This is a genomic window from Rossellomorea sp. LJF3 (genome assembly GCF_037046045.1).
Classification (GTDB): domain Bacteria; phylum Bacillota; class Bacilli; order Bacillales; family Bacillaceae_B; genus Rossellomorea.
In genome coordinates this window covers 230,687-286,202 of the sequence record NZ_JBANLY010000002.1, presented here as the reverse complement: position 1 = coordinate 286,202, position 55,516 = coordinate 230,687, and the positions used below count along the sequence as shown (strand labels likewise).

The following is a 55,516-nucleotide window of genomic DNA, read 5'->3' as shown; positions in this document are numbered from 1 at the left end:
AGCATGGCGACATGTGGAGTTGACTGATACTAATCGATCGAGGACTTAACCACAAAGAGTCATATTTATATGAACAACAATTGGTCGATATTCGGCTTTCTTGACATCAATCCTTTATCTAGTTTTGAAGGAATAAAATTTATATGAAAATATAAAATAATCCTTGAAAAAAATGATCTACACGATATAATAGTACTTGTCCTTAAAAAAGAGACAATACATAGTCTGGTGACTATGGCGAAGAGGTCACACCCGTTCCCATGCCGAACACGGAAGTTAAGCTCTTCAGCGCCGATGGTAGTTGGGGGATCTCCCCCTGTGAGAGTAGGACGTCGCCAGGCATATCGTTCCGCAGTAGCTCAGTGGTAGAGCTATCGGCTGTTAACCGATCGGTCGCAAGTTCGAATCTTGCCTGCGGAGCCAATATATGGAGAGCTGTCCGAGTGGCCGAAGGAGCACGATTGGAAATCGTGTAGACGGTTAACGCTGTCTCAAGGGTTCAAATCCCTTGCTCTCCGCCATCATATTTTCAATAAGGCCCATTGGTCAAGCGGTTAAGACACCGCCCTTTCACGGCGGTAACACGGGTTCGAATCCCGTATGGGTCACCATTTTCTTTCAAGAAGAATTCATTTACATAGTGGAGGATTAGCTCAGCTGGGAGAGCATCTGCCTTACAAGCAGAGGGTCGGCGGTTCGATCCCGTCATCCTCCACCATGATTTTTTACGAAGCGTAAGCGGAGTAAAATAATCTTCCTTAATTATTATGTGTAACTTATATCGTCGCGGGGTGGAGCAGTTCGGTAGCTCGTCGGGCTCATAACCCGAAGGTCGCAGGTTCAAATCCTGTCCCCGCAATACCATTTTTGCATGTTATTAGTAAAAGATTAACTTTGATCTTTTATGAGTGACGCAAGGATAGTTATTTTCGCTAGCGCGAAAAAACTTTGGTCCGGTAGTTCAGTTGGTTAGAATGCCTGCCTGTCACGCAGGAGGTCGCGGGTTCGAGTCCCGTCCGGACCGCCATTTTTTCTTGGAGTATTGTTTCTTGAAAAGGAAAAGGGTTTCGATAAGCGAGAAGGTCGAGGAAGCGATCGAAGGAACACCGGAGCGTATTTTACATACGTGAGGATGTGACTGAGTGAGCTGACGAAGAGATTCGAAGCTTAGCGGAAGCCGAAAACTATTTAGCTCAGTAGCTCAGTTGGTAGAGCACGGTGAATAAGCTTCACCCGAGTAAACATCAGCGTACAGCTCGAGCAACTACTTGATTCAGCTTCCTGAGAGCTGGACGATGGACTACAACATTCATATTGTAGGATGCATACTAAATACGGCTCAGTAGCTCAGTTGGTAGAGCAATGGACTGAAAATCCATGTGTCGGCGGTTCGATTCCGTCCTGAGCCACCATTTATTTACTTGATGCCGGTGTAGCTCAACTGGTAGAGCAACTGACTTGTAATCAGTAGGTTGGGGGTTCAAGTCCTCTTGCCGGCACCAGTCAAGTGATTTAGCTGGAGGGGTAGCGAAGTGGCTAAACGCGGCGGACTGTAAATCCGCTCCTTCGGGTTCGGCAGTTCGAATCTGCCCCCCTCCACCAAGATTTTTTACGAAGCGTCAGCGGAGTAAAATAATCCTCCTTAAACTATACGCGAGAGAAGTACTATGCTTCAAAGCGAATAGCATCAAGGTTTTGTAAAAACTAATATATTTCATAGGGGTATAGTTTAAAGGTAGAACGAAGGTCTCCAAAACCTTTGGTGTGGGTTCGATTCCTACTACCCCTGCCAATTTTAACATGGCGATTGTGGCGAAGTGGTTAACGCACCTGATTGTGGTTCAGGCATTCGTGGGTTCGATTCCCATCAGTCGCCCCATAAAAGTCACATTTTTATTTCCGTGACATATACTATCAGTGGGCTATAGCCAAGCGGTAAGGCATCGCACTTTGACTGCGACATGCGTTGGTTCGAATCCAGCTAGCCCAGTAGTGCGGAAGTAGTTCAGTGGTAGAACACCACCTTGCCAAGGTGGGGGTCGCGGGTTCGAATCCCGTCTTCCGCTCCAATATTAAGGCGGCATAGCCAAGTGGTAAGGCATGGGTCTGCAAAACCCTGATCACCGGTTCAAATCCGGTTGCCGCCTCCAAATGTAATGCCGGTGTGGCGGAATTGGCAGACGCGCACGACTCAAAATCGTGTTCCTCTGGAGTGCCGGTTCGATCCCGGCCACCGGTACCACATCGCGGGTGTAGTTTAGTGGTAAAACCTCAGCCTTCCAAGCTGATGATGAGGGTTCGATTCCCTTCACCCGCTCCAACTTACATACGACAGACTTTCTCTTTATGAGGAGGTCTTTTTTAATGTTGAAATTCCAGCATTTTATTTTCATGTACCACTTAATCATATGCAAGACTAACCTCTACTCATAATTCACAACCTTTTTATTTACCCACCACCCACCAAAACAAAACCCATCTAGTCAAAATTTTTCACCTTCTTAGTCAATTGAGTCCCCCTATTAAAGAAAGCGCTACCATTATAATGTAAGAAAGCGATTACACAGTTAGGGTGGTGATACGGGTGGAACCAAAGATTCAGACTGGACCAGTGAGCCCAGAAGTACAAATGAAGGCAGTGACGAAGAAGAAGTTCAAGTATAAGAGCTTGCTGACGTACGCTGCCTTTGTTGGACCGGCGCTTTTATTTTTCTTAGTGATTCAGATTCTTCCGTTCTTGATGGGTGTGTATTATTCCTTCACCTCATGGAATGGAGTAAGTTCGGTTGTTGAGTGGGTTGGGTTCGATAACTACAAGAAGATCTTCACGGATGATAAGACGTTTTTCAATTCATTCATGTTCACGACGAAGTTTATGTTTGCGGCAGTGATCATCAGTAACTTGATAGGATTCGGATTTGCCCTGTTGTTGAATGCCGCATTGAAGACGCGCAATATCCTGAGGACTGTATTCTTTATCCCCAACGTCATCGGGGGGTTGTTACTCGGGTTCATCTGGCAGTTCATCTTTGTTAAGGGATTCGCGTCACTTGGTAATATGACGGATATCGGATTCTTTAAGATGCCATGGCTTGGTGATGAGAAGACGGCTTTCTGGGGTATTGTCATCGTATTTGCATGGCAGATTTCGGGGTATATGATGGTCATTTATGTAGCGGCATTGCAAGGGGTGGACAATTCACTTCTTGAAGCAGCGAAGATAGATGGTGCATCGAGTTGGACCCTCCTCACAAAAATCATCATTCCGTTAATACTACCTGCATTCACGATTTGTTTCTTCCTGACGATTTCAATGGCCTTTAAGATATTCGATCTGAATATCTCCTTAACAGGCGGTGGGCCGTTCAATTCTACACAATCCGTGGCGATCAATATTTATCAGGAAGCTTTCCAGAATAACCGTTATGGACTTGGGACGGCGAAGTCGATTCTGTTCTTTGTGGTAGTGGCTGTATTTACGACGGTTCAGGTGATGGTGACGAAGAAGAAGGAGGTTGAGGCATAATGGGCAATCGTTATACGAAGAGAACATTTGTATTAGAAATCATCGGGATTGTAATCGGACTCATCTTCCTTATCCCTTTCTACTTCGTACTGGTCAACTCGGTGAAACCATTTGCTGCGATTTTGATTGATGCGGCAGCATGGCCGGAGGAATTTATGTTTTCCAACTATGCAAAAGTGTGGGAAGTCATCAATTTTCCACGGGCTTTCTGGAATTCGCTCGTCATAACGGTGTTCAGTAACATCGGTTTGGTGATCATCAGTTCTATGGCAGCATGGAAAATGGTTCGTACACCAGGGAAGTTCAGTAAGATCCTATTTGTCATCTTTGTATCCGCCATGGTGATCCCGTTCCAGACGGTGATGATCCCCTTGATGAAGGTTGGGGGCACGTTGGGACTGACAAATAGCATTCCTGGTCTCATTCTCATGTACTTTGGGTTCGGAGTGCCACTGTCCCTCTTCTTATATCACGGATTTGTGAAAACCGTCCCGATTGAAATCGAGGAATCAGCGATGATAGACGGCTGCAGTCAGTTTGGCGTGTTTTGGAGAATCGTATTCCCATTACTGAAGCCGATTACGGTGACTGTAATCATTTTGAACACATTGTGGATCTGGAATGATTACCTGCTTCCACTCCTTGTGTTACAGGATGCGGAACTGCGTACAATCCCCCTTGCAGCCAGCTCGTTCTTTGCACAATATACGAAGCAGTGGGATATGGGACTTGCAGCGTTGGTTCTCGGGATTACACCGATCATCATCTTCTTCCTGTTTTTACAGAAGCATATCATCAAAGGAATTGCTTCAGGCTCGATCAAGTAGATATAAAGTTTCTGTCGAGATGGTCTATCATTGATACAGAAATTTATATAAAATATTTTATATCAGGGAGGTCAATCCATTTATGAAACGTATTTTATTACTTTGTATGTCTTTGGTTTTAGTATTTGGAATTATTGCAGGTTGTTCTTCTAAAGACAAAACAAGCAGCTCAGGCGGGGATTCCGGTTCAGGTGATGATGTCGTGACACTGAATTTCTTCCAGTTCAAGGTTGAAATTGCCGATCAGCTGCAGGAAATGATCAAAGAATTCGAAGCGGAGCATCCGAACATTAAGATCAAGCTTGAAACCGTTGGTGGAGGTGCCGATTACGGTGCTGCACTTAAAGCGAAATTTGCTTCAGGGGAAGAGCCGGATATTTTCAACAATGGTGGATTCAAAGAATTAGAGCTTTGGAAAGAGAAGCTTGCGGATCTTTCTGGCGAGCCTTGGGTTGAGCATGTCCTTCCGATCGGGAAAGTTCCGATGACGGATGAGGACGGCAAGCTTTATGGTATGCCTGTTAACTTGGAAGGGTATGGATTTGTTTACAACAAAGATTTATTCGAAAAAGCAGGCATCACGGAGCCTCCTAAAACGATTGATGAGTTAAAGGACGCTGCGAAGAAGCTCGAGGCGAAGAAAATCACTCCATTCTCAGCTGGTTACGGCGAGTGGTGGGTAATCGGTCAGCATTTACTGAACATTCCTTTTGCACAACAGGAAGATCCAGATAAGTTCATCGCGGGACTTTATGACGGATCTGAGAAGATTGTAGGAAACGAAAAGTTCAAACAGTTCAAAGAGGTACTGGACACTGAACTTAAATATGCCAACGATAATCCTTTAACGACGGATTATAATACGCAGGTAACGTTGTTTGCTTCTGGTGAAACGGCGATGCTTCAACAAGGGAACTGGACTGAGAACATGATCACGGAAATCAACCCTGATATCAACATGGGCTTCCTTCCGATTCCAATCAGCAATGACGAGAATGCAGATCGCCTTCCTGTCGGAGTGCCGAATAACTGGGTATTGAATAAGAACTCCAAGCACCTTGAAGAAGCGAAAACATTCTTGGAGTGGATGGTTTCTTCTGAAACAGGTAAGCGTTATATCACAGAAGAATTTGCGTTCATCCCTGCATTTGATAATATCGAGCCGAATGGTCTTGGTGACCTGGGTCAATCCATCCTTGACTACTCTAAGGATGAGAAGACGATTCCTTGGACTTGGTTCAAATGGCCGGATGGAGCGAACAAAGAATTCGCTGCGACCATCCAGGAATATGCAGCCGGAAAAATTGATTATGATACTGTACTTGAGCGATTCCAACAAACGTGGGATAACTTGAAGTAAACGGAATAATGGAAAGCATGTCTACTTAAGGCATGCTTTCTATTTTATAAGTTTAATAGGAATATTTCGAAAAAATACTTCCAAGAGCGGGGAATAACACTTTATACTAGTGTATAAGTGAGACCTGGGAGGTCCGTCCCTCATGTTAAAGACAAGCATTCGAAATAAGTTGATTGCGCTCTTGATGATCACGACGATTGTGCCGTTTGGCAGTTCGATCATCATTACATATTTGTATACGAAGGATTCGATTGAGGAGCAGGTGGTGAAGGAGAGCAGTAATCTCCTTTATCAGGGGAAGGTGAACTTGGAGAGCTACATCAATGAGCTCAACGGGTTATCTCTTTCCCTCTATAATAATCCCGATTTCATTAATTTCATGAGGTCACCGGGTAAGGAGAATAATTACCTGACGATCGGCATCGTGAAAAACATTGTGCAAACGATTCTCTACACTGGGGACACGATCAACGGGGTACGCATTTCCTTTGCCGACGGTGACCGGGTCATTTCCGCAACAAAGCGATCCACCGTTGTTTTCTCCAATAGAATAAAAGATTCACAGTGGGAATACTTCAGAAAAGCAGAACGAAGCCCGTACAATATGTACATTGAACCTACCAATAGTCAGGAAGAGGAGAATATTAACCGGTCGAAGGAAATCATTACGATTCACAGGGCGTTCCGGAATGTTCCCGGTGACGAGGTGCTGGCGTATATTTCCCTGGACATCTCTCCGGATAAAATCATTGATTTAAGCAGAAACCTCTATAACCCTGATTCTGAAGAATTCTACCTTCTGTCTTCAGAAGGAGAAATGATTTACAGCTCTGATAGCGACGTATCGGATGATGGTTACAATCAGAAATGGATCAGAAAGATCATGGAATCCAAGGATGTTTCAGGGACCCTTGAGTGGAAGGAAGATAGGTTCAACGGGGTGATGATGTACGATCAGCTCCCAGCTTCTTCGGGAGGATGGTTCCTCGTGAAAAGGGTATCTTATGGCAATCTGTATGAAAGTGCGTTTAGTGTGGCGAAGATCAATATTTTGTTCGGGGTTCTTGGCTTGACCCTCGTTGTGCTGGCGACTCTGTTTGTTTCCTTCAAAATTACATCTCCAATCCGGATACTGCTTTCAAATATCCAGGAGGTGGAAAAAGGGAATATGAAGGTACAGGCGGAATCATTCGGCTTTGATGAAATCGGTATCCTTGGGAATCGGTTTCAGCAGATGATCGAGCGGATCAATCATTTGATCAACAGGGAGTATAAGCTGGAACTTGAAAACAAAACGAATCAATTAAAGGTTCTGCAGTCGCAGATCAATCCACATTTTCTCTACAATGCCCTGCAGTCCATCGGTACGATTGCGCTTAAGAACAAGGTACCGCAAATATACTCCTTAATCACTCATTTATCTAAAATTATGAGGTATGGGATGAATATGGAGGAGGATGTGGTCCCTTTAAGCAAAGAAATCAATTATACGAAGGCGTATCTTCTTTTGCAAAAGGAGCGGTTTGGAGAAAATCTGGAGTACAGTGTCGATATGGACGCAGTGGTGAAGGAGGTCCGGGTTCCCAAAATGATACTGCAGCCCCTCATAGAAAACTACTTCAAGCACGGATTCGATATCCGTGATGGAGTGGGGAGGATTGATCTGACCTGCTTTCAGGATGGAGCAACGCTTGTGATGATCGTCCGGGACAATGGAGCAGGGGTGACAAAAGACAGGCTAAGGGAAATAGAAGAGCACTTCAAGGCAGAAGCATGGAATAAAACCGGTGAAGAAACCAATATCGGACTGAAGAATGTGTATGTAAGGCTAAAACTTTACTATGACCATAAGGCGACTCTGCTACTTGAGAATCATGAAGATGGGGGCTTTATGGTCACCATGAGGCTGCCGCTCAGAATGGAGGGGGAGGCAAATGAAAGCAATCATCATTGACGACGAAAAGCATGTGCGTGAAGGGTTACTTTTGTTGGCAGAATGGGAAAAGCACGGCATCCACACCATCCTCGAGGCAGAAGATGGAGACGAAGCCATCGAATTGATCACAGAGCACAGGCCCGAGATCATCTTCACGGATATGAGGATGCCGAAGAGGGACGGCATCACCCTGTTAAAATGGCTTCATGCCTCTGACCTCACAAGCAAGACCATCGTTGTGAGCGGATATGATGACTTTGAATATATGAGAAATGCAATCCATTATAAGAGCTTCGATTACATTCTGAAGCCGATTGAACCGGATGTGCTGAATGACACGCTGGATAAGGCTGTGTTGGAATGGAAGGAGCAAGCCCGGTCAAGGAAATTCCAAGTCGAGGAAAACAGGGTCCTTAATGAGGCAAAGCCTCTATACTGGGATCGATTATTCTCCAGTCTCTGTACGAAGGAGAGCATTACGGCTGAAATGGTGGATAAGGTTGAGAGGGAGTTCGGTGTTTCACTGCCGAAGCTTAAGAAAACGGTTGCGCTCCTGCCGATCAAACCGATTGTGATGAAATCCTTTCAGGGTGACAGGGACCTTGCCTTTTTTACCCTCATTAATATTTGCAATGAGCTCTTACGAAAACAAAATGATGGGGTATGCTTCCGGAACAGCAACAAAGAAGAGGAGCTTGTCATTCTCTTCTGGAAGCATAAGCATGTGACCTATCTGCTGGAGGAAATCTACTCATTAATCTATCAATATAGCAAGGTGTTTACGGTCCTTGCTCTCGGGAAGAAGTCAAAAAAGGTGAATGAAGCCTATGAATCCGCCCTTGAAGTATTTTCAAGGCATGCCCTCCTGGATCAGAAGAAAATGGTCACACACAGGGATGTGAAGAGCGGGCACCTCCTTCATTTATTGGATTACTCCAATGAATTGAAATGGGCAATCCGTTCTGGAAGCAGGGAGCAGGTGCAGCACCAGCTGGAAGCGATCTTCGCTCAGTTAGAAAACAGGCATACCATCTCCATCGAGCAGCTTAAGGGTTGGGAAGATCAGTTTGAACTGTTGCGGACCAATTGGTTGAAGGAATACGAGATCAAGCGTCAGGAACCTTTCTACCGGGGAACGGATTATTGGAATGAAGACGGATCGTTTTCGTTCCGGAAGTTTAAAGAAGAAAAGACAAAAGAATTTATCGAACTTATTCAGACACTGACAAACGTTAAATATCAGAAGGAAAAAAACAATATGCAGCATATTGAAGAATATCTGCAGCAGCATTATCAGGAGGATATCAACCTTCAGGACATCGCCGACAGGTTCTTCTTAAGCAGGGAATACATTTCCCGTAAGTTCAAGCAGGATTATGGAGCGACCATCACGGACTATATCACCGGTATCAGGATGGAAAAGGCGAAAAAGCTTCTGGAAAACCCGTATTTGAAAATTTACGAAGTGGCCTACGGAGTAGGATACGGGAATGAGAAGTACTTCAGTAAGGTGTTCAAGAAGCACACGGGTGTTACACCAAATGAATACCGTCATGCACAAATATAAACTTGGAGGTTTTACAATGTTAAACGTAACCGTATGGAATGAAAATCGTCATGAACAAAAGAATCCGAAAGTGAGAGAAGTGTATCCTGAAGGAATTCATGGTGCCATCGCTTCTTTCCTCGGAGAAGCGTCCTGCAATGTGAAAACCGCTACATTGGATGAAGGTGATCACGGATTGACGGAAGAAGTGCTGGAAGGGACGGATGTATTGGTCTGGTGGGGCCATATCGCACATGAAGAAGTGAAGGACGAGGTGGTCGAACGGGTGAAACAGCGGGTCCTCGACGGAATGGGCTTGATCGTCCTTCATTCAGGTCACTTCTCTAAGATTTTCAAAACCTTGATGGGGACATCCTGTGATTTGAAGTGGCGGGAAGCGGATGAAAAGGAACGCATCTGGATCGTGGACCCGAGCCATCCGATCACAGCCGGTTTAGGGGAATATTTCGAGCTTGAAAAAGAAGAAATGTATGGAGAGCATTTTGACATCCCGGCACCGGATCAGCTTGTGATGGTAAGCTGGTTCGAAGGTGGGGAAGTGTTCAGAAGCGGGTGTACGTATCAGCGCGGGAACGGAAAGGTATTTTACTTCCGTCCGGGACATGAAACCTATCCAACTTATTACAATGAAAATGTCCAAAAGGTCATCGTCAATGCCGTGAAATGGGCAGCACCGGTGGATCATGCAAGACCTGTATATGGGAATGCAAAGCCGCTCGAAGAGATCAAAGGATCAAACTGAAAATAGAGGAGGAAAAATCATGAAAACATTAAAAATCGGGGTCATCGGCTGTGGAAGCATCGCTCAGCACCGCCACCTTCCGGAATACGCAAATAATAAAAACGTTGAAGTAGTCGCAGTGTGTGACATCGTCGAGGAACGGGCATGGAAACTTGCCGATGCAGTAGGAGCTAAAGCCTATACCAATTATAAAGAACTGCTGGCAAATGCTGATGTGGAAGCAGTGAGCGTATGTACACCAAACTACCTGCATGCACCAATTTCCATTGATGCCTTGAACGCAGGAAAGCATGTACTATGTGAAAAGCCGATGGCGACTTCAAGTGAAGAAGCAGAAAGTATGATCGAGGCATCCGTTAAAAGCGGTAAAAAGCTGATGATCGCTCACAACCAGCGTTTTGTCCCTTCTCATCAAAAAGCGAAGCAGCTGATTGAAAACGGGGAAGTGGGCAAAATCTACAGCTTCCGTTCAGCATTCGGTCACGGTGGTCCTGAAGGCTGGAGTGCTGATGGCAAGGATAGCTGGTTCTTCAAAAAGGACGAAGCGTTCATCGGTGCCATGGGTGACCTTGGTGTTCATAAAACAGATCTTCTTCGTTACATCTTAGGGGAAGAATTTGCTGAAGTCGGCGCCTTTGTGGAAACAAGCGCAAAGGAAAATGCCGATGTGGATGATACGGCAGTTTGCGTATTGAAAACGGAAAGCGGTACAATCGGTACCCTTGCAGCAAGCTGGTCTTATGTGTCTAAAGAAGACAACTCCACCATCATATATGGAGAGAAAGCGATTCTCCGTTTAGAAGATGATCCGGTAAACTCCCTTGTCGTGCAATATGCAACGGGGGAAGTAGTAAAGTATGAACTTGGAGGCATTCAAACGAATGACGAGGGAGGACAATCGAATTCCCGCGTGATCGATCAATTTGTACACAGCATCCTTCATGATGCAGAGCCTCCCGTACCGGGTGAAGAAGGAAAGAAATCACTTGAGGTTGTTTTGGCAGCTCTTGAATCAAGTGAAACAAAACGAATTGTAAAGCTATAAAGGGGAATGCGAGCGATGACCAAACTTCGGATGGGAGTGATCGGCGTCGGGGAGATCGCCCAGACGCGTCACATCCCTACTTTTATTAAACTATCAGATTCAGTATCGATTGAAGCGATCAGTGATATCAATCCCGTCACGGCTCAAACTGTGGCAGAAACCTTTAACATCCCGCACGTGTTCAGTGATTATCGGGACATGTTCGGGCATGTGGATGCCGTAACGGTCTGTACTCCGAATAAATTTCATGCAGAAATCACGATTGCCGCCCTCGAAGCCGGTCTTCACGTGTTTTGTGAGAAACCGATGGCCATGACTCCTGAGGAATGTGAAAGAATGATCGATGCTGCTGAAGAATCAGGGAAGGTTCTGGCAATCGCCTATCATTATCGTTTCATGAAGGACTCACGTGCGGCGAAGCGGGTGATCATGGAAGATGAAATCGGAGAACCGATGGTCGCCAGGGCAAGAGCGATCCGCCGCCGCAAAGTACCGGGCTGGGGAGTGTTTACCAATAAGGAGCTTCAAGGCGGTGGCAGCCTGATCGATTACGGATGTCACTTCCTCGATTTATCCCTATGGCTTCTTGGAAATCCGGCACCTGTTGAAGTGACGGGGACGACCTATAACAAACTTAGTAGAATGCCTGATCAAGTGAATCAATGGGGAGATTTCGATAAAGAGAGCTTTGAAGTCGATGACCACGTGACGGCTTATATCAGATTCGATAACGGAGCATCCATGCTTTTTGAAACGTCCTGGTCCGCAAACGTGAAGAGTGATGAAGAAAGCATGAGCATCTCAGGGGAAACGGGGGGAATCGATTTATTCCCGTTCCAGATGAATCAGATGAAGCACGGCATGCTTCTGAATAGCGATGCGGATTGGGTTCCCGGTGAAGACGATCCGAGTCTTCCACAAGCCCGGAACTTTATCAACAGCTGTCTTGGTTTAGAGGAGTTGGTTGTGAAACCACAGGAAGCCATGCAGGTGTCCCAAATCATAGATGCCATTTATAAGAGCAGTGAAACCGGACAAAGCATCACATTGAAATAGGAGGAAGTATAAATGAAACTAGGCGTATTCACAGTATTATTTTCACAAAAAAACCTTGATGAAATGCTGGATTATGTAAAAGAAGCGGGACTTCACGCAGTGGAAATCGGTACGGGAGGATATCCCGGAAATGCCCACTGTGACCTGGACGCCCTTTTAGAAAGCGAAGAAAAGAGAAACGAGTACTTAGAGAAGGTAACGTCACGTGGACTTCAGATCAGTGCGTTCAGCTGTCACGGAAATCCGATTTCACCTGATGCCGTCTTTGCTGAAGAATCCCATGTTGCCCTGCAGAAAACGATCAAGCTTGCCGGATTGATGAATGTACCGGTCGTCAACTGCTTCTCCGGAACAGCAGGGGACCATGAAGGAGCCAAGCATCCGAACTGGCCGGTGTCACCTTGGCCGAATGAATATGGGGATATCCTGAAATGGCAGTGGGAAGAAAAGTTGATTCCATATTGGAAAGAGATAGGGAAGCTTGCAGAGGATCATAATGTGAAAATCGGTCTCGAGCTCCACGGAGGGTTCCTTGTACATACTCCGTACACGTTATTGAAGCTTCGTGAAGAAACATGCGATGCGATCGGAGCCAATCTGGACCCAAGTCATCTTTGGTGGCAGGGGATCGATCCGGTTGCAGCCATCAAGATCCTTGGAAAAGAAAATGCGATCCACCATTTCCATGCAAAGGACACATACATCGACCAGGACAACGTCAACATGTACGGCCTGACAGATATGCAGCCATACGGCAGCATCCAGACGCGGGCGTGGTCATTCCGGTCGGTGGGATGCGGGCATTCCTTGCAGGAGTGGTCGGATATGATGAGTGCCCTGCGCACATTCGGGTATGATTATGTCGTAAGCATCGAGCATGAAGATCCGATCATGTCGATCGAAGAAGGATTCGGCCGAGCCGTGAAGAATCTGAAATCGATCTTGATTGAAGAGCAGCCATCGGATATGTGGTGGGTGTAGTGTTTTGAAGGGAGAGGGTCCATTGGGCTCTCTTTTTTTTTGAGAAGTAAGTGTGGAGGTGCCTCGGGTTAACATTTATTGTAAATCGGCTGGATTATTTGCTGAAACGGCTGGATTTTCACAAAAAATGGCCGGATTCATCGCGATTTCGGCTGGTTTTACAGCAAAAACGGCCGGATTATTGTGAATCTCGGCCGGATTGACCCCGGCCACTGTCCACATTAGGTTGGAGTGATTCCCAGGAATCCAGGAGAATCCACTATCCACCAACCACTTCAAACAATCCTTCCCCACCGTGAATCCCGATGAACATATCCATCAATGATTTCGTCAGTTTCCCGCTTTCTTCTTTAGAAAGGGATGGCTTCAAAAATATGATCTGTACGGCATTTTTCGTGTCTTCCCCGACGGGTGCACGATCAGAGTCGACGAATGGACTTCCGAAAGGTCCGTCCCCGTCACAGGCGACGATGAGGTTTTCCAGGGAGTTTTCCCGGCCGTTGAGCCCTGTGTAGGTTTGTCCTGTTTCCCCCACTTTTAACTCGAGGTGATTCCCCTTGAGCCCCGCACAGTCGTAGATACCGATTGGCACTTCGTATTGAAGGGAGAAGAAGTTATTGAGATCGATGGCAGAATTAATGGTAGTCAGATAGTTTTGTTTTTTGACACGGCGGAAAAGGGCCTCGGCTGAATGACGGTACCGGTTCGGATCTTTTCCTGTACTCTTGAAGATTTCCCTCCATGCGGCAATCCCTTCCAGTTCGGTGACGCTCTTATCATGAAGGTCAAAGAAGATCGATTCCTGAAACAGCTGAAGTCTGCCTTTCAGCATTTGAGGAGAAGAGCCGACTTCGATATGATGGTATTGAATGAATCCGACTTTGAAATCGGGGATTTTACTCGTAATGGATGAATCAATTGTGATTTCCACTTATTTTCCCTCCACATTTGTTTTAAAATAGTTTATCATAATACACATTGCTATTTCACGAATGCTTATTTAAATAAATTCAGAAAGGAGGCAGGGGCAATGGATATAAATCAATTAAAACAGGATATCATTGCGTACAGTAAGGAGATTGGAATAGATAAGATCGGGTTTACCACGGCCGATACGTTCTCTGAAATGAAGAACAGGCTCCTTCGCCAGGAGATGCTCGGGTATCAATCCGGGTTTGAGGAGAAGGTTATTGAGAAGCGGGTCGATCCTTCCTTGATATTTGATCAACCGAAATCGATCATCGCGATTGCCCTTGCCTATCCTTCCAAGATGAAAAATGCCCCCCAAAGCAAGCGTGGGGAGAGACGGGGGATTTTCTGCAGGGCATCATGGGGGACGGATTATCACCATGTGCTCAGGGATCGTCTGTCAAAGCTTGAAGAATATATTGTCTCCAGAGTCCCACAGGCGCGCTTCAAATCCATGGTGGATACAGGGGAACTCGTGGACCGGGCCGTGGCGGAGCGTGCAGGGATCGGCTGGAGCGGGAAAAATTGTTCCATCATCACACCCGAATTCGGATCATATGTCTATTTAGGGGAAATGGTGACGAATCTTCCTTTTGCACCTGATACACCCATGGAGGACCAATGCGGGACATGTAATAAATGTGTGGACGTATGTCCGACGGGGGCCCTCATTGAAGGCGGGCAGCTGGATTCCCAGAAATGTATTGCGTTTTTAACCCAAACAAAGGGGTTTCTTGCGGATGAGTACCGTGTGAAGCTCGGAAATCGCCTGTACGGTTGTGACACCTGTCAAACCGTTTGTCCGGAAAATAAGGGGAAGGACTTCCATTTTCATGAAGAGATGGAGCCGGATCCTGAAATCGCTAAGCCGCTCTTAAAGCCGCTATTAACCATCAGTAACCGTGAGTTCAAGGAGAAATACGGTCATGTATCGGGTTCTTGGAGGGGGAAGAAGCCCATTCAGCGAAATGCGATCATTGCCCTCGCTCACTTTAAAGATGATACGGCCGTAGATGACCTTATCCATGTGATGGAAAAAGATGTGAGGCCTGTCATGCGGGGAACCTCCGCATGGGCCCTGGGGAAAATCGGAGGAGAAACAGCGGAAAAAGCTCTCCTCCTGCAGCAAGCGGTTGAAACCGATGAAGAAGTCATGGATGAAATACAAAAAGGTCTTAACTTAATACGCCACAAAGGATAAACTCATCATTTCTCCCCGAGTTTATCCTTTTTTGTTTTGAACGGTTTGAGTGGAGCATATCAATTAGTGAGGAGGGAAGACGATGATTCGAAAGCTGTTAATGGAAAAAGTCCATCATGTAATCGAAGAATATACTTCTCGCAGTCAATCAGATTACGAGAGTGACAAAGTGAGAAGGAAAAAAGCATCCTGTCAGGAGCGCCACGCAGAAATCGTGAAGGTGGATGCAACCGGAAAGGTCCTCCGTATTACACAAGAAAGCAATGAGACTCAAACCATTTTATATGATGTTCATTATAAATATCTCATCAAACAGGGGGCCCTGCTCTATTTGGAAGAGGAAGTGGAGAATCGAAGGGCGGTCTTCTACAATGAGAATATGTATGAAGATGGAGAAATCCAGATTCAACGTGAAGAGGGCGTGGATGAAGAGGAGAGCGTGACTCATGAAGAAGAAGAAAGAGTGACGTACCGGTATGACCGTCTCAGTGCCGTTCAATATGCAGAGCGGTGGTGGAACAGCTATAATCCGGCATTCAAGAAGTTCGAGAATGATTGCACGAACTATATTTCGCAATGCCTTCATGCAGGGGATGCTCCGATGCGGGGATATCCCACCAAGGGGAAGGGGTGGTGGATGCGGAATCAGAACTGGAGTTACAGCTGGACGGTGGCGAATTCCTTGAGGTGGTATATCCCTAATTCGACGATCGGTCTTCGCGGGAGGCTTGTGGATGATCCGAAAGAATTGAAGCTTGGGGATGTGATCTGCTACGACTTTGAAGGGGATGGACGTTTTGATCATACGACCATTGTCACGGGGAAGGATGCCGCGGGAGAGCCCCTCGTGAATGCCCATACGTTCAACAGCCGGATGAGATATTGGAAATACGAAGATTCCACTGCCTATACACCTAATATCAAATATCGATTTTTTACGATCGTAGATGACCGTTAAGTCTTGTTCTATGGGGGAGAAATGGTATAATGTCACTTAGAGTTTTATGAATGAGGTGACATTGACATGGGAGTACATGTTGTATTATATCAACCAGAAATCCCTGCTAACACAGGGAATATTGCAAGAACATGTGCAGCGACCGACACTACCCTGCACTTGATCCGGCCACTTGGATTCTCGACGGACGATAAAATGTTAAAGCGCGCCGGCCTTGATTACTGGCAGTTTGTAAACATTGTCTACTATGATTCCCTCGAAGAGTTCTTCGAGAAAAACGACGGCGGTGAATTTTTCTATTTAACAAAGTACGGGAAAATCCCTCACACGAACTTTGATTATAGTGTGGAAGACAAAGAATACTTTTTTATTTTCGGCAGGGAGACATCCGGACTTCCTGATGACATCATCCAGAATAATCTGGACCGGGCCCTCCGCATCCCTATGAATGAAAACGTCCGCTCCTTGAACCTTTCCAACACAGCGGCGATACTCATCTACGAAGCATTAAGGCAGCGGAATTATCCGGGTCTGTTATAAAAAGCAGGAATGAAAATCAAATGATTTTCATTCCTTTTTTTATTTAGCTTATACTAAGAGGATAATGAGAAGGGAGAGACTACATAATGAATGAAACCATCGAAACCATCCTGAAACATCGGTCCATCCGTGAATTTAAAAATGAAGCACTGACCGGGGAACAGATCCGTACGATTGTCTCCAGTGCACAAGCTGCGAGTACATCAAGTTATATACAGGCGTATTCGATCATTGGCGTGAAGGATCCCGTGAAAAAGAAGAAGCTTGCTGAGCTTGCGGGGAATCAAACATATGTCGAAGCAAATGGTCACTTCTTCGTATTCTGTGCTGATTTATACCGCCATGAAAAAATCGGTGAATGGGAAGGAGCAGACGTCATTCCTTCTTTGGAAAGCACGGAAAAATTCATGGTGGCCCTCATTGATGCTTCCCTGGCCGCACAGAATGCAGCCATCGCTGCTGAATCAATGGAACTTGGGATCTGCTATATCGGCGGGATCAGAAATGATCTGGAGTCGGTAAGTGAACTGCTGGGACTGCCGGAGCGGGTCATCCCTTTATTCGGACTCGCTGTCGGTATCCCTGAACATCATTCGGATGTTAAGCCGAGGCTGCCGATGGAATCGGTTTACCATGAGGATTCATACAATGTGGATGAGACCTCCATAAAGGAAGGGCTCGACCGCTATGATGAAACGATTTCATCCTATTATCATGCCCGGACCGCAGGGAAACGATCGGATCGCTGGACCGCGCAAATGGCGAAGATGCTGTCTGGTAAGAAGCGGATGTATATGAAGGAATTTGTGGAGGAGAAAGGCTTTAATAAAAGATAAGCAGTTATCCGGGGAAATGAAAAAGAACTGGCCATGTGGTCAGTTCTTTTTTCGATTTGGTTTCATCCAGCTCCGGCGGCTAGAGGCTCGAGGTCATAAGTTAAACCTGCCAAAAAGGCAAGGAGCGCCTTTCCGGCAGGTTTAACTTATGCTTGTCGCCTCTGAACGAGCCGCCTCCGCTTTAGTTTGAGCCCGGTTTATCGTTATATCCAGCAGTGAAAATCGCTACTAAGAACACTAAAGATACACCTACGATCATGACAGTACCCATGTTTATGCAACCTCCCAGTTTACTTATTCCACAGTCTGTCTTTAGTATAGCCTATTTTTAAATTGATGTGAACGAAAGTTGGATTTTTTTTGCTGTTTTGTGAAAGTTTGAAGGTCGAAAGAGAAAGCGTTTCATATTTATGCCCCTATTCCAATGAATGAAGCGATATCGACCGTTTGCCTTGAATTAAAATATCTTATTAACATGTTCGGGTGAACAAGCGCATAGAGTATATTAATCGTCTCTCATTAAGCGACAGGGGGAGGTCCTTATGGATATTTTAAAAAGAATTGAACATTATCGAGAAGAAGAAGAGAAACTGAAATGGGAAGGGACGTTTGCTCAGTATTTAGACCTGCTGAAAGAGAAGCCTTGGATCGGGCAGTCTGCTCATTCAAGAGTCTTTAATATGATTAAAGATGCCGGAGTCGAGGAGGTCGAGGGGAAACGAAAGTATAAATTCTTCAGCAATCAATTATTTGGCTTAGAAGAGGCGCTGGAAAGACTCGTTGAAGAATACTTTCATCCTGCTGCGAAACGATTAGACGTGAGAAAGAGGATCTTATTATTGATGGGTCCTGTAAGTGGAGGGAAATCGACACTCGTTTCCATGCTAAAACGGGGACTCGAGCAGTATTCACGGACTGAAAGAGGAGGAGTGTTCTCCATTAAAGGCTGTCCGATGCATGAAGACCCGCTGCATTTGATCCCTCAGCATTTACGTGAAGATTTTTATGAAGAGTATGGAATCCGCATAGAAGGAAATCTCTCTCCATTGAATACCATGCGTTTGGAGAAAGAATACCATGGCCGCATTGAAGACGTCCAAGTGGAAAGAGTCTTCTTCTCTGAAGATAAACGTGTTGGGATTGGTACTTTCAGTCCATCTGATCCAAAGTCACAGGATATCGCCGATTTAACAGGAAGCATCGATTTCTCGACGATTGCAGAATTCGGTTCAGAATCCGATCCGCGTGCGTACCGGTTCGATGGGGAATTAAATAAAGCGAACCGTGGTTTGATGGAATTTCAGGAAATGCTCAAATGTGATGAAAAGTTCTTATGGCACTTATTATCTCTTACCCAGGAAGGGAACTTCAAAGCAGGCCGGTTTGCCCTGATTTCTGCCGACGAGCTGATTGTGGCTCACACGAATGAAACCGAGTACCGATCCTTCATTTCGAATAAAAAGAATGAAGCCCTGCATTCACGTATCATCGTCATGCCGGTCCCGTATAATTTGAAGGTCACCCAGGAAGAGAAGATATATGAAAAAATGATCAATGAAAGTGATGTTTCGAACGTCCACGTGGCTCCTCATACATTAAGGGTCGCAGCCATGTTCACGATCCTCACCCGACTGAAGGAACCGAAGCGAGGTGACATCGATTTGATCAAAAAGATGCGCCTATACGATGGAGAAAATGTAGAAGGCTTCAATTCTGCCGATGTGGATGAAATGAAGAAGGAATACCAGGATGAAGGTATGAGCGGTATCGATCCGCGTTATGTGATCAACCGTATCTCTTCTACAATCATTCGAAAAGAAGTACCGACCATTAACGCGTTGGATGTTCTCCGTGCTTTGAAGGAAGGTCTGGACCAGCATCCATCGATCACCAATGAACTTCGGGAAAAATATTTAAACTTTATCTCCCTTGCCCGGAAAGAGTATGATGATATCGCCAAGAAAGAAGTGCAGAAAGCCTTTGTGTACTCGTATGAAGAGTCTGCGAAAACGCTTATGGATAACTATCTTGATAATGTTGAAGCCTACTGCAACAAAGCAAAGCTTCATGACCCGTTAACGGGTGAAGAAATCAATCCGGATGAAAAGCTGATGCGTTCCATCGAGGAGCAGATCGGAATCTCTGAAAATGCGAAGAAGGCATTCCGTGAAGAAATCCTGATCCGTATCTCTGCTTATGCCCGTAAAGGGAAGCGATTCGACTACAATTCACATGATCGCCTGAGAGAAGCCATTCAGAAAAAGCTATTCGCGGACTTGAAGGATGTTGTAAAAATCACGACATCATCCAAGACGCCAGATGAACAGCAGCTGAAGAAGGTCAACGAAGTGGTTGCCCGCCTCATCGACGAACATGGTTACAACTCAACATCCGCCAACGAATTACTGCGTTATGTAGGCAGTCTGTTAAACCGTTAATAGAAGTGCAATCGGGAGGTGCTCGGCATCTCCCGATTTTTTCTGGATTGTTTAAATCTCTCACCTAAAGGGAAAAGTAGTATCCAAGAGGTGAAGAGATATGAGTAAAAGCAAACACGAATTAGATAAAAATTATGAACCGGAAAACGGCTCTATGGCGCATGATATGGAAGAGATGGAGCAGTTAGGGAAACAGATGGATAAGCTCAGGACGAATGAAGAATTGAAAGAGGATAATAAGCAGCCCGATCCTGTTCAATATAAAGAGAAAGACAAGGAGTAGTTGACAGAAAACTCTGAATACAATAATCTATAGATAGAGAGCCGGACCCATTATTAAATGAAGGTGGGTTGATAGGATGTCGTTTACACCTAAATCTCGGGAAGAAGCGGAACCTCTCAATGGTAGCATGGCTTCTAATATGGAGGAAGTCATTAAACTGGGGAAGCAAATGGAGAAATTACGTTCCAGTGGCGAATTAAAGTTGCACAATCGAGTTTCAGACCCGGCTCAATATGAAGAGGAAGCTTAATCAGGTGATACTGCCTGATTATTTTTTTTGGAATCCGATCAATCCGGGACAGGCATTACAACCTGTCAGAAAAATAGGCTCGTCCAAATAGAAAAGAACGGTTAATTGTCGAAATTATTTGTAAATTTATCAATACTTCTGCATAGGATAGAGTAATCCCCGTTTCACTTCATGGGATACGTGCAGTTTAGACAGTCAACATAGTGTATGCAGGAAATTGAAAAAATGTGAAAAAAATTAAGGAGGGGAATAATTTGAGTCAAATGGATAATCATCAGTTTGTCATTTCCAAGGAAGATTGGGCCCTCCACCGCAAAGGTCACGATGATCAGCAGAGACATCAAGAGAAAGTACAGGATGCCATCCGCAATAATTTACCAGACTTGATCACAGAAGAAAACATTGTCATGTCCAATGGCCGCGACGTCGTCAAAATCCCGATTCGTTCGTTAGATGAATATAAAATCCGTTACAACTATGATAAGAATAAACACGTCGGGCAGGGAGACGGTGAGAGCCAGGTAGGGGACGTCATTGCAAGAGACGGCTCACAACAGCAGCAGGGTCCAGGGAAAGGTCAAGGGGCCGGGGACAAAGCCGGTGAAGATTATTATGAAGCAGAAGTGTCAATGCTTGAAATTGAAGAAGCCTTATTCAGCCAATTGGAGCTTCCGAACCTGAAGAAGAAAGAGCAGGATGTCCAAACCGTCGAGCATATTGAATTCAATGATATCCGTAAAACTGGCCTAATGGGAAATATAGATAAAAAGAAGACGATGATGTCTGCCTTCAAACGAAATGCCATGAAAGGAGCACCAAGCTTCCATCCCATCTTTACAGAAGATCTGAAATTCAGGACGTGGAACGAAGTATTAAAGCCGGAATCCAAAGCCGTTGTACTCGCGATGATGGATACGAGCGGCAGTATGGGAGTATGGGAGAAGTATATGGCAAGAAGCTTCTTCTTCTGGATGACCCGATTCTTGCGCACAAAATATGAAACTGTGGAAATCGAATTCATCGCTCATCATACCGAAGCCAAAGTGGTGTCGGAAGAGCACTTCTTCTCGAAAGGGGAAAGCGGGGGCACGATCTGTTCATCAGCCTATCGAAAGGCCCTTGAACTCATCGATGGAAAGTATTCTCCAAGCCGTTACAATATTTACCCTTTCCATTTCTCTGACGGGGATAACCTGACGAGTGATAATGTACGCTGTGTCAAGCTTGTCGAAGAATTAATGAAAGTGTCCAGCATGTTCGGATATGGGGAAGTGAATCAGTATAATCGTCACTCCACATTAATGTCAGCCTATAAAAATATTAAAAACGACGATTTCCGCTACTACATCCTTAAACAAAAAGCCGATGTATTCCACGCCATGAAGAGTTTCTTCCACAAGGAGCAGGAAAAGGCATTCGCGTGAGAAAAACCAGCCGACGAGGCTGGTTTTTCATTGTCATCTATTTATCTCGTTACATATGAATTCATTAGCTTATTCTGTATCTAAAGTGCTAGAATAGAGAAAGGTACTTTAAAAACATTCTATAAGCGGTGAGGGTTGTCATGACAAGTGAAAGTCAAGAAATTAAGCAGCTAAAGCAGGAAATTAAAGAATTGAAAGAACAGCTGGTTCAATCAGAGCAGCTCATCATGGAGATTTCAGCCCCGATTATTCCATCCATCATCCCTGAAACCATCCTGATCCCCATTACGGGCAGGCTGAGTCCTGAACGCTTTGAGAAGATCATTACAAAGATATTGGACGTCTCTTATGGAGAGGACATTAACACCATCATTGTCGATTTCTCAGCGATATCAGAGAAGGAAATCGGTGAAATCGATATTTTCGGCACGTATATTGATAACATGGGGAAGGCCATCGGGTTAATGGGAATCGAAACTCTTTTTGTCGGATTCACTCCTTCTCTCACTCAAATCATGATCAATTCAGGAGTGAGGGAGCTTCAAGGGATCAAGACCTTCCTGACATTCCGGACAGCACTTCAGTACTTGATGAGGGAAAAAGACCTCGAATTCCAAAAAGCCAACCAATAAGGTTGGCTTTTGTACTGAGATCCATCATGTCAGATTTTTATGTGGTGAGACTACCTCAACGCCATCCGGTTTTCCGACAATCATCAGGTCGGTCAAGTCAATGAAAAGACCTGTTTCCACGACACCTAATAATTGTTTTAACTGGGAGTGTAGGGAGGCAGGGTCCTCGATGCCTGTGAAATGACAATCCACGATATAGTTTCCGTTATCGGATATAAAGCGTTCATCATTTCTACTTCTTAGAACAGGCGTGCATCCTAATTCAGCGAGTGATTGGCATGTCACTTCCCATCCGAAGGGGAGGATCTCAACAGGGAGTGGGAAGGAGCCAAGCTTTGAGACCAATTTGGACTCGTCCACGACAATGATGAACTTGCGGGTGAACGTATCAATAAACTTCTCCCTCACCAATGCTCCACCTCCCCCTTTTATTAAGTTGAACATTGCATCCACTTCATCGGCGCCATCAATCGAAAGGTCCAACATGTTCACTTCAGAGAAGGTGGTTAATGGAATAGCGGCTTTTTTTGCCAGGCGCTCTGTTTCCACTGAAGAGGGGATCGCCTTGATCTGTAATCCTTGAGAGACAAGTTCCCCTAATTTCTGAATCGTCCAATAAACGGTTGAACCGGTTCCCAGACCGATCGTCATTCCGTCTTGTATATATTCTGCCGCTTTTTCACCGGCCAATTTCTTTTCCAGGCTGTCCACTCTATTGCCCCTTTCCAACGTAATCATCGTTTTACTTAGCATTCTATACTAGAATAAATATGAATGAAAGAAGGAGAGATCATATGATTAGATTCGGAATCATTGGAACCAACTGGATCACTGACCGTTTTATACAAGCGTCAGAAGGCGTGGATGACTTTCAATTACAAGCTGTTTACTCAAGGACTGAAGAGAGGGCAAGGGCATTCGCTGAAGCCCATGGGATCACGGACTGGTTCACGGATATAGAAGAGATGGCGAGTAAAGATCATATCGATGCCGTTTACATAGCCAGTCCCAATTCCTTTCACTGCAGTCAGGCCATCACTTTTTTAAATAAAGGCATTCACGTCTTATGTGAGAAGCCATTAGCTTCTAATGAAAGGGAAGTTCAAGAGATGATTGCTTCCGCAAAGGAGAACGATGCCTTACTGATGGAAGCGGTCCGGACCACTTTTCTGCCTAATTTCCAGCTGCTTAGAGAGAAGCTGCACACCATTGGGACCATTCGGAAAGTCAATGTCAGCTGCTGCAAGTATTCTTCCAGATACGACGCGTACAAAGATGGGACAGTGCTGAATGCATTCAATCCCACATTTTCCAATGGTGCCCTGATGGACTTGGGCGTATATTGCATTTATCCCATGGTTGTTCTGTTTGGGGAACCTAATGATATAAAGGCCGATGCGTTCATGCTTGATTCAGGTGTCGACGGATCAGGCAGTGTCATCATGAAGTATGAACAAATGGATATAGCAGCAACCTTCTCCAAAATTTCGGACACTCATATCCCGACTGAAATCCAAGGCGAGGAAGGAACGGTCACCATCGATAAAATTGGGGATTTCAGTACCGTGACGTTTTATTATCGCAGCGGAGAAACCTGTACGTATGTTCAACCAGAGGATCATCCTCCAATGTATTATGAAATACAAGAATTCGTGTCTATTATTACATCCGGGAAAAGATTCGAATCTATGATCAATTCGTATGATCATTCCCTCCTAAGCGCCAGGGTGATGGATAAGGCGAGGAAACAAATTGGATTGGTATTTCCTGCGGATAGATGATGAATGGACGCGAAAAGCTGTTGAGTTGGACTTAACAGCTTTTTTTTGTCGCCGAAAAAGGGTTCTCTCCCTCCTGAGTCGTATAAGTAGGGGGAAGGGAGAGGGAAAAATGGAATTTATTTATGTCTTGAAGCTGATTCCACGCTTACATAAAGAAGAAAGCTGGACAGGCGAGGATGAAGGAATTGTTAAACGCCACTTTACCAGGTTGAAGGAAATGACAGAATCCGGGGTCGTAATCCTTGCAGGTCGAACGCTGAATGAAGAGGAAAACGCCTTTGGAATCGTTGTATTTGAAGCAAATGACGAGGAGCAGGCAAAGGTTATGATGGAAGATGATCCCGCCGTGAAGGAAGGGATCATGACAGCGGAATTATTCCCTTACCGGGTGGCACTTATTACGGAAAGAACCAAATAAAGTTATAGAGTAGGTGAAGGCAGAATGGAAAAGTGGATTGAAGAACTATTTACAGAGGATCTGTTAAAGGAAGCGGCATTGCGTTTCAGCTGTGACACGGCAGGGGCAAAAAAACTTGGTGACTTTGAAAACTATGTATACGAGGTTCATAGAGAAGGAAACCCTTATATTCTGCGTCTTACCCACAGTTCACACCGTTCCAAAGGTGAAGTGGAAGCGGAGTTGAAATGGATTAATTATTTACATAAACATGGAGTGAATGTTTCCCTCGTGAATGATTCAGAAGCAGGAAATCTGGTTGAAATCCTGGAGACGGGGGATACTCATTTCTTTGTGTGTTTATTTGATAAAGCCCCTGGAGAGCCTGTGAAGATGGGTGACCCCTTATTTAATGATGACCTTTTTTATAAATGGGGAAAACTCACCGGTCATATGCACAGAGTAACGAAGGGATATGTGCAGGATGAAGCAGGGCGTGACCGCTGGGATCAAGATGATGTGCTGGATTACGAAAAATATTTGACGAGTGATGAAGACAGGGACATTATCAGTAAAGGACATCAAAACAAAGAAACGATCAGGGGATTTAAGGAGACACGGGATTCGTTTGGACTCATCCATTCGGACATCCACCCAGGCAACTTCTTTTATCACGATGGGGATATTCATGTGTTCGACTTTGATGACAGCACACAATTCTTTTTTGTAAGTGACGTGGCCATCCCGTTATATTATTCGGTATGGTGGAAGTTCCGGAATGAGACCCTCGAAACCCGCAGTGGATTCGGAGAAAGATTCCTCATCGCATTTCTTCAAGGATATTTGACGGAGTGTGACATCGATGACGAATGTGTCAAGCGCATCCCGCATTTCCTGCTTCTAAGGGATCTGACTCTGTACACAGTCTTCCATAAAAAGTGGGATCTTGAGAATCTATCTGATGGAGAGCGGTCATTGTTGTCCCAAATCAGGGAGAGATTACAAGAGGATGAACCAATCGTCGAACTTGATTATGAGAAGATCCTTCGTCAAGTCCGTTCAAGATGATCTGGGCTTTACTGATTACCGGGGGAATCATCGGGTTATTAGTCAGGGTGATGAGGGTGACCTTCAAGAGTGGATACGGCATGTCGGAAGACTTGTTCGAGCAGCCGGTGTATGTGAAAACATGCAGTCATTGTCATAAAAAGATTCCAAAGGATTATACTAAATCCCTGTGCCCCCATTGCGGGAAGCTGGTGGAATGATGGAAAGGCTCTGGGAGGAGTGGTCTCCCGGGGCCTTTTTTTAAAGTGAAGAGGTGAAACATGTTAATAGAAGTGAAAGTTTGGTATGATGCTAAAGACTGTTTACATAAAATCGAGAGGTGAAAGAAATGGATAAAACCATTGGATTTATAGGATGCGGAAATATGGCGCAGGCCATCATGGGAGGGATATTGAAGTCCGGGCTGGTGGACAGACAATCGGTTCGTGCGAGTGCCAGGACTCAGGAAACCCTGGATATGGTCAGAGAAAAATTTGGAGTGAAGGCGACGGATGACAATCAGGATGTAGCAGCCTTTTCAGATATTGTGTTCCTTGCGGTGAAACCGGATCAATACAAGGAACTGATCGAATCCATCAAAGGTTCCTTGAAAAAAGACAGCATCATCATTACGATTGCGGCTGGAATCACGATCCAATGGATGGAAGAGCAGATTTCGCCTTCTGCCAAAATTGTACGGACGATGCCGAATACGCCGAGTCTTGTAGGGGAAGGAATGACCGCATACTGTGTGAATAAAGAAATAACAGAAAGCGATTTGGAACATGTCCAGGCAATCCTTGAAAGCTTCGGTAAGGCGGAAAAAATCGAGGAAAGCTTGATGGATGCGATACCGGCTGTGAGCGGCTCCTCTCCTGCCTACGTGTTTATGTTCATCGAAGCACTCGCCGATGGAGCCGTCCTCCAGGGAATCCCGAGGAGTCTTGCCTATCAGCTGGCATCACAGGCTGTGCTTGGGGCTGCAAAAATGGTCCTCGAAACCGGCACTCATCCAGGAGAGCTGAAAGATGCCGTCTGTTCACCCGGAGGCGCAACGATTGAAGCAGTGGCGGCATTAGAGAAACACCAGTTCAAGGGGGCTGTATTATCGGCAATGGAAGCCTGCGGGCGCAAATCGAAATCGCTTGGTGAATAGCTGATTGAGTTCGCTGCAAATTTAATAAGGTAAATAAAAAATAAAAATTTTTAAGATAATATTTGTATGTACAAATGAACATATGTTATTATTTGTACATACAAATAAGGAGTGAGAGAATTTGAAAACATTAGTATTGGTTGGGCATCCAACCATTCAACAATCTAGAATGAACAAAGCGTGGGCAGACCGATTGGAGAAGGAAGAAAATGTCACGGTCCATCATTTATATAATGAATACCCTGACATGAAAATCGATGTAGAAAGAGAACAACACCTTCTGCTGGCCCACGATCGCATCGTTTTTCAATTTCCATTCTACTGGTACAGTACCCCCGCCATTTTAAAAGAATGGCAGGATCAAGTGCTTCAATACGGTTGGGCATACGGTTCGGAAGGAACGAAGCTCTGTGGAAAGGAATTCCTGGTTGTCACTTCAACAGGCGGACCTGCTGATGCTTACCGATCAGGAGGCTATAATCATTATTCCATGAGTGAATTGCTGAAACCATTACAGGCGATGGCTAACCTCACGGGGATGACCTTCCTGCCGGCGTATGCCGAGCAGGGAGTCAGGATGTTGAGTGATGATGAAGTCTCCGTTTCTGCAGAAAAAGTGGCTGCCTATGTGAGGGATGCGGATTTGAAGAGAGGTCGGTAGGAGGTTTTTTTTTTGTCAGAGTGATGAGTGGCTGTTGTGGAATTAATTGGATATTTACGCAATCACCATGAGAAATGACGCAATAAATTTAATAATGACGCAATAATGAAAAAAACGACGCAATGACCAGCCAAAACGACGCAATTCTTTCCTACCCGTCTATTTTGTATAGGGGAAAGCGGGGGTCAGTTGTTGAAATTAAGCCTTCTTTCACCGATAGGTCCGTCCCTCCAGAAAAAAACTGCCTCAGTAGTCATCTACTTTGGCAGTTTTTTTAATGGGTCCTGAATTCTACTGTGATGATGGCTGTGACGGCGATTTGACCCGGCTCCACGGCCGTACTTTCGTCGGCTGCCTTTAAATAGGCGGTGTTCATGAAGGGAACGGCTGAGGGCCGGGATTGTTCCGTAATGGATTTGGGCTGCGGATTAAGCTGTTGATTTGATTGGCCGGATAATGTGAGTGCCTTTTGGTATGCCTCTTGATAGGCCAGGGCGAGAGCCTGCTGGTAGGATTCCATGGGGTTAGACTGAATGAATTGAATGTTTTCCACACGATTGGCCCCGCTCTTTAGAGCATCATCAATGATCTTCCCGACTTTTTCGATCGACTTAACAGTGACCCTGAATACTTGTCGCACTTCATAACCGGTGAACGTTTGTTTTCCATCCTCGAATTGATACTGTGGAAGTACTTGATAGGTGGACGTTTGGATATCCTGTCGGCGAACCCCGTTATTTAAAACGGATTGAACGACCCGATTGGAAAGTTGCTTGTTCTCGTTTTGGGCAACTTCCAGCTCTTTATCATTCGTAACAATCCCTATCGATAAGAGGGCTTGATCCGGATCGACATACAAAGTATGTTCCCCGCTCACGGTTATGATGCCATTCGATTGATTGGTTCGATAGTACGGATAGGAGTGCATGGCGGCACCTACACGCACGTAAAGGATTCAATTTTATCCAAATCGATGCCGAAGTACACCCACGTGAATCCGATCCATCTCCATCCGGCAATGGAACGGCGCCCGATAAACACCGGGTAGAACCAGAAAGCATCTCTTCTTAACCATATATACGTGTAACGGAATAAGCATCTTCTGATGGCACCCGGATCGACTGCGAAAGTGCTCGGTCCGCCCTGCGTTCCTTGAAGTGCCGTTTTTTGCGGTTGGAAGTTCGGTGGTGGACCGGGTGGTGGTTGGTTTTGTCCGCCCTGCCCGCCTGTAGGGGGTGGTGAGCTTGGTGCTCCTTGTCCTCCCCCGGGAAAACCCGGTATGCCTGGGAAACCGCCGCTGCCTGAACCCCCACCGCCGCCTGGAAATCCAGGAATACCAGGGAAGCCACCACCGGAACCCTGTCCTCCCCCGGGAAAACCAGGGAATAATTGTCTGTGATTGTACATAGAAGAACCTCCTTATAAAGAATTCTCTTTATCTTATGAGGAGGGGAAGTGGGCGTGCGTGTCTAATCTGCTGTGATAAGGTCCCCGATCAAGATTCCAGCGCTTTTTTCATGACGTTTTTCAACGTTTGTGCAGAATGTGAGAACTGGGCCTTTTCTTTTTCATTCAAGGGAAGTTCGACAACTTTTCGGATTCCATCCCGGTTGATGATGGCCGGTACACCGATATACATGTCCTCTTCCTGATATTCTCCTTCCAGGAGGGCGGAAACGGTCAGGATGCTGTTTTCATTATTGAAGATGGCTTTGGTAATCCGGGCAAGTCCCATGGCGATTCCGTAGTACGTTGCCCCTTTTCGTTCGATGATGTGATAGGCTGCGTCCCTTACATTGACAAAAATGTCGTCGAGATCTTTCTGGACGTTCTCCATCTCCATATCAATCAGTTCATTCAACTGACTTGCACCAACCGTCGTATGGCTCCAAACCGGGAACTCAGTGTCACCATGTTCCCCCATGATATAGGCGTGGATATTCCGTGTATCAATATCGAAGTGCTGACCGACCAGGTAGCGGAGCCTGGCTGTATCAAGTATCGTCCCTGAGCCGATGACTCTCTCTTTCGGCAGGCCGGAGAATTTCCACGTGGCATAGGTTAAGATGTCGACAGGGTTGGTCGCGACAAGGAAGATTCCGTTGAAACCACTTTCCATGACGGAGTCTACGATGCTCTTGAAGATCTTCACATTTTTCTCTACAAGGTCCAATCTGGTTTCACCAGGCGCCTGATTGGCTCCCGCGGTGATGACGACTAAATCAGCGTCTTTACAATCACGATAATCCCCGGCTGAAATCTTCATCGGGGAAGCAAAAGCAAGACCGTGATTTAAATCCCGTGCATCTCCGTCGGCTTTCTCCTTATTCAGGTCGATCATCACAAGCTCATGGGCAATTCCTTGATTGAGAAGAGCGAAGGCATAACTGGAACCGACAAATCCTGTACCGATTAATGCTACTTTGTTTGTGCATTTGACTGTCATACGTCATCACCTATTCTTTCATATTTTGTTCTAGCGATTGGTAACATGCATACTCGATGGTTCGAGGGGATGAATAGATTGCACCTGCTAACATTGTGAAGTAATTCACAAATAGAGCATAACACGTTTCACATTGATATTCTATTGATAAATACATCCTATCATACATTATTTGTGAAATGATTCACAAATATGTCAAAGTTATTATAGGGGGACGGACCTTGATTCCTAGGACCTGGTCCTAGGAATCAAGGTCCGTCCCTCTAAAAGAAGGGTTTTTTATTGGCTTTGATGAATGTATATAGGAAGAGGTTCGTTTATGGAGGTGTTGTGTGTATGAATGTCGTGAGTGGGGAGTTGAGTGTCCGCCCGTTAGTGGCTGGGGATAAGTACACGCTCTCAAGGTGGTTGACGGATCCCGTGGTCCTGGAATTTTATGAAGGCAGGGATCGCCCTTTCACCACCGAGATGGTGGAGGAGAAATTCTTCTCCGATAGGGGTGTCATGAGTTGTCTTGTTGAGTATGAAGGGGTTGAAATCGGTTATCTTCAATATTATAAGCTCGATCATGAGACGATGATACGCTACGGCTATACGAATCTGGATGAAGTGATTTATGGTACGGATCAATTCATCGGAGAGGCGGATTATTGGAATAAGGGAGTCGGAACACAGCTCATTCGTGCAGTGGTGGAGTACTTGCTTCAGAAGGAGGGAGTCCACCGCCTCGTGATGGATCCGATGACATGGAACACGAGAGCGATCCGCTGTTACGAGAAATGTGGATACAGTAAAGCTCGGATACTGCGGGAGCATGAGCTTCACGAAGGGGTGTACCATGATTCCTGGTTGATGGAGTTCATACCCGAGTAAATGGAAGTTACAGCCGTGCCTTTTTAGAGAGTACCCGGTCATTTTGGATGAAAATGGTTTCTATGCAGTACATATCAAATAGTCAGGGGCTGTTCAAACAGGGCGGCCCTATTTATTGATGGATAAGAGAAAGGAGTGAACGGATATGACCGTGACTAAATTATATCTGGTCAGGCATGCCCACTCGATTTATACACCGGAAGAGTTAACGAGGCCCCTGTCTGAAAAGGGAAGAAGGGATGCTCTTAATGTGGCGGAACGGTTGAAGAAGGAAAATATTGATGTGATTTGTTCCAGTCCCTACAAAAGAGCCGTGGAAACGGTAGAAGGCATAGCCCGACATAACAATCAGGAGATCACATTAGTGGAAGAGATGAGAGAACGCACACTATCCTCAGAGCCTGTCGCAAACTTTCAGGAAGCCATTTCATCGGTTTGGGCTGATCCGTCCCTTTCATTGAAAGGCGGAGAGTCGAATCTTACCGCTCAAAAGAGGGGTGTCGAGGGGATATTTAAAATATTGGAAGAATATACTGGTAAAAACGTGGTGATTGGAACCCACGGAAATATTATGGTCCTAATCATGAATTATTTTGATGGGAAATATGGTGTGGAATTCTGGAGAGAACTTGAGATGCCGGATGTATATTGTTTAGCATTCCATGATAGAAATCTCAAGAGTGTAACAAAAATATAATCGCAGCTCATTCAAAAAAGACCGTTCACTGTGAACGGTCTTTCGAGTATCTATTTGAATCAATGAGGCAGGAACGCCAGCTGATAGAAGAACAGGACAGCAAAGACATAAACAAGTGGATGCACCTGTTTCCATTGTCCTTTCACTACTTTCAGTATGGGATATGAAATGAATCCCAGTGCGATCCCCGTTGCGATGCTTGATGTTAAAGGCATGCTCAGGATGATGAGGAATGCAGGAAAGGCTTCATCCAGCTGATCCCATTTAATTTGGGAAATGCTTCCCATCATCAGGCTGCCCACGATGATCAGGGCAGGAGCCGTAATGGCAGATATGCCTGACACGGAACTGACCAATGGTCCGAAAAAGGCGGAAGCGATAAACAGGATCGATACGGTCAAGGTTGTCAATCCCGTTCTTCCCCCGGCAGAAACACCAGCCGAAGACTCGATATATGCGGATGTCGGGCTCGTCCCGAACATCGCACCGATCGTTGTCGCGATGGAATCGGCCAGAAGTGCCTGCCGGGCCCTCGGAAGGGTGTTTCCTTTCATCAGGCCAGCCTGCTGTGCCACTCCGATCATCGTTCCCGTTGTGTCAAAGATGGTGACAAGTAAAAATGAGAAGACGACCGCGTATAGTCCGTACTGGAAGACGTCAGCAAAAGCCGTTACCGGGTTTGCCACCATCAGTCCTTCAGGAAGATGGGGAATGGCCACGAATCCTTCCTTAAAGGATAGGTCTCCCGTAAAGTACGCAATCAATCCCGTCACGATCATCCCGATGAACAGGGCTCCATGGACGTTCAGGACCATGAGGATAAGGGTTACAGCCAATCCGGTCAACGCAAGAAGTGCCGAATGGGAATGAAGATCCCCAAGCTGTACTAAATTTGTCGGATGTGCCTGGATCAATCCTGTCAGACGCAATCCGATAAAGGCAATGAATAAACCGATTCCTGCTGTAATTCCGTGCTTCAGATTTTGAGGAATGGCTTCGATCAATTTTTTTCGCAAGGGTGTTAGAGAGAGCAGGATGAAGACGATCCCTGCTACGAAAACGGCAGAAAATGCAACGATATATGAAATATCTTCATGTGCACCGACCACTGAGTAAGTAAAATAAGCATTCAATCCCATTCCAGGTGCAATGGCGATCGGATAATTTGCAAACAATGCCATCCATAACGTTCCGGCTACGGCAGATATGATGGTTGCTAAGAATACCTGATCAAACGGGACACCCGCATCGGATAAGATGATTGGATTCACAACCACTATGTATACCATCGTCAGGAACGTTGTGATCCCAGCAAGTATTTCCGTTTTAGGATCCGTACCGTTTTCCTTTAATTTAAACATCGTAAAACCTCCAATAAAAACGAACATTAAAAACACACAACTTCTATAATATTCGGTAATAGAACGAATTTCAATAGAAAAGACCGAATTATTTTTAAGAAAATATCTTGAAACCCCTTCCAAACCCCATCCTTTTTCGATAAGATGTTATCAATTATAGAGGAATCAGTTTCTATAATGCCCATGCAATGGATGATTTACCACGCATAGGCTCATATTCTTCCAGAAAGGGGCGGTACTATGTATACTCAACTGAAAAACAAGTCAACTTCTGAACAGATTGAACTCATCACACGGTCCTTAATCGCTCTGAAAAGTTATAACGGTACAACCGGCGAAAGTGAGAAAGCCCTATTTATATATAAGTTGATCTCATCGTTTCCTTATTTTCAGCATCATCCAGAAAGAGTCTGGCTCCAGGACGTCCCTAATGATCCGATTGGAAGGAAGAACGTTTTTGCCCTCGTAAAAGGGACGTCCTCTAAAACCGTCGTATTTCATGCCCATTACGATACGGTGGGAACCGATGATTATGGGGCCCTCCAGGATATGGCCCATGATCCCGATTTCCTGCAGAAGTTCTTCATGGATTATGAAGGGGAGGAGAAGGTAAAAGAAGATGCCCTTTCAGGAAACTGGCTGTTCGGGAGGGGCTCCTTGGATATGCAGAGCGGGATCGCCGTCCATATAGCAAATCTTTTATATCATACAGGTGAAAAACAGCCGGATGGAAATTTACTCTTCCTGTTCAATGGGGATGAAGAAAGTGAGCATGCCGGGATGATTGCGGCTTTAAGTGATCTCCACCGATTGAAAAACGAAGGCTTGGACTATTTGGCAGCAATCAACACAGACTTCATTTCCCCTATTTATGACGGGGATTGTAAACGATATATATATACGGGAGCGGCGGGAAAGCTGCTGCCAAGTTTCTATATATATGGAAGAGAAGCACATGTAGGGGATGTTTTGACATCGATTGATCCAACCGTGATCGCTTCGAAGATCAACCTCGAAATCAATCAGAATCTTGATTATCTCGAGGATATTCCAGGGGAGTTCACCCTGCCGCCTTCATGTCTCTATTTTAAAGATGATAAGCATACGTATAATGTTCAGACACCGCTCAGCGCGTCTCTGTATTTCAACTATTTTGTATATGAAAGAACGGCCCGGGAAGTGCTGTACGATATGAAAAAGGTCGCTTTGAAGGTAGTAAGTGAAATGGAAGAGCGAAGCAAAAGGCAGTTTGAACAGTACCGGAACTATCACGGATTCCCTGAACGGGAATTTTCATGGGAAGTGGAAGTCCTTACGTTAAGGGAGTATATTTTCTGGCTGAAAGAAAGGGGCATAGATCCGGACCCCGTCATGAAGAAAATCTTTCATGATTTGGAAGGGGAGGACCGACGTACGATTGCTTATACAATGGTGGAAGCCCTCCAGCATCTTGACCCCGACCGGACGCCAAGGGTCATCCTGTTCTTCGCTCCGCCTTTTTTACCACATAATTTTGTGAATGAGGAAAATGAGTACGGCAAAAAGGTGAGAGAGGTGCTCGGAACCTGTTTGAATGATATATCAAATGAGACAGGCGAAGAGTTTGTCATCAAACGGTTTTTCCCTTATCTCGCAGATGGCAGCTTTCTATCGCTCCACGAAGAAGATGAAGATATCGAAGTGTTCAAGAAGAATCTGCCCCTTATCGATCACCTGTACCCTGTGCCCATCGACATGATTAGAAAGCTGAACATCCCCTCCATCAATATAGGAGTCTACGGGAAAGATGGTCATCAATGGACCGAAAGAGTGTATAAACCTTATACGTTCTCTGTCCTGCCGGAGATCATCAGGCGGGTGACGAAGGACTTACTGGAAATTTGATAAGGAATAAGTAGAGAGGTTATTTTCCTCTCTATTTTTTTATTGAATGAGATGTAGTCGGGTGGTAGGGTGTGATTGAAAAGTCTGGATTTCCACTAGAAAATTGTCACAAAACGGTCAATCCCAACAGGTGCATGAAAGGAACAAGTTTACTATAATATATATTGTGAAGTATTTCACTAACTTTTAACTTTTGGAGTTGAGAGCAACGATGAAAGAACTTAATCAATCAGCCAAAGAGCAAAGAAGATCCACAATGACGCTTTACGGGACTTCCCTGTTGATGGGGGGAGTCGTTGTTGGACAGGCTTATTTGCTCGTAAGCATTGTTAATTCAATATTCATAGAGAAGTCGGAGTTCCAGGAGATCCTCCCGATGCTTGGGGCTTTGCTTCTCATACTTATTGGGAGGGCCACCCTTTCATATGTCAATGGCCGGATAGGAATCAGGATGGCCGCTAAGGTGAAGGGGGATCTAAGAAAACGGCTGTTGAAGAAATGGGCAAAAAACCCCCTTCAAGCATCCATTCAAGGCCAATCGGGACAAAAGGTCAGCACAATGATGGATGCGGTCGATGGGTTGGACGGGTTTTACAGTCAGTATATCCCTCAAAGGATTCAAACGACCATCGTTCCTTTGATCCTGTTGATCACCATCTTCACAGAGCATGTGTATACAGGTTTGATCATGGTGGTGACGGCTCCATTCATCCCATTATTCATGGCCATCATCGGGGTCATGACCAAGAAGAAATCAGAGAAGCAGATGGACAAGCTGACCGCGTTTTCCGGAAGATTCCTCGATACTCTTCAAGGATTGCCTACTTTAAAATTACTTGGGAAGGGGAGGCAACAGAAAGAGGGGATCAAATCGAGCAGTCTGGACTTCCGGGAAGCGACCATGGACGTACTGAAGACGGCATTTTTGTCTTCGTTGATGCTTGAATTCATTTCCATGTTGAGTATCGGCCTGATCGCCCTGGAGGTGGGGCTGAGATTGGTAGTCTTTGAGAGTATCCCGTTCTTTACCGCTTTCTTCGTTCTAGTCCTGGCCCCGGAATTCTATCAGTCTTTAAAAGAGCTGGGGAATGCGTTTCATACCGGGCGTGGAAGCATGGGTGCCGCAAAGAAGGTCATGGAAGAGCTTCAGGAAAAGGATCAGCCGGTCAAATGGGGGGAGAAGGAGTTCAATTCAAATGGGATTCCTCCCACCATCGAATTGCGTAACCTTGGGTTCTCCTACAGTGAAAAAGGCTATGCCCTTCAAGGGGTCACCGCCGTTTTCCCTTCACGGAGCCAAGTGGCGGTCATCGGTCAAAGTGGAGCCGGGAAGACGACCCTCCTTCATCTGCTGGCTGGCCTGCTTGATCCTTCTGAGGGAGACCTTCTCATTAATGGAGTTTCAAGAAGCGAATACGTGGAAAGTGACTGGTTTGATCAATTGAGTTACATTTCACAGAATCCGTACTTATTCTCCGGTACGATAGCTGAGAATATCGCGGTCGGGGGACGGGAAGGGGTCACCCGTGAAGAAATCGTATCCGCTGCTGAAAAAGCGGGGATCGCTGAAATGATAGCGGGACTTCAGAAGGGATATGATACACCGATCGGGGAAGCGGGGAGAGGGCTTTCCGGTGGAGAGAAACAGCGCATTGCCATTGCAAGGGCGTTCCTCAAAGGTCCGTCCCTCATCCTGTTTGATGAACCGACAACCGGACTGGATATTGGGACCGAGCAAATCCTGCAGTCGTCGATGGAGGAGTTGGCTAAGGGTTCTACCGTCATTACGGTAGCGCACCGCCTTCATACGATACGAAAAGCAGATACGATTTTGTTGTTGGATAAGGGAAAAGTGGCTGGGCATGGAACTCATGAAGAGCTCATGAAATCGGACCCTCTCTATCGTGATATGGTGAATGTACAGCAAGGGGTGAAACATTAGATGAAAGAATTAGAATTGATCGTAAAGCTGATGATGAAGGAAAAGAAGGATATTGTGTATTCGATTCTTTTGGGCTTTCTGGCTGGAATTACCTCTGTGGGGCTATTTGCTTCGAGTGGGTATTTAATTTCCAAAGCGGCCTTGGAGGTACCGCTTTATGCCCTGACCGTCATGATTGCTCTTTTGAAATTGTTTGGTTTAACGAAGGCACTTAGCCGGTATGGGGAACGCTATTTTTCCCATCGGGCTACGTTTACGATTTTGGCGAATTTGCGGGTTTCCATCTATGAGAAAATCGAGCCGCTTGCACCGGGAATTTTCGGGCGTTATCGAAGCGGGGACCTTCTCGCAAGAATCGTTGGGGATGTTGAGAGCCTGCAGAATTTCTTTCTTCGGGTCTTTTATCCGCCCGTGGTCCTGGTGATGGTATTTTTAAGCACGGTTTTATTTACTGTGTTTTACTCTGTGTCGATTGCCCTGATTCTTCTCGGAGGTCTATTGTTGACAGGCTATATCGTCCCAGCCTACTTCGCTTTTAAACAGAGAAAAGTGGAGGCGACCCTCCGGGAAAGACGTGGGGGATTATCGACTGAGGTGACGGAATTTCTTTATGGATTCAGGGACCTTAAGATTTACCGGAGACTGGAGGATAAAGAGGCGAGTCTTGTCCAGGCAGCGACAGGGTATGTGACCGAACAGGAAAGGGAGAGCCGATATTCCCTCTTTAGTCATTCAACGAACATCCTGGTTTCCCTGCTCATTTCATGGATCGTCTTGGCTTTGGGGGCCTATTCAGTAGCAGCGGGTCAATTGGACGGAATATTTCTTGCCATGCTTGTCATGATCTCATTAACCGTATTCGAAAACGCCACACCAATGGCGATCCTCCCGACCCACTATGAAGATTCACGCCGGGCGGCAACCAGACTCTCTACTATCATGCCCGAACAACCTATCGAGAGGGACGGACCTCCATCGGGATCGGTCCTTGAAGGGGATGTTCCTTCCTTTTGCATGAAGGATGTGAGTTTTTCCTTTGACGGGGAGGAAAGAAAGACATTGGACAGGGTGAGTCTCGAGCTGCCCACAGGTTCGAAAACAGCAATCGTAGGACCATCGGGGTCAGGCAAGTCGACGTTACTTCAATTGTTATTACACTTTTATCCCACGGATGAAGGAGCGATCTTCGTCAATGGTGCTTCTATTAGGGACCTCGATAAAGAGACATTGTGGGGGTATGCGAATGTTGTTCTTCAAGAAAACCATTTCTTTTACGGTACAATCAAAGAAAATCTGATGCTCGTGCGTCATGATTTGACAGATGAAGAAATGAAGTCGGCATTGGATAAAGTGAAACTGGATCAAATTTCTTTAGAGGATGAAGTATTGGAGAAAGGAGAGAATCTTTCCGGGGGGGAAAAGCAGCGGTTGGCGATTGCGAGGGCCATGTTGAAAGACGCACCATTATGGATGCTCGACGAACCGACATCTTCCGTTGATGCACTGTTGGAAAAAGAAATATTTGACCATCTGTATTCAGCAGCGGACGGGGATACGCTGGTTCTGATCAGTCATCGATTGACGGGTCTCGAAAAAATGGACCAAATCATCGTCATGGATCAGGGGAGTGTGGTGGAATCAGGAAGCTATGAGGTGCTTATGAGTCAAAAAGGGTATTTCTATGAAATGAAGCAGATTGAAAAGAGTGTCCTATTCTAACTCACACTAAAGCCACATCCCATTCAGGATGTGGCTTTAGTAACAGGCAATCATTCTGCCCAATCAATTAAGTTTCGGATGTCCAGTCGATCTGTCTTTCGAGCTTTTTGAAGCGGTTTTCCGATTGTGATCAGCATGATCGGAAGATAACGCCCGGATACTTTAAATTCAGAAACGAGGGCAGCCGGATTGAATCCACCGATCGGACAAGTGTCCCAGCCCTTCGCTTTCGCGGCAAGCATGAATTGCATGGCAGCGAGTGACGCATTGCTGTATGCAGCGTCCCGCGGGTATTCCTCACGGCTGTACGCACCTTCGATCTGCTTCTTCAGGACCTCTTTGATTTCCGCTGTCATTTCGCCTTTCTCAATCGCAGGATCAAAGACGGGATCGATGTTCTTATTGGCTTCAAGATCACCAAGTATAGCCACGACAGCAGAAGCATCATGTACCTGCTGCTGATGATAGGCGATCGGAAGCAGGCGTTCCTGCACTTCTTTTTGGTCAAATACAAGGAATCTCCATTGCTGCAGATTCCAGGCAGATGGAGCTTTCCCTGCCGCCTCTAACAGGCTGACCAATTCCTCACGGGGGATTTCCACATGAGGGTCGTATACTTTCGTAGAGCGCCGTTCGTCGACGATTTGAAAGAAATTATCCATGAGTATGCCTCCTTGATGTATGAAGAAATGTTATAATGTGGTATATAATTGTATGTTACTTACTTTTTGTAAGTTGTTAAGCAACACGAACAATATAACCGACGTTTTAGTATGCGTCAAGGAATGAAGTTTTAGGATGTGTGAAAGAACGATCCGCGGTGGATGTTTTGAATAGTAAATACTGTTGCTTTTGATTGTAGCGAGTAGTGGTTGATTTCCGCTGCAGGTGCTCGCTTTCCGCGGGGCTGGCGGTGAGCCTCCTCGGCTTCGCCTGTGGGGTCTCACCTGTCCAGCGTTTCCCGCAGGAGTCGAGCACCTTCCGCTCCAATCAACTTTCCAAGTGTAAGTTTTCACTATAACAATGTAATGTAGAGATTGCTTTACCATCATGTTCACCAACTCTAGTTGCACTAGTTGCAATGACCGATTACTGTCTAACCTGACGTGAATGACTCATTTTGCTCCGATACAAAATGAGCGAACATTCGAAACCTGCAGTCTATGTATGTATTACATTCTGGTGAAATGGTCCTTATATAATTATTGCTAAAGCACATTCAGTGTATAAAGCAGGATCTAGCTATTGATTGGAGTGCAAGACGAAGACTCCTACGGGAAAAGCGGAATAGGTAAGACCCCGCAGGAGCGAAAGCTGTGAGGAGGCTTGCCTTTCGCCCGAGGAAAGCGAAGTCTTGCACGGAAATCAATAGCGGTGTAACAAGTGATCCTAACTAATTTTTTGTCTTTAGAGAAAATGGATACAGTTATGTTCAATCCTCATACGATTTAAAGAAGCTTAGAGTTGTAGATGTACTCAAAGGGATCATCATGATCGTAGGAAGTGTGGAAATGGATGGGCTTTAATGCAGCGTAACTTCCGCCGATGATGATGGCACAGAGAATGGGTAAGGATAAAATGCCGAGCATAGTATAGCCTCCTTATCATGTTAATTGGAATGAAAGAGCATTGATATTCCTTGCATGATTTTACTTTAAAGTGTGAAACGCGTTTCAGAGCAAGCGTTGTTTTTGTAGAGAAATTTTTTGAATGAAATATGGTCTTGAGGGGTATGGGTATGACAAATATTAGAAGTATAGCGAAGCTTGCAGGAGTTTCGGTGTCGACGGTTTCGAGGGTATTGAATGATCATCCTTATGTGAAAGAAGAGAAGCGCCGAAAGGTCCTCGATGCTGTGGAACAGTTGAATTATATAAAGAACGCGAATGCCGTCCATTTATCAAAAGGGAAGACCTATAGCATCGGAGTGATTCTACCCTATTTGAATCTTCCTTACTTCGGGGAGATTCTTCAAGGGATAGCAGGGGAAGCGTTAAAACATGGTTATCACCTTCAGCTTTTTCAGACGGATTATGACAGGGGGGCTGAGCTTGATGCCTTTCACCGACTACAGATGAAGGAAGTGGATGGATTGATCCTGACGTCACGCTCTAATTCTTTGGATGCTCTTGCTTCATTTATCTGTCCCAATGTGGTTTTTTGTGAAAATGTGTACGACCCCACATATAAAAAGGTATTCATTGATCATTATCAGGGGATTCGCAGTGGGCTCCAGTATCTTTATTCTAAAGGGCACTCGCGAATCGGGTTGTGTTTGCACAGGACATTTGGGACGAATAGCGAAGAGCGGATCCGGGGATTCTTCGACAGTGCAGAGGCTGCCGGCCATCCCGTGCGTGAAGAGTGGATATTCAATGACTGCTACGATCTTCAGGACGGGCGGGATGTGTTGAGTGCATGGGACCAGATGGAAGAAAAGCCCTCCGCCCTTATCGTTACGAGCGATCAAGTATCTGCGGGAATGGTGGCAGAGGCGGGAAAAAGATCAATCAGGATTCCAGACGACCTGGCTATCCTGAGCTTTGATAACCATCCCCTTGCCGATGCCCTGGATATCACATCATTTGAAGTACCGATAAGAAAAGTGGGGGAAGAAGCGTTTAAACTCTTTCTTGAAACGGAACATCCGGATCCGGTCATATTGAACACAAAATTGTTTGAACGTGGAACCGTGTAAGGTATGCTACTCACCAGAGGGAGGGAAAACCATGCAGGGGAACAAGGAAGAAAAAATGCTCGTCATCCTGATGGGAGTTGTCGCATGTATTGTATTGATTGCCATCATAGGAAAATATCTTTTTTAAGGAATTAGCCTTCATAACACGCTCCTTTTCCCCATATCTTAAAGTAGTGAAGCATCTTCAGATAAGACAGGAGTGATTGGATTGGGGAAGTTCCTGGGCTCATTGGTTGACCTTCTTCTGATTGCCACGAGTATTTTTCTAATGGTTAAACTGGTCAATCGTTTAACTGCCAGTGATCAGGCTTCCAAGGTGCATCGGACGAACAACCTTGAAGTCCTGCAGGAAATCAGAGACATCTTGAAGGACGACTTTAGGAGTGCCCGCATAGAGGTACCGGTCAAAGCCCGTGATCTCCTGACGAAAAGCGGAATGAAAATTCAAATGAGGACGGATCGTAAGTCGAAGTGAATTCATGATCATTGCCTAAATCCTACTTTTATAGTAGGATTACTTTGTGTTATAAGACTGTATTTTTAAAATCATACGAACAAATGGGGTAATGATCATGAAAAAAATTCATATCATTCATGAAAACAGTGAATGGACCAATCATTTAACGGCCAGGCTTGATGAGCTCCAATTGCCTTATGAGGAATGGTTCCTTGACCGTGGACTCGTCGAATTATCATCAAAGCCGCCGGAAGGTATTTTCTATAATCGAATCAGTGCGTCGTCACATACGCGAGATCATCGTTTTGCACCGGAATTGACAGAGAGCGTTCTATCCTGGTTAGAGCGAAACGAAAGAAAAGTCCTGAATGGAAGCCGTGCCCTTCGCTTGGAAGTAAGTAAAGTGAATCAGTATACAGCCTTGAATGCTGCCGGCATCAAGACACCGGAAACCATTGCAGCCGTTGGGAAAGAACAAATAATCGAAGCTTGTGAAAAGCTTGGTAAACCATCCTTCATCACGAAGCATAATCGTGCAGGAAAAGGTTTGGGAGTTCAGTTGTTCCATTCTGTGGAAGCACTGAAGAATTATGTGTACAGTGACGACTTTGAAGAGCCGTTAGACGGCACGACACTCATACAGGAGTATATCGAAGCACCCGATGCATCGATTACACGCTGTGAGTTCATAGGTGGTAAGTTCATGTATGCAGTGAAGGTGGATACATCGGAAGGATTCGAATTATGTCCTGCTGACGTATGCCAGGTGGATGATCTATTCTGTCCTGTAGGGGAACAGGAAGGCAAGCCTAAGTTTCAGATCAGGGAGAACTTTTCACATGAGATCCTGACATCATATGAAGCGTTTTTGCATGCGAATCAAATCGATATTGCCGGGATTGAATTTATCCAGGACAAAGAAGGCAACATCTACACGTATGATGTGAACACAAATACGAATTACAATAAAGAGGCCGAGTCGAAGTCCGGGCAATACGGAATGCTCGAGCTGGCAAAATATCTTGGTGAACAATTGAAAACGGTGTAAGGTGATGACTCTCCTGTAGGTGTACAGGAGAGTTCTCTTATGTAAATCTACATATATAATTGTAACGATAGAGGGATTAGTATGGTAGAATTTTTATAAGAAGATAATTTCTGTGAAAGGTCAAAGGGTCAGGATGATTATTTTTAATCAGGATGTCATTAATAATTTCTTTTATATCATTTTGAGTATTTTTTTAATTTTTTTCCTTGTTGAAAAAAAGATGATACACGGTTGGTATACAAGGTTCGCAACCCTTGTTTCTTTAAGCATCGCCATTATCCTGTGCATGCTTTCCCCCATATACAATAACCCATACTGTGTCCACGATCTTAGGATGATCCCATTTGTTCTCGGTATTCTGTATGGTGGTCCATTTACAGGTCTTGCACTGCTCGCTGTTTTATTGGTATCGAGGACGATGATCTACAGTTGGAGTATAGTGGCATTCGTGATTTATGCCGTGATCTACCTCTTGACGATCATCGGGATGAAATGGTTCAATTTTAACCGGTTATCAAGCAGGAAGAAGATCATATTCTCAGTGGTGCTTTTTACGATTCATTCCATCGTAGCCGCTCTTATTGCGAAGGCAATGACTGTGTTTGTGATCGAAGAAAGCTATCTGATCAATTTTATTTTTCTCCCTTCTCTGGGCATGCTGATCCTGACATATATATGTGAAACGTTACTGAAACAGATTCAAATCAAACAAGCACTCGTGAAAATAGAAAAGATGGAAGTACTCGCGCAGCTGGCCGCCAGCATTTCTCATGAGGTGAAAAATCCTTTGACGGTGATCAAGGGTTTCCTGAGGCTGCTCGATCAGGAAAATCTTCCTGTAGGGAAAAGGGAACAATATCTAACGATCGCATCATCCGAACTGAACCGGGCAGAAGAAATCATCAACGATTATCTCACGTTTGCCAAACCGGATCCGGATCAAGTGGAGAACATCTCCATTTCGGAGCAGCTCAATAAGCTCGGCGATATGGTTGAGCCCTTGAGTAATCAACAATCGGTGCTCGTACATAAACAGATTGAGGATGCTTCCATCGTAGGGAACACCCGCAGTTTCCAACAGGCATTTCTCAACATCATTAAAAACGCCATCGAATCCATGCCTAATGGAGGCACACTCACAATTCTTACGAAGGTCCAAAAAGGGACCGTGAGCATTTCCATCACTGACACCGGCGTCGGAATGACCACGGATCAACAAGCGAGACTCGGCGAACCTTATTTCTCTACGAAGGAAAAGGGAACGGGCCTCGGACTGATGGTTTCTTACCGGATCATTGAAGCCATGAGGGGTGTCATTACCGTGGAGAGTCGAGTGGGTAAGGGCACCAGTTTTCAAATAGTGTTCCCTGTGGATCAAGTGAAGGACCCTTCATCTGTTTAGGTGAGGGGTTTTTCTACTTGTTTATTCCTGAATTATCTGATAACATATATTTCTGCTCCCAAACGCCTACATAATTTTTACAGATTTCGATATGTCTTATTAATGTCTAGCTCCGGCGGCTAGGGCCTCGAGGTCATAAGATGAGTCTCTCAAGAAGGCAAAAAGCGCCTTCCCGCCAGACTCATCTTATGCTTGTCGGGCCTGATCGAGCCCCCTCCGCTTTTCGTTATTAACGTTTTCCCCACCAAGAGTCGTTACCTTGGTGAAAGTGGCAAGACGTTTTTTCTCCATTGCGGCTAAAACATTTGGAAGGAGAAATGTATGACGAAGGAATCGACTATTCATCCCGATTTTTCAATTGAATCAGAACGATTAGAGTTTACAAAGCGCTATATTGACGTAGTCATCAGCACATCCCTGACGAGTAAGGAAAAGTATAAGGAAAACATGGAAAAAGCTTTTGGAGATATTGATTGGGGAGAGTCGAGTGCCGCCTACATCGATATCTTGACGAACTCAAGCTTCTTTGAGATGTCCAAAGAAGAATTAGAGTCCCTTACAAAAGCAAAGACGAAACCATACTTTGCACGGATCGATTTTCAACATGAGGGGTCAGGCAAGGTGGAGAAGCATTATATCGGGAAGACCTCCTTGTATCAGCGAGAAAATCAGGAGCAAATCATCGTCGACTGGAGATCCCCCATTGCCAACCTGTACTACGAAGGAAGGATCGGCGATGTCTCATATGAGGCTGAGGGTGAAACGTACGAAGGAGATTTGTCCCTGAAGCGGCAATATATGATCGAGGATGGACTCCTGGAAGAAATTCGCGATATTGACTTAACCACCACGGATGAACTGCTTCAGGATTCATTAGCCAAAAGCTCCAGTAACCGTTTGACTGAAATCATTTCCACCATCCAGGAGGAACAGAACCGGATCATCCGGGCCGACTTGAACAAGCCGATCATTGTACAGGGTGCGGCGGGAAGTGGGAAAACAACCATTGCCCTTCACCGGATTTCTTATTTTATTTATAACTATAAACAGCATTTTGATCCGAGACAACTGATGATCCTTGCCCCGAGTAATTTGTTCATCGACTATATTTCAGAAGCGTTGCCGGAACTTGGGGTGGAACGGGTAAGGCAAACGACATTCACGGATTATGTCATGACCTGCTTAGAGAAGAAGCTTACGATTGTAGAAGATAACAAGCTCATTCAGCTGATCGAGACCCATGATGAAAAGGTAGAGACCACATCATGGATATCAGGATTCAAAGGGTCTAAAGCATTCAGGAGAATTCTCGAGCATTATATAGAAGAAGTCGAACAGCGCTTTTATACATCAAAGGACTTCTATGTGGATAAATACAAGCTCTACACCGCCAAAAGGTTCACTCATCTTTTCAAAGAGGAATATACGTATATGCCAATCTATCGCCGGATGGAAAAGCTGAAGTCACTCCTTCAAAGCTATGTCCGCTCGAACAAGAAGCAAATGGTTGAGAAGGTTGAGAAATTCTTTGATGAGCGGATCGAAACCGCACTCTTTGAACGTTCCAAGGCAGGTAACCGAAAGGAATATGTCTCCAAAGCATTGGATAAGAAACTCGAGCGTGTGGACGAGATCAAGAAAGCAATACGTACAAGTGTCAATGGATACATGAAGCAGTTTGAAAAGAAGAATCTGCATCAATATTTCATTGAGTTGTTCTCGGATCCCGTTCGCCTTGCTTCCTACTCGAAGGGGGAGCTCAGCGGGAGACAGGCGGAACTGCTATGTCAGTACACGTTGAAATATGCTAAGAGAAAGCAGTATGAAGTAGAGGACCTGGCCATTCTCCTATACTTGCAATCCCATTTGTTCGGAATCGATAAATTCCACAAAGCAAAAAACATCGTCATAGATGAAGCGCAGGATTATAGTTATATGCAGCTCTATTCATTGAAGAGGGCACTTGAGACCGACATGTTCACACTGGTCGGGGATCTCGCTCAAGGGATCCACTCATACCGGGGCCTGCAGTCCTGGGAACCGGTCTATCGGGATATCTTTCCGAGGGCGACGTACACGGAGCTTCAAAAAAGCTACCGTACGACGATTGAAATCATGGAGGAAGCGAATAAACTGCTTAGTCTCCTGCCCTATGATTTTCCTAAAGTGAATCCGGTGGTGCGACACGGAGATTCTCCGAGCTTTGATGAGTATGTGGAAGTGGATGAACTCGCTTCCTTCATCGAGAAGAAAGTGGATTCAGGACGGAAAGAAGGATTCCAAACCTTCGCCGTTATCGGAAAAAGCATGAAGGACTGTGTGAGAATCAGCGAAATCCTTCAAGAAAGGCAGCCCGGGAAGGTAAAGCTGTTGGAAGAACAGGAATCGATCCCGAAAGATCAGATTGTCGTCGTGCCATCTTATCTGTCAAAAGGACTCGAGTTTGACGTCGTGATCATCGCTGCGGTGGAAGAATCATTCAACCCTGAAAACGAACTCGACATCAAGCTGCAGTACGTTGCCATGACACGACCCCTTCATAAGCTGGCGTTTATAGGAAAAGGAAGACATCAGTTTATAGGACAGTAGAATACAAAAGAAGGTCCGTCCCTCAATGGAGAGGGACGGACCTTCTTTTGATTTATTTGTATTGAATCACGACCATGTCCCAGTAGGTGATGGAGGGCAGGGTGAAGGAAAGGGATTGGCCATTTTGATCATGGGGCAGGGTTTGCGGTGCTCCGCCGGCTATATCGGGGGAGGAGCACCAAACCTTTTTGACTTCCCGGTTTGTTTCCATTTTGATTCCGATCTGTTTTCGTTCTATTGGATTCGGCTGTGTGGCAAAGGTATCCCGCCAGTCTATGGAATCGGCATCCAATAGATTGATAAGATGGATCATTTGTTTCTTTCCTTTTTCTTTAGCTGTGTACCAGAGTGATCCCTTTACGGCTGTGGGGCTGAGGGGGATGCCATCAGCAGATTCTATCTGCACCTCAGACCTACTTATGTCATCACGAAGGATATTTTCATAGGCTGTTAAAAAATCATAATAGTCAATGAGCTTTTGTTGTAGTGATTCAGCCATGATTAATGAGTCATGAGGGAAATATTCCTTCGATAACATGTGTTCACCCAATTCCAGGTGTGCACCTCCGTTTGCAAAGATCACGCTATTGGCAAGCAGGATGCCCGCTTCATTGAATATTCCTTCCTCACCTGAATGCTCATAGTTCATATAACCGGCAAGGACTGTATTTTTATTGCCTTGAGATAGATGGTGATTGTCATCCAAGACCCTTACAATATCATTGTACGTAGTATTTGGATCCCACACCTCTGTATAAAGGAAGGAGACAGGAGATTTGTTTATGGATTCCTGTCCGTATTGATTGACCGCATTCATGACGATCTCCTTGTCCGGGATTCGGTCCTGGATTTTATTCAAAAAGGGCTCAAAGCTATTTTCTAAGGAAATGGGATCCCCCCATTCATTGAACAACTCTCCCCGGTCACCGAGCTGATCGATATGCCACCCATCAAACTGGAGGGTCTGATATACTTCATGCTGCTTCTCAATCAAGTAATCCTGCCACCATGGATTGGTGGGATTCATAATTTCCACATCACTCTTCCAGTCTTCCGGCAGGGGATGAAGGTCCTTCACTTGCTGCTCTTGATCTTTAAACAAATGCCATTCTTTTGGCAGCCCTCTATCCTCAAAGGAACCATAGAGGAGGTTGTAGGCCATGGCGCTCATATTCCGCTTATGGGAGAGGGAAATATAGGTGCCGATTGTGTTGAGGTCGATCGGCCGATTACTTATATCCTCCCAGTGTTCATCAGGTCTTCCGTCTGTTTGTTTAATGGGATCCTGGTGCTCATAATGCCAATCATAGAACTGAATCCCGTTGATGTGATAGCGGTTCAGGCGGCTAATCACATCTTTCATGTCAGATTCATTTTCTGTATCAAATTTTGAAAGAAATCCGTAGCGGGGGAACTTGCCCCAATCACTCGAAACGTCGACGGCAATCGTTTCTGAGGTGACCTTATTCTCAGATTCCATGGTGACTTTTACGAGATATCCTTGATAGTCAACATTTGGGGGTGACCAGGTCCAGGACTGTTTACCCTCTTTATGAATGGTGATGGTTTGTTCTTCTATTTTTTCATCCAGATGATAATAAGCAATGTTCAGTTTGCCTGTCTTGATATTTGTGTGAAGGGTCAGATTCACTTCGTCGCCGGGATCATAGCGTGCTTTATCGGTCTGCACCCTTGAGATGACGGGTTCAGAATGGTCCTTGTGTTCAGGTGATTGACCCTTCAAGTAAAGGATAATACCTAAGCACAACATGCAGGCAAGCAAGGGGATGATGCGCTTGTTCTTGTAGATGGGCATGATCATTTCACCTTCTTTACTGTAAAAACAAGGGACCAATCATAAAGATTAGCCCCTTGAGGAAATATGTGTTGATTAGAATTTGATTTGTACTTTTTTACCTTCTTCTACAGGAATGTTCACATAAATCGTTTTTGTTTCTTTGTCGTAGAAGTAAGAACGTTTTGTTTCTGACATTTGTTCCATAGTTGAAACTGCTTTGTATTTGCTCTTGCCTGCTTGAACTTTTTTAGGAGCTTCTTCATTGTTCAGCTTCAGTGTGTATTGTTCAAGGGCAGAGTCGTAACGATCAGCTTCAATGGATTGAGAGAATTCAATTTTATTTTTCTTCTCATTCACTTTGAAGTTCGTGATGTCATATTCGCCATCTTTATGATCAAGTGATTCGCCATCATCTTCATAGAAGCTGTAAGACGCTTCTTCGTCTACATAAGTGTCAAGAACCAGGTTTGTAAGTTCGTTTTCACCTGTGTATTGCTGTACTTCACGAGTGGGAATGATCGATTCTTTCTTCACGAAGATCGGCAGGTGGGCAAGTGGTGCATCGACATTGATTGTTTGTCCGCCTTTATATTCTTCCTGTGTCCAGAAGTTGACCCATGTTTCACCTTCTGGAAGGTAAACGTCACGGTTTGTTTTACCTTGCTCCACTACAGGTGCTAGCATCATGGAATCTCCGAACATGAACTGATCGTTGATGTCATATGTGTTTCCATCTTTTTGGAATTGGTAGACGAGCGGCTGCTGTACCGGTTTACCGGATTCAACCGAATCTTCGAATGCATTGTAAAGGTAAGGCATGAGCTTGTAACGCATTTCGATATATTTCTTACTGATATCTTCCACTTCAGGTCCGAATGACCAAGGTTCCTGTCCTTGTTTCACTGTCGCTTTTGCGTCTGAATCATAATGGATGCGGGAGAATGGTAAGAATGCACCAACTTCGATCCAACGTGCAAATAGTTCTGCATCAGGACGTTGAGCAAATCCACCGATATCATTCCCTACATTAGCCACACCAGAAAGTCCGATGTTGGTATTCATAGGAATCGACATTTGCAGATGTTCCCAGTTACTGACTGAGTCTCCTGTCCATAGGGCAGCATAACGCTGAGAACCTGAGAACATATCGCGAGTCAGGACGAATGGGCGTTCATTTGGCTTGTACTTACCCCAGGCATTGTATGTTGCTTCTGCTTCATCATGACCATATAGGTTATGATACTCGGTTTGAAGGATTTTGTTGTCTTCTGTGCCGAAGTAGCTGTCAAGTGGCATCGTGTGATTAAATTCAGGTCCATCAAGGAATACGGCAGGTTCATTCATATCGTTCCAAATTCCATCGATACCTGCATCAAATAGAATATTATGTTTTGAAGCCCACCAGTCTCGGACTTCTTCTTTTGAAAAGTCAGGGAATGCAGAATCTCCAGGCCATACAGGACCGATGAACATAGATCCGTCTGCATTTTTCGCGAAGTAGTCGTTCTTGACGCCTTCATTGTACATATCATAGTTTTCATCTTGCTTGACAGCAGGATCATTGATGGCAATCGCATGGAAGCCTTCCATTGATTTCAGCTGCTGAAGGGCATCTTTATATTTCTGATCCCATGTGAATACACGGTATCCATTCATATAATCGATATCAAAGTGCATCGTGTCCAATGGTATTTCTTTTTCACGATACGTTTTCGCCACATCGACGATTTCATCTGCTGTGTACTCCCATTTACTTTGATGTAAACCAAGTGTCCATTTTGCAGGCATATTCATTTTTCCAGTCAACTCTGTGTAAACATCCAACACGTTAGAAATGTCAGGTCCGTACATGAAGTAGTATGTAAGGGGGCCGCCGTTTGCGTAGAAATAGTAGTAATCATCAGATTCACTTGCCATTTCGTAGTAAGAACGATAGGAGTTATCGAACATTATTCCATATGCTTTTTCATTTTTTAAGCCCATGAAGAAAGGGATGGATGTATAAATATATTTCGTATCTTTAGTATAGGCGTATGCATCTGTGTTCCACATTCCGATACTTTCGCCGCGTTGGTTGAAGTTTAACCCGGCTTGTTCACCGAAACCGTAGAAGTTTTCACCTTTTTCGGTTTTCTTGAATACATATGGCTTTCCATTTTCGTAACCGGATGAAGCTCCGTTTTTCATATAATCTTCGTTGATGACGTTTCCTTCTTTATCAAGGAACTTGACACCGAATGGTGATTTGCTGATTTTGATCGTAAGTTCTTCTGTTTCAATCGTGTAAACGTCTTTTCTATCTTTTGTTTGGAACTTCGGAGTTTTCCAATCCTTTTTCGCGATGGCTTTAGGGTATTCTTCTTTCTGTCCATCTTTTAAGACTGATACTTTTACTAAATCTTTAGAGAAGATACGAATGAATGCTTGATATTCTCCCAGATCGAATTGAACACCATTATCGAGTTTCTTCACATCTTTTGCAGACAGGGTTTGAAGATTTTCCTTATTTAAAGGAGTGTCTGCTTCAGGCTGAGTGACAGCCAGAGCGGAAGTCAGCGAAGCCGATAGAGTGATCATGATTGCAATAGAGAGTATGAACAATACCCTCAACGATTGTTTGGCTTGAGCCATGATAACACCTCATGTCATTTATTTTTGTTTTGCTTCGTTACTATACTAATGACATAAAGCACCGTCAATGCTTGTATAGACAAGTTTACGCGTGTAGTCTAAAGTCCCTTAGAGCACGCTTACCAACGTTTGGAAGCGCGACAACAAATAATGTAAATGATTTCACAGAAACTTCAAAATGAACAAGAAAGACTAGTTTCTTACAAACTGTAATAGGTAAGGGGGGTCAAAAGGATGGTCTTTTGTCATAATTGATTTTTAAAGAGGAGGGACGGACCTTCGATTATGTGATGTAAAGAAATAGGGAGATATGTACAGAGCAACTCTTACAATCATATAATTAGCATATTTCAGACTGAGTTTGTACAATATTTAATCAGGAGGGATGCAATATGTTGAAAAACTTACAAAGCACGAAGACACTACATAACGGAATCGAAATTCCTTATGTCGGTTTAGGAGTTTACCAAATGAAAGATCCGTCTGAAACGGTTCAGGCTGTTCGAGCTGCGATTCAGTCAGGGTACCGTTCCATCGATACCGCGGCGATTTACGACAATGAAGAAAGCGTAGGTCAAGGTGTGAAAGAAGGTGGAGTAGCGAGAGAAGACCTGTTCATCACTTCGAAAGTTTGGAATAGTGATCAAGGCTATGATACGACTTTAAAGGCATTTGAAACGAGCCTGAAGAAGCTTGAGATGGATTACCTGGACATGTATCTCATTCACTGGCCGGTAGAAGGAAAGTACAATGATACATGGAAAGCAATGGAGAGGCTTTATAGCGAAGGATTGATCAAATCAATCGGTGTAAGTAACTTCCATCAGCATCATCTTGAAGATTTGATGAAAAATGGCAATGAAAAGCCTGTATTAAATCAAATCGAGTTACATCCTCGTCTGAACCAGGAGAAAATAAGAGAATTCTGTGCTTCACACAATATCGCAGTAGAAGCGTGGTCACCGATCGCTCAAGGGCGTGTACTGGATGAGCCTACTTTAAACCACATTGCAGAGAAGCATGAAAAGTCTGCTGCACAGGTGATTCTTCGCTGGCACCTTCAGAATGATGTCATCATCATTCCGAAGTCAGTTCATGAAAACCGCATCAAAGAAAATGCAGATCTGTTCACCTTCGAGCTCTCACTGGAAGAAATGAATCAAATCAACCAACTGAATCTAGACGAACGTTTTGGTCCAGATCCAGACAACTTCGATTTTTAATTGATAGTTCGAAAGAGGTCCGTCCCTCATGAAAAGGGACGGACCTCTTTTTTCATCCTTCAACCCATTTCAATAATTGTTGCAAATAGTTGTTGACATAGAGGAGAAGCGTATTATACAATTATCTCGAAATCAAAATAATCATATTCGAGATAACTCGTCTTATTTTTTTAATTATATATCTTCCATTCAAGATAATTGACGTAAGAATAATTGAATTTGAAATGTTTGAAGGTAAATCTCGAAGGGAAAACAGGTAAGAGGAAAAAAATGACTGTTTTTTTAAAGGTTTTTTCAATAAATGAAACCTTATTCCCTTAACGGATTGATCTGAATGTTGATTATGTGTTTCACCCAATTACTATATAAAAAAACATGTTTAAAGGAGAGGTTTTATGTCTAACGTAAAATTGGCAATCATGTATTACAGTTCAACAGGAACAAACTATCAGATGGCGAAATGGGCTGAAGAAGCTGCAAAAGAAGCGGGGGCAGAGGTGAAATTACTTCGCTTTGAAGAGACTGCGCCAGAAGGAGCGATTGCTTCCAACCCGGCATGGGAAAAGCACTATAATGAAACAAAAGATACGGTCCCGGTAGCGACCCTTGATGATCTGGAATGGGCTGACGCTTATCTGTTCAACGTTCCAACGAGATTCGGTAACGTGCCTTCTCAAGTCAAAGCGTTCCTGGATACAACCGGAGGACTGTGGTTCAATGGGAAACTGGCCAACAAAGTTGTGAGTGCCACGTCCTCTGCAAGCAACTCACACGGTGGACAGGAGCAAACGGTTCTGGCTCTGTACACAACCATGATGCACTGGGGTGCCATCATCGCAGCACCTGGATATACAGACCAATCAAGCTTTTCAACTGGAGGGAATCCATACGGTACGAGTGTAACGGTCGATGGGGAAGGCAATATGGTCGAATCCGTCGAGCCTGCCGTGAAGCATCAAACCCGCCGTACGATCCAAATCGCTGAAGCAGTGAAAAATGGATTGAAATAATGATAAAAAGACCAGCTCACTCGTAGTTTTGAGTGACCTGGTCTTTTTTGTGTGTACAGATTTTCCCTAAAATTTATTCCATTACAACCCAATATCATCACGGCAATCAGCTTCACATTCAATCCGTTCCCCCGTCAGAGGATGAGGAAACGAAATTCGGGCTGCATGCAGTGCCTGCCTGGTGAATACCGGTTTTCCCCCATATAATGTGTCGCCAGCCAGAGGGTGACCGATGTGACTCATATGTACACGGATTTGGTGTGTACGGCCGGTATCGAGCTGTACCTCAATGAGTGTATAGGGAGTCCTGACTTCCATTACTTTATAATGAGTGACTGCATCCTGACCGGAAGACGAAACCCTTCTTCTCGTATTGTGATGACGGTCTCTCCCAATCGGTTCTGAAATGGTGCCTTTTTTCTGCTTTAATCGACCGTGAACGAGGGCATGATAGGTACGCTTGATTTGTCTTTCGGCAAGAAGCCGGTCCAGGATCGCTTTACTTAACGGATGCTTGGCGAAGATGATTGCGCCGGACGTATCGCGATCCAACCGGTGGATGTGCAACACACGGCATCTCTCACCCTTGGCCTGATGATGGAAAGCGACAAGGTTGGCCAGGGTATCCGTTTCATCAGGAGTATTCGGATGAGTATCGATCCCGGCAGGTTTGTTGACGACAATCAGATGTTCATCCTCAAACAAGATGTCTAACTCCCCATAGGTTGGGGGAACATCGTATTCGACTTCCTTGAATAATCGGATCTGTAGAATATCCCCTTTTGAGAGGGGGGCAGTCCATGAAGTCAACTCTCCATTTACTTTGACATCACCTTCCATCCTCATGGAATGAACCAGTTTCTTAGGGGCCTGCCAGTGTTTTCTAAGAATTGTTTCAATCGTTACATTTTTCCAATTATCTGGAATGACTAGGTCGAATCGTTCGCCTATTTTCCTTGTTTTCATCAAAAAACCCCTTTAAATGACAAATATCTTATACTATTGTGGGTATTTAATCCTATCATAGCCCCTATTCAACCCAATTCATGGGTATAATTACCACGCTGTTGGTTCTACTTCTATGTTATCCTTAATATATCTATTACAGAGAGATTACAACCATTACAAAGGTGGGTTATGATGGTGAAAGTTTTACTAGCATCAACACATGAACAGGAAGACAAAATTCAAGAGCTTATACAGTACATGTATTGTACTATTTTCCCTGATTATTTCACAGATGATGAAATTGAACAATTCGATGATATGCAAGTATTACATACGACGACGAGAAACTTTGAATATTTCGGGACTCTTAAGGAAGCATTTCAAGTGATCTCAAGCCTGCAGACGCTGATTTCCATCGTTGAAAGCGGCTCAAAAAAAGACCTTTATGAAGATATGTTCTATCACAATGCCGGGATCCTTCAAAGCTTCGGCATGTTCTTCCCTTTATCGTATGATCAATTTACGGAAGAATCGGACTGTAAACACAATCTGAGCATTTACTCGAGAGCGGATAACCAGCTGCTTGTGTAAGCCGTATCACGTCCTTAATAGTTAGATACTTTAGAAAATTCACATTAACATGTTTGAAAGGTTCTTGTGAGGGGAAAATAGCAAGTAATAAGTTAATCCTGAAGATACAACGTATCTTCATCTTGAAATTCCTCCTCACTTGAAAGGGGCTGACTCGTGGAAAAGTCAGCCCCTCTTTTTTATTCAGATTTTACGTTCTCTTCGAAAAATGATTTGAAATCTTCTTTAGGATGTTCTCCTACGATTCTCGCCACTTCTTTTCCATTCTCGTAATGAACGAGTGTAGGGGTGGCTTCGATTCCGTATTGATCCCAGCCCTGTTCGAATTCAAGCAGATTGTACTGAACCATGTCGACGCCCATATCTTCGGCAAGGGGTGCGAGGGTAGGTGTCGTTCTTTTACAATGGATACAAGTAGAACTGTAGAAGTATACGGTTGCCTCTTCTTTGTTCTTTAATTTCTCTTCCAACTCTTCGGGAAGGATGACATTTTGATAGTTCGGATCATCCAGCAGTTCAACTGTCGCCGGGTCGAGTTTCGCTTTTTTGAACTTATTTCCCTCGGCTTTTTGACTGTTCTGGACGC

General features: G+C 44.8%; 50 protein-coding genes, 16 tRNA genes, 1 rRNA gene and 1 pseudogene (1 of these 68 only partly in view). 55 read left to right on the top strand and 13 right to left on the bottom strand.

Going from position 1 to position 55,516, the window contains the following annotated elements; all coding sequences use genetic code 11:
• Positions 1–224: 224 nt before the first annotated feature.
• The 26 genes from rrf (at position 225) to V8G47_RS03835 (ending at position 13,040) form a co-directional block, all read left to right on the top strand.
• A 5S ribosomal RNA gene (rrf, locus tag V8G47_RS03960) occupies positions 225–341 on the top strand.
• Positions 342–348: 7 nt separating this feature from the next.
• Positions 349–423: transfer RNA gene (locus tag V8G47_RS03955), tRNA-Asn, on the top strand.
• Between the two features lie 6 nt (positions 424–429).
• Positions 430–521, top strand: a tRNA-Ser gene (locus V8G47_RS03950).
• A gap of 15 nt (positions 522–536) precedes the next feature.
• Positions 537–611: transfer RNA gene (locus V8G47_RS03945), tRNA-Glu, on the top strand.
• A gap of 31 nt (positions 612–642) precedes the next feature.
• Positions 643–718 (top strand) — tRNA-Val (locus V8G47_RS03940).
• A gap of 67 nt (positions 719–785) precedes the next feature.
• Positions 786–859, top strand: a tRNA-Met gene (locus V8G47_RS03935).
• Between the two features lie 91 nt (positions 860–950).
• Positions 951–1,027, top strand: a tRNA-Asp gene (locus tag V8G47_RS03930).
• A gap of 309 nt (positions 1,028–1,336) precedes the next feature.
• Positions 1,337–1,412, top strand: a tRNA-Phe gene (locus V8G47_RS03925).
• A gap of 14 nt (positions 1,413–1,426) precedes the next feature.
• Positions 1,427–1,502, top strand: a tRNA-Thr gene (locus V8G47_RS03920).
• A gap of 16 nt (positions 1,503–1,518) precedes the next feature.
• Positions 1,519–1,602: transfer RNA gene (locus tag V8G47_RS03915), tRNA-Tyr, on the top strand.
• A gap of 116 nt (positions 1,603–1,718) precedes the next feature.
• Positions 1,719–1,792, top strand: a tRNA-Trp gene (locus V8G47_RS03910).
• A gap of 11 nt (positions 1,793–1,803) precedes the next feature.
• A tRNA-His gene (locus tag V8G47_RS03905) sits at positions 1,804–1,879 on the top strand.
• Positions 1,880–1,918: 39 nt separating this feature from the next.
• A tRNA-Gln gene (locus tag V8G47_RS03900) sits at positions 1,919–1,990 on the top strand.
• Between the two features lie 4 nt (positions 1,991–1,994).
• Positions 1,995–2,069 (top strand) — tRNA-Gly (locus V8G47_RS03895).
• 7 nt (positions 2,070–2,076) lie between these two features.
• A tRNA-Cys gene (locus tag V8G47_RS03890) sits at positions 2,077–2,150 on the top strand.
• Positions 2,151–2,158: 8 nt separating this feature from the next.
• Positions 2,159–2,242, top strand: a tRNA-Leu gene (locus V8G47_RS03885).
• Positions 2,243–2,246: 4 nt separating this feature from the next.
• A tRNA-Gly gene (locus V8G47_RS03880) sits at positions 2,247–2,320 on the top strand.
• A gap of 309 nt (positions 2,321–2,629) precedes the next feature.
• Positions 2,630–3,526, top strand: a complete 897-nt coding sequence (locus tag V8G47_RS03875) for a carbohydrate ABC transporter permease (protein WP_336198972.1) — start codon at positions 2,630–2,632, stop codon at positions 3,524–3,526.
• Positions 3,526–4,353, top strand: coding sequence for a carbohydrate ABC transporter permease (locus V8G47_RS03870; protein WP_336198960.1), 828 nt, complete (start codon positions 3,526–3,528; stop codon positions 4,351–4,353). The genes V8G47_RS03875 and V8G47_RS03870 overlap by 1 nt, the downstream gene beginning before the upstream one ends.
• A gap of 82 nt (positions 4,354–4,435) precedes the next feature.
• Positions 4,436–5,713 (top strand): ABC transporter substrate-binding protein, encoded by a 1,278-nt coding sequence (locus V8G47_RS03865; RefSeq protein ID WP_336198959.1) that lies wholly within the window; start codon positions 4,436–4,438, stop codon positions 5,711–5,713.
• Positions 5,714–5,855: 142 nt separating this feature from the next.
• Entirely contained in the window at positions 5,856–7,667 is a 1,812-nt protein-coding gene (locus V8G47_RS03860; RefSeq protein ID WP_336198958.1) for a cache domain-containing sensor histidine kinase, read from the top strand.
• Entirely contained in the window at positions 7,648–9,216 is a 1,569-nt protein-coding gene (locus tag V8G47_RS03855) for a response regulator transcription factor (protein WP_336198957.1), read from the top strand. Before V8G47_RS03860 ends, V8G47_RS03855 begins: the two co-directional genes overlap by 20 nt.
• A 16-nt stretch (positions 9,217–9,232) precedes the next feature.
• Positions 9,233–9,958, top strand: a complete 726-nt coding sequence (locus V8G47_RS03850) for a ThuA domain-containing protein (RefSeq protein WP_336198956.1) — start codon at positions 9,233–9,235, stop codon at positions 9,956–9,958.
• Positions 9,959–9,977: 19 nt separating this feature from the next.
• Entirely contained in the window at positions 9,978–11,003 is a 1,026-nt protein-coding gene (locus V8G47_RS03845) for a Gfo/Idh/MocA family protein (protein ID WP_336198955.1), read from the top strand.
• A gap of 15 nt (positions 11,004–11,018) precedes the next feature.
• Positions 11,019–12,059, top strand: coding sequence for a Gfo/Idh/MocA family protein (locus V8G47_RS03840; protein ID WP_336198954.1), 1,041 nt, complete (start codon positions 11,019–11,021; stop codon positions 12,057–12,059).
• Between the two features lie 12 nt (positions 12,060–12,071).
• A complete protein-coding gene (locus tag V8G47_RS03835; protein ID WP_336198953.1) occupies positions 12,072–13,040 on the top strand; it encodes a sugar phosphate isomerase/epimerase family protein in 969 nt (322 codons plus the stop codon).
• A 75-nt stretch (positions 13,041–13,115) separates the two neighbouring features.
• Here V8G47_RS03835 and V8G47_RS03830 read toward each other — a convergent pair whose 3' ends face one another.
• Positions 13,116–13,319 carry a hypothetical protein gene (locus V8G47_RS03830; protein ID WP_336198952.1) on the bottom strand — a complete coding sequence of 68 codons (204 nt, stop codon included), beginning with the start codon at positions 13,317–13,319 and terminating at the stop codon, positions 13,116–13,118.
• Positions 13,300–13,971 (bottom strand): B3/B4 domain-containing protein, encoded by a 672-nt coding sequence (locus V8G47_RS03825; protein WP_336198951.1) that lies wholly within the window; start codon positions 13,969–13,971, stop codon positions 13,300–13,302. Before V8G47_RS03825 ends, V8G47_RS03830 begins: the two co-directional genes overlap by 20 nt.
• 99 nt (positions 13,972–14,070) lie before the next feature.
• Between V8G47_RS03825 and queG the strand changes: the two genes are divergently transcribed.
• The 10 genes and pseudogenes from queG (at position 14,071) to V8G47_RS03780 (ending at position 22,571) form a co-directional block, all read left to right on the top strand.
• Positions 14,071–15,210 carry a tRNA epoxyqueuosine(34) reductase QueG gene (gene queG, locus V8G47_RS03820; RefSeq protein ID WP_336198950.1) on the top strand — a complete coding sequence of 380 codons (1,140 nt, stop codon included), beginning with the start codon at positions 14,071–14,073 and terminating at the stop codon, positions 15,208–15,210.
• 85 nt (positions 15,211–15,295) lie between these two features.
• Positions 15,296–16,168: an amidase domain-containing protein gene (locus V8G47_RS03815; RefSeq protein WP_442970793.1), complete on the top strand. Its 873-nt coding sequence runs from the start codon at positions 15,296–15,298 to the stop codon at positions 16,166–16,168.
• A gap of 5 nt (positions 16,169–16,173) precedes the next feature.
• Positions 16,174–16,218 (top strand): annotated as a pseudogene (locus V8G47_RS20820) (hypothetical protein); the annotation flags it as partial.
• Positions 16,219–16,234: 16 nt separating this feature from the next.
• Positions 16,235–16,708, top strand: coding sequence for a tRNA (uridine(34)/cytosine(34)/5-carboxymethylaminomethyluridine(34)-2'-O)-methyltransferase TrmL (gene trmL / locus V8G47_RS03810; RefSeq protein ID WP_079534738.1), 474 nt, complete (start codon positions 16,235–16,237; stop codon positions 16,706–16,708).
• An 86-nt stretch (positions 16,709–16,794) separates the two neighbouring features.
• Positions 16,795–17,544: an oxygen-insensitive NADPH nitroreductase gene (gene nfsA, locus V8G47_RS03805; RefSeq protein ID WP_336198948.1), complete on the top strand. Its 750-nt coding sequence runs from the start codon at positions 16,795–16,797 to the stop codon at positions 17,542–17,544.
• A gap of 542 nt (positions 17,545–18,086) precedes the next feature.
• Positions 18,087–19,982: a PrkA family serine protein kinase gene (locus tag V8G47_RS03800; RefSeq protein WP_336198947.1), complete on the top strand. Its 1,896-nt coding sequence runs from the start codon at positions 18,087–18,089 to the stop codon at positions 19,980–19,982.
• Between the two features lie 100 nt (positions 19,983–20,082).
• Positions 20,083–20,265, top strand: coding sequence for a hypothetical protein (locus V8G47_RS03795; protein ID WP_336198946.1), 183 nt, complete (start codon positions 20,083–20,085; stop codon positions 20,263–20,265).
• A gap of 76 nt (positions 20,266–20,341) precedes the next feature.
• Positions 20,342–20,515 (top strand): hypothetical protein, encoded by a 174-nt coding sequence (locus V8G47_RS03790; protein WP_106298488.1) that lies wholly within the window; start codon positions 20,342–20,344, stop codon positions 20,513–20,515.
• Between the two features lie 263 nt (positions 20,516–20,778).
• Positions 20,779–21,939, top strand: a complete 1,161-nt coding sequence (gene yhbH, locus V8G47_RS03785; protein WP_411388018.1) for a sporulation protein YhbH — start codon at positions 20,779–20,781, stop codon at positions 21,937–21,939.
• A 140-nt stretch (positions 21,940–22,079) separates the two neighbouring features.
• On the top strand, positions 22,080–22,571 hold the full coding sequence (locus V8G47_RS03780) for an STAS domain-containing protein (protein WP_336198945.1): 492 nt from the start codon (positions 22,080–22,082) through the stop codon (positions 22,569–22,571).
• A gap of 24 nt (positions 22,572–22,595) precedes the next feature.
• On the opposite strand, the gene rpiA is transcribed toward V8G47_RS03780, so the two are convergent.
• Complete coding sequence (gene rpiA, locus V8G47_RS03775) at positions 22,596–23,309, bottom strand: ribose-5-phosphate isomerase RpiA (protein WP_442970791.1); 714 nt, start codon at positions 23,307–23,309, stop codon at positions 22,596–22,598.
• Positions 23,310–23,365: 56 nt separating this feature from the next.
• On the opposite strand from rpiA, the gene V8G47_RS03770 reads away from it, so the two are divergent.
• From V8G47_RS03770 to V8G47_RS03745, 6 genes are all read left to right on the top strand, one after another.
• Positions 23,366–24,352 (top strand): Gfo/Idh/MocA family protein, encoded by a 987-nt coding sequence (locus V8G47_RS03770; protein WP_336198943.1) that lies wholly within the window; start codon positions 23,366–23,368, stop codon positions 24,350–24,352.
• 109 nt (positions 24,353–24,461) lie between these two features.
• Positions 24,462–24,770, top strand: a complete 309-nt coding sequence (locus tag V8G47_RS03765; RefSeq protein WP_336198942.1) for a YciI family protein — start codon at positions 24,462–24,464, stop codon at positions 24,768–24,770.
• Positions 24,771–24,794: 24 nt separating this feature from the next.
• Positions 24,795–25,817: a phosphotransferase enzyme family protein gene (locus V8G47_RS03760; protein WP_336198941.1), complete on the top strand. Its 1,023-nt coding sequence runs from the start codon at positions 24,795–24,797 to the stop codon at positions 25,815–25,817.
• Positions 25,814–26,017, top strand: a complete 204-nt coding sequence (locus V8G47_RS03755; protein ID WP_336198940.1) for a hypothetical protein — start codon at positions 25,814–25,816, stop codon at positions 26,015–26,017. Before V8G47_RS03760 ends, V8G47_RS03755 begins: the two co-directional genes overlap by 4 nt.
• A gap of 128 nt (positions 26,018–26,145) precedes the next feature.
• Entirely contained in the window at positions 26,146–26,952 is an 807-nt protein-coding gene (gene proC / locus V8G47_RS03750) for a pyrroline-5-carboxylate reductase (protein WP_336198939.1), read from the top strand.
• Between the two features lie 121 nt (positions 26,953–27,073).
• On the top strand, positions 27,074–27,613 hold the full coding sequence (locus V8G47_RS03745; RefSeq protein ID WP_336198938.1) for an NAD(P)H-dependent oxidoreductase: 540 nt from the start codon (positions 27,074–27,076) through the stop codon (positions 27,611–27,613).
• Between the two features lie 274 nt (positions 27,614–27,887).
• Here the strand turns inward: V8G47_RS03745 and V8G47_RS03740 are convergent, their stop codons facing one another.
• The 3 genes from V8G47_RS03740 to V8G47_RS03730 form a co-directional block, all read right to left on the bottom strand.
• Positions 27,888–28,559, bottom strand: a complete 672-nt coding sequence (locus tag V8G47_RS03740) for an SIMPL domain-containing protein (protein WP_336198937.1) — start codon at positions 28,557–28,559, stop codon at positions 27,888–27,890.
• Entirely contained in the window at positions 28,550–29,020 is a 471-nt protein-coding gene (locus V8G47_RS03735) for a hypothetical protein (protein ID WP_336198936.1), read from the bottom strand. Before V8G47_RS03735 ends, V8G47_RS03740 begins: the two co-directional genes overlap by 10 nt.
• Before the next feature lie 88 nt (positions 29,021–29,108).
• Positions 29,109–30,059, bottom strand: a complete 951-nt coding sequence (locus V8G47_RS03730; RefSeq protein ID WP_336198935.1) for an L-lactate dehydrogenase — start codon at positions 30,057–30,059, stop codon at positions 29,109–29,111.
• Between the two features lie 336 nt (positions 30,060–30,395).
• On the opposite strand from V8G47_RS03730, the gene V8G47_RS03725 reads away from it, so the two are divergent.
• Together V8G47_RS03725 and V8G47_RS03720 are read left to right on the top strand one after the other, a co-directional pair.
• The gene (locus V8G47_RS03725) at positions 30,396–30,932 is read left to right on the top strand and encodes a GNAT family N-acetyltransferase (RefSeq protein ID WP_336198934.1); all 537 of its coding nucleotides are present in this window, start codon (positions 30,396–30,398) and stop codon (positions 30,930–30,932) included.
• 151 nt (positions 30,933–31,083) lie between these two features.
• Positions 31,084–31,629 carry a histidine phosphatase family protein gene (locus tag V8G47_RS03720; protein ID WP_336198971.1) on the top strand — a complete coding sequence of 182 codons (546 nt, stop codon included), beginning with the start codon at positions 31,084–31,086 and terminating at the stop codon, positions 31,627–31,629.
• 59 nt (positions 31,630–31,688) lie between these two features.
• On the opposite strand, the gene V8G47_RS03715 is transcribed toward V8G47_RS03720, so the two are convergent.
• Positions 31,689–32,990 carry an NCS2 family permease gene (locus V8G47_RS03715; RefSeq protein WP_336198933.1) on the bottom strand — a complete coding sequence of 434 codons (1,302 nt, stop codon included), beginning with the start codon at positions 32,988–32,990 and terminating at the stop codon, positions 31,689–31,691.
• Positions 32,991–33,230: 240 nt separating this feature from the next.
• On the opposite strand from V8G47_RS03715, the gene V8G47_RS03710 reads away from it, so the two are divergent.
• The 3 genes from V8G47_RS03710 to cydC all read left to right on the top strand — a co-directional run bounded on the left by V8G47_RS03710 (position 33,231) and on the right by cydC (position 38,535).
• The gene (locus V8G47_RS03710) at positions 33,231–34,874 is read left to right on the top strand and encodes a M20/M25/M40 family metallo-hydrolase (protein ID WP_336198932.1); all 1,644 of its coding nucleotides are present in this window, start codon (positions 33,231–33,233) and stop codon (positions 34,872–34,874) included.
• Positions 34,875–35,085: 211 nt separating this feature from the next.
• Positions 35,086–36,816 carry a thiol reductant ABC exporter subunit CydD gene (gene cydD / locus V8G47_RS03705; protein WP_336198931.1) on the top strand — a complete coding sequence of 577 codons (1,731 nt, stop codon included), beginning with the start codon at positions 35,086–35,088 and terminating at the stop codon, positions 36,814–36,816.
• Positions 36,817–38,535, top strand: coding sequence for a thiol reductant ABC exporter subunit CydC (gene cydC, locus V8G47_RS03700; RefSeq protein WP_336198930.1), 1,719 nt, complete (start codon positions 36,817–36,819; stop codon positions 38,533–38,535).
• Positions 38,536–38,585: 50 nt separating this feature from the next.
• Here cydC and V8G47_RS03695 read toward each other — a convergent pair whose 3' ends face one another.
• Both V8G47_RS03695 and V8G47_RS03690 read right to left on the bottom strand, forming a co-directional pair.
• Positions 38,586–39,203: a nitroreductase family protein gene (locus tag V8G47_RS03695; protein WP_197035346.1), complete on the bottom strand. Its 618-nt coding sequence runs from the start codon at positions 39,201–39,203 to the stop codon at positions 38,586–38,588.
• 780 nt (positions 39,204–39,983) lie between these two features.
• Positions 39,984–40,124, bottom strand: coding sequence for a hypothetical protein (locus tag V8G47_RS03690; RefSeq protein WP_336198929.1), 141 nt, complete (start codon positions 40,122–40,124; stop codon positions 39,984–39,986).
• Positions 40,125–40,273: 149 nt separating this feature from the next.
• On the opposite strand from V8G47_RS03690, the gene V8G47_RS03685 reads away from it, so the two are divergent.
• The 5 genes from V8G47_RS03685 (at position 40,274) to helD (ending at position 46,729) form a co-directional block, all read left to right on the top strand.
• Positions 40,274–41,233 carry a LacI family DNA-binding transcriptional regulator gene (locus V8G47_RS03685; protein WP_336198928.1) on the top strand — a complete coding sequence of 320 codons (960 nt, stop codon included), beginning with the start codon at positions 40,274–40,276 and terminating at the stop codon, positions 41,231–41,233.
• 199 nt (positions 41,234–41,432) lie between these two features.
• On the top strand, positions 41,433–41,708 hold the full coding sequence (locus tag V8G47_RS03680; RefSeq protein WP_336198927.1) for an MscL family protein: 276 nt from the start codon (positions 41,433–41,435) through the stop codon (positions 41,706–41,708).
• A 97-nt stretch (positions 41,709–41,805) separates the two neighbouring features.
• Positions 41,806–42,738, top strand: a complete 933-nt coding sequence (locus tag V8G47_RS03675; RefSeq protein WP_336198926.1) for an ATP-grasp domain-containing protein — start codon at positions 41,806–41,808, stop codon at positions 42,736–42,738.
• A 220-nt stretch (positions 42,739–42,958) separates the two neighbouring features.
• Entirely contained in the window at positions 42,959–44,140 is a 1,182-nt protein-coding gene (locus tag V8G47_RS03670) for a HAMP domain-containing sensor histidine kinase (RefSeq protein WP_336198925.1), read from the top strand.
• A gap of 321 nt (positions 44,141–44,461) precedes the next feature.
• Positions 44,462–46,729 (top strand): RNA polymerase recycling motor HelD, encoded by a 2,268-nt coding sequence (helD, locus tag V8G47_RS03665; RefSeq protein WP_336198924.1) that lies wholly within the window; start codon positions 44,462–44,464, stop codon positions 46,727–46,729.
• Between the two features lie 52 nt (positions 46,730–46,781).
• On the opposite strand, the gene V8G47_RS03660 is transcribed toward helD, so the two are convergent.
• Both V8G47_RS03660 and V8G47_RS03655 read right to left on the bottom strand, forming a co-directional pair.
• Positions 46,782–48,545 (bottom strand): glycoside hydrolase family 66 protein, encoded by a 1,764-nt coding sequence (locus V8G47_RS03660; RefSeq protein ID WP_336198923.1) that lies wholly within the window; start codon positions 48,543–48,545, stop codon positions 46,782–46,784.
• Between the two features lie 75 nt (positions 48,546–48,620).
• Positions 48,621–51,158, bottom strand: coding sequence for a glycoside hydrolase family 31 protein (locus V8G47_RS03655; RefSeq protein WP_336198922.1), 2,538 nt, complete (start codon positions 51,156–51,158; stop codon positions 48,621–48,623).
• Positions 51,159–51,550: 392 nt separating this feature from the next.
• Here V8G47_RS03655 and V8G47_RS03650 point away from each other — a divergent pair, with 392 nt between their 5' ends.
• The gene (locus V8G47_RS03650; RefSeq protein WP_336198921.1) at positions 51,551–52,381 is read left to right on the top strand and encodes an aldo/keto reductase; all 831 of its coding nucleotides are present in this window, start codon (positions 51,551–51,553) and stop codon (positions 52,379–52,381) included.
• Between the two features lie 395 nt (positions 52,382–52,776).
• Positions 52,777–53,391: an NAD(P)H:quinone oxidoreductase type IV gene (gene wrbA / locus V8G47_RS03645; protein ID WP_336198920.1), complete on the top strand. Its 615-nt coding sequence runs from the start codon at positions 52,777–52,779 to the stop codon at positions 53,389–53,391.
• An 81-nt stretch (positions 53,392–53,472) separates the two neighbouring features.
• Here the strand turns inward: wrbA and V8G47_RS03640 are convergent, their stop codons facing one another.
• Positions 53,473–54,357, bottom strand: a complete 885-nt coding sequence (locus V8G47_RS03640) for an RluA family pseudouridine synthase (RefSeq protein WP_336198919.1) — start codon at positions 54,355–54,357, stop codon at positions 53,473–53,475.
• A 174-nt stretch (positions 54,358–54,531) separates the two neighbouring features.
• Between V8G47_RS03640 and V8G47_RS03635 the strand changes: the two genes are divergently transcribed.
• A complete protein-coding gene (locus V8G47_RS03635) occupies positions 54,532–54,930 on the top strand; it encodes a DUF5365 family protein (RefSeq protein WP_336198918.1) in 399 nt (132 codons plus the stop codon).
• Between the two features lie 179 nt (positions 54,931–55,109).
• On the opposite strand, the gene V8G47_RS03630 is transcribed toward V8G47_RS03635, so the two are convergent.
• Positions 55,110–55,516: the 3' portion of a thioredoxin family protein gene (locus V8G47_RS03630; RefSeq protein WP_336198917.1), read on the bottom strand. The gene runs 67 nt beyond the window's last position; only the last 407 of its 474 coding nucleotides appear in the window; its start codon lies off the right edge, out of view; the stop codon is at positions 55,110–55,112.

What these genes read in the sequence shown, in the direction of transcription:
- V8G47_RS03755 (WP_336198940.1), top strand. Translation starts at nt 25,814, where the DNA reads ATGATCTGGGCTTTACTGATTACCGGGGGAATCATCGGGTTATTAGTC.
- V8G47_RS03765 (WP_336198942.1), top strand. Translation starts at nt 24,462, where the DNA reads ATGGAATTTATTTATGTCTTGAAGCTGATTCCACGCTTACATAAAGAA.
- V8G47_RS03650 (WP_336198921.1), top strand. Translation starts at nt 51,551, where the DNA reads ATGTTGAAAAACTTACAAAGCACGAAGACACTACATAACGGAATCGAA.
- V8G47_RS03710 (WP_336198932.1), top strand. Translation starts at nt 33,231, where the DNA reads ATGTATACTCAACTGAAAAACAAGTCAACTTCTGAACAGATTGAACTC.
- V8G47_RS03635 (WP_336198918.1), top strand. Translation starts at nt 54,532, where the DNA reads ATGGTGAAAGTTTTACTAGCATCAACACATGAACAGGAAGACAAAATT.
- V8G47_RS03780 (WP_336198945.1), top strand. Translation starts at nt 22,080, where the DNA reads ATGACAAGTGAAAGTCAAGAAATTAAGCAGCTAAAGCAGGAAATTAAA.
- proC (WP_336198939.1), top strand. Translation starts at nt 26,146, where the DNA reads ATGGATAAAACCATTGGATTTATAGGATGCGGAAATATGGCGCAGGCC.
- queG (WP_336198950.1), top strand. Translation starts at nt 14,071, where the DNA reads ATGGATATAAATCAATTAAAACAGGATATCATTGCGTACAGTAAGGAG.
- V8G47_RS03655 (WP_336198922.1), bottom strand. Translation starts at nt 51,158, where the DNA reads ATGGCTCAAGCCAAACAATCGTTGAGGGTATTGTTCATACTCTCTATT.
- helD (WP_336198924.1), top strand. Translation starts at nt 44,462, where the DNA reads ATGACGAAGGAATCGACTATTCATCCCGATTTTTCAATTGAATCAGAA.
- wrbA (WP_336198920.1), top strand. Translation starts at nt 52,777, where the DNA reads ATGTCTAACGTAAAATTGGCAATCATGTATTACAGTTCAACAGGAACA.
- V8G47_RS03795 (WP_336198946.1), top strand. Translation starts at nt 20,083, where the DNA reads ATGAGTAAAAGCAAACACGAATTAGATAAAAATTATGAACCGGAAAAC.
- V8G47_RS03725 (WP_336198934.1), top strand. Translation starts at nt 30,396, where the DNA reads ATGAATGTCGTGAGTGGGGAGTTGAGTGTCCGCCCGTTAGTGGCTGGG.
- V8G47_RS03875 (WP_336198972.1), top strand. Translation starts at nt 2,630, where the DNA reads ATGAAGGCAGTGACGAAGAAGAAGTTCAAGTATAAGAGCTTGCTGACG.
- trmL (WP_079534738.1), top strand. Translation starts at nt 16,235, where the DNA reads ATGGGAGTACATGTTGTATTATATCAACCAGAAATCCCTGCTAACACA.
- V8G47_RS03835 (WP_336198953.1), top strand. Translation starts at nt 12,072, where the DNA reads ATGAAACTAGGCGTATTCACAGTATTATTTTCACAAAAAAACCTTGAT.
- V8G47_RS03715 (WP_336198933.1), bottom strand. Translation starts at nt 32,990, where the DNA reads ATGTTTAAATTAAAGGAAAACGGTACGGATCCTAAAACGGAAATACTT.
- yhbH (WP_411388018.1), top strand. Translation starts at nt 20,779, where the DNA reads ATGGATAATCATCAGTTTGTCATTTCCAAGGAAGATTGGGCCCTCCAC.
- V8G47_RS03670 (WP_336198925.1), top strand. Translation starts at nt 42,959, where the DNA reads ATGATACACGGTTGGTATACAAGGTTCGCAACCCTTGTTTCTTTAAGC.
- V8G47_RS03660 (WP_336198923.1), bottom strand. Translation starts at nt 48,545, where the DNA reads ATGCCCATCTACAAGAACAAGCGCATCATCCCCTTGCTTGCCTGCATG.
- V8G47_RS03840 (WP_336198954.1), top strand. Translation starts at nt 11,019, where the DNA reads ATGACCAAACTTCGGATGGGAGTGATCGGCGTCGGGGAGATCGCCCAG.
- V8G47_RS03850 (WP_336198956.1), top strand. Translation starts at nt 9,233, where the DNA reads ATGTTAAACGTAACCGTATGGAATGAAAATCGTCATGAACAAAAGAAT.
- cydC (WP_336198930.1), top strand. Translation starts at nt 36,817, where the DNA reads ATGAAAGAATTAGAATTGATCGTAAAGCTGATGATGAAGGAAAAGAAG.
- V8G47_RS03770 (WP_336198943.1), top strand. Translation starts at nt 23,366, where the DNA reads ATGATTAGATTCGGAATCATTGGAACCAACTGGATCACTGACCGTTTT.
- V8G47_RS03800 (WP_336198947.1), top strand. Translation starts at nt 18,087, where the DNA reads ATGGATATTTTAAAAAGAATTGAACATTATCGAGAAGAAGAAGAGAAA.
- V8G47_RS03675 (WP_336198926.1), top strand. Translation starts at nt 41,806, where the DNA reads ATGAAAAAAATTCATATCATTCATGAAAACAGTGAATGGACCAATCAT.
- V8G47_RS03865 (WP_336198959.1), top strand. Translation starts at nt 4,436, where the DNA reads ATGAAACGTATTTTATTACTTTGTATGTCTTTGGTTTTAGTATTTGGA.
- V8G47_RS03690 (WP_336198929.1), bottom strand. Translation starts at nt 40,124, where the DNA reads ATGCTCGGCATTTTATCCTTACCCATTCTCTGTGCCATCATCATCGGC.
- V8G47_RS03860 (WP_336198958.1), top strand. Translation starts at nt 5,856, where the DNA reads ATGTTAAAGACAAGCATTCGAAATAAGTTGATTGCGCTCTTGATGATC.
- V8G47_RS03730 (WP_336198935.1), bottom strand. Translation starts at nt 30,059, where the DNA reads ATGACAGTCAAATGCACAAACAAAGTAGCATTAATCGGTACAGGATTT.
- V8G47_RS03685 (WP_336198928.1), top strand. Translation starts at nt 40,274, where the DNA reads ATGACAAATATTAGAAGTATAGCGAAGCTTGCAGGAGTTTCGGTGTCG.
- V8G47_RS03855 (WP_336198957.1), top strand. Translation starts at nt 7,648, where the DNA reads ATGAAAGCAATCATCATTGACGACGAAAAGCATGTGCGTGAAGGGTTA.
- V8G47_RS03640 (WP_336198919.1), bottom strand. Translation starts at nt 54,357, where the DNA reads ATGAAAACAAGGAAAATAGGCGAACGATTCGACCTAGTCATTCCAGAT.
- rpiA (WP_442970791.1), bottom strand. Translation starts at nt 23,309, where the DNA reads ATGATTACGTTGGAAAGGGGCAATAGAGTGGACAGCCTGGAAAAGAAA.
- V8G47_RS03845 (WP_336198955.1), top strand. Translation starts at nt 9,978, where the DNA reads ATGAAAACATTAAAAATCGGGGTCATCGGCTGTGGAAGCATCGCTCAG.
- nfsA (WP_336198948.1), top strand. Translation starts at nt 16,795, where the DNA reads ATGAATGAAACCATCGAAACCATCCTGAAACATCGGTCCATCCGTGAA.
- V8G47_RS03735 (WP_336198936.1), bottom strand. Translation starts at nt 29,020, where the DNA reads ATGTACAATCACAGACAATTATTCCCTGGTTTTCCCGGGGGAGGACAG.
- cydD (WP_336198931.1), top strand. Translation starts at nt 35,086, where the DNA reads ATGAAAGAACTTAATCAATCAGCCAAAGAGCAAAGAAGATCCACAATG.
- V8G47_RS03760 (WP_336198941.1), top strand. Translation starts at nt 24,795, where the DNA reads ATGGAAAAGTGGATTGAAGAACTATTTACAGAGGATCTGTTAAAGGAA.
- V8G47_RS03870 (WP_336198960.1), top strand. Translation starts at nt 3,526, where the DNA reads ATGGGCAATCGTTATACGAAGAGAACATTTGTATTAGAAATCATCGGG.
- V8G47_RS03790 (WP_106298488.1), top strand. Translation starts at nt 20,342, where the DNA reads ATGTCGTTTACACCTAAATCTCGGGAAGAAGCGGAACCTCTCAATGGT.